The sequence below is a fragment of the Rheinheimera mesophila genome (assembly GCF_000986865.1).
Taxonomy (GTDB): Bacteria; Pseudomonadota; Gammaproteobacteria; order Enterobacterales; family Alteromonadaceae; genus Pararheinheimera; species Pararheinheimera mesophila.
Window position 1 is genome coordinate 1 of sequence record NZ_LAVS01000090.1, and the last position, 57,671, is coordinate 57,671.

Sequence of the window (57,671 nt, forward strand, 5' to 3'; positions counted from 1 at the left end):
AACAAAACAGCACTATACCCCATTGCCAGGCCGATAAATGCGCCAAAGGGGCAAGGTCTGCAGAGGGCAGAAAACACAAAGCGCCCGCCACATAAATCAGCCACATAATTTGCTGGGAGTTAAAACTAAGCAATAACTGCTTTTGCGCTAAGGCATAACAAGCCCAGGCGATTGCAGCGATGATCACCAACAGCACCCCCACAGCCTCAGAGCCAAACTGCGTCAACAATAAGGCCAACCTGTCGTTAAAAAACAGCACTAAACCGATCAGCAACAACCAGGCCCCCACTTTTTGCCAGAACAGAAGCCGTTCTTTAAACAGATAAACTGCACCTAACATCATCAAAAATGGTGCCAGTTGGATCACCACCTGCGCTGTTTCCGCGGTTAGCAAAAATAACCCTTTCAGATACAAAATGTAATTTAACAACAGACCTGCGATTGCCAGGACGATCAATAGTTTCTTTTTTACACTCAGGCCCCTAAACGACGGGAGCTGCCTGCGAGCCAGTAACACCAACCCCACCAGTCCGGCGGCCGCGACAAAACGGATCCAGGTGATGGTTGCCGCCGACATTGAATTTAATAACCATTTCAGCGCTATAGGTAATAAGCCCCACAACACTGCAGTAAGCAGCGCTAAACTAAACCCCAAACCAACCCGGCCAGACGACTGATGCATACCCTCTCCTTTTTAAGGCTGCTATTATCCTTCAGATGTCGGACTTTGTCTGTGAACAGCGACCTTAGGTCAGGAAAATAAGTCAGAATGTGACCCAGCTCTTGTCCCAGATCAATACCATGGGGTACGGCTGATTTAACATGAAACCAATACAACCCCGGAGACTGCACTATGAAACGGATCGGAGTACTGACCTCAGGAGGCGATGCGCCTGGCATGAACGCCTGTTTAAGAGCTTTGGTACTGACAGCGCATGCCAACGAGCTTGAGGTGGTAGGTTTTCAGTATGGATTTAACGGGGTCATCGAACAGCAGTATCACCACTTATTGCCTTACCATGTCAACGGTATCATTCAAAATGGCGGCACTATCTTAAAAAGTGCACGCTGTGAAGCCATGCACAGCGCAACAGGTTTACAGCGCGCAGCGCAAAATCTGCATGATCTGCAGATAGATGCTTTACTGGTGATAGGTGGCGACGGTAGTTTCCGTGGCTGCGTTGAATTGTCTGCCTTTTACAATGGCCGGCTGCTTGGTATACCGGGCACGATAGACAATGATGTCGATGGTTCAGACTTTACTATTGGTTTTGCCACCGCCTTGGATACAGCGCTGGATGCGATAGATAAAATTCGTGATACCGCCGATGCCTTTGAGCGGATTTTTCTAGTGGAAGTCATGGGCCGTCATACCGGCTATTTAGCCGTTGCCGCTGGTATTGCTGCAGGTGCAGAACAAATTATTTGTCCTGAACTTGCCTCTGAGCTTGATCTGGACAGAATAGCCCTGCATGTTGAACAAGCCCGCAAGCACAGGGGAAATTGCAGTTATATCATTGTGCTGGCGGAAACTATGTATCCAGGCGGAGTATCCGCTTTAGCCGCTGATTTGGAGCAACGCGGAATTGAATGCCGGGCTGCTATTTTAGGTCATATTCAGCGGGGTGGCCGCCCTGTCGGGGCGGATCGTATTCTTGCCACTAAACTGGGCGCCTATGCGGTGGAGCAACTGTTACAGGGGGCGCATCTGATGATGGCGGGCGAAATGAACGGTCAGGCCGGTTTATATCCGCTGGCACGAACCGGAGAGAAGAAAAAGCAGGTCGATAGCTATTTATTACGCTGGCAACAGCAGGTGGCACAGTACTAGATCAAAAAAGCCTCCTTACGGAGGCTTTTTTCAGGCACAACTTAAGAGTTAAACACCATTTTGACCCGGTCTTTGTAGCTGCGGCTGACTTTCACCGCTTGTCCATTGGTCAGCATCAACTGATGTTCGCCATTGGCGAGCATTTGCAGTTTGGCAATAGTATTGACGTTGACGATAGCACTGCGGTGCACCCGGACAAACAATTTCGGGTCCAGCTCCTGCTCCAACTCTTTCATGGTACGGCGCAAAATATGGGTTTGACCATCGCGGGTATGAATACACATATAATCCCCTGCTGCATCTACCCAGTCGATTGCACTGACAGGCACCCGGGTAATTTCACCGCTGTCTTTGATGCTGATAGCTTCCGGAAAGCGTTCATTCATCACAGGTTGCGACTGATCCAGACGCTGTAAGATCTGATCGGTTTTTTCGCCCGTCAGTTGCGCAACTACGGCGGCCAATTGGCCTTTGTGACGTTGATGATCTTTGGCAGCAAAATTCTTCGTCAGTTTGCTGACCGCAGCGGCTAAACGCTCCTTCTCCACAGGTTTGAGTACGTAATCCAGCGCCTGTACCTCAAAGGCGCTGAGTGCATAGTGATCATAAGCTGTGACAAATACCACATAAGGCAAATCAATCTGCTGTTGTTGCAGTTGGTTTAACACGCCAAAACCATCCAACCCCGGCATTTCCACGTCTAAAAATACCGCGTCTGGCTGATGTTCACGGATAGCTGCCACCGCCTCTTCACCATTACTGCACTCTGCGACTATCTCCAATTCAGGAAAATCAGCTAAACGCACCAACATACCGCGGCGAGCTAACGGTTCATCGTCGACCACTATGACCTTAAGCATTTGTTTCATCCGTACTCTCTGTTTCAAATGGTATTCTGATATTTACTTTCAAACCCCGTGGATGGTTGTGTGTTAAGACCAAAGAAAAATTACGGTCGTACAAGGCCGCTAATCGCTCTTTGGTATTGACCAAACCCACTCCGCCAGATTCCCCTTTTGGCAAACCATCGGAAATCACCATTCCGGGCCCGTCGTCCGCCACTTCCATCAGTAAATCATGTCCAAACTTCTGTGCTGTGATCATGATTTTGCCACCACTGGTTTGGCTGGCGACCGCGTATTTAATAGCGTTCTCCACCAAAGGCTGCAAAATAAGGCTGGGAACCAAGGCCTGGTCCGCAGCTTCATCAATGTCATAAATAATAGTCAGACGTTCTGAAAACCGGACTTTTTCTATTTCCAGATACAGATTGGCGGCATACAACTCCTGTTGTAGCGGCACCTTTTTAATAGGATCTTTATAAAGCGAATAACGCAGGAAGTCGCTTAATCTGACTAACATTTTATTCGCTGTATCGGATTCCTTTAATAAGACTAAAGTCGATATCGCATTTAAGGTATTAAATAAAAAATGCGGATTGAGCTGATAACGCAGCATTTTTAGCTGAGCTTCATGAGCTTTATTGCTGGCAGTCAGCGACTTTTGTTTTTCCTGCTGTAAGGTCTGGTAGTATTTGATACCAAAATACAAACCACTCCAGCTTAACAGGACATAAAAACCCACTGTCGTCTGACGGAAATACTGAGTCCAGCTATCAGGTTTGAAGCCATGCCGGTAGATTTCCCAGTAATTAAAGTTGCGAAATACTGTCCATATCGCCGCAATCAGAATAGCCACCCCAAGCACGCTCAGCAGCATTTTCCAGGGTTCCCAATGCCAGACTCTCTGGAACGCATAACGCAACGGAATAGTCAGTAACCACCCGGCATAAGCGTCCAGCGCGACCACTATCCAGTAGGCGCTGCGCATTTCCTGAAACAAGGAACCCAAATAGCTGATCAGTGCAAAACCCACCCAGCCCAGGGTGTGCAGCAGCCAAAACAGGCGATGACGGTCTTCGAAAAATTTTTGCAAAATAATGACAACTCGATCTGCTCTTACCTCTATTGTATCTCAGCCACTGAAGCTTGGAGTGCTTTGATTTGTGTATTAAACCCGGTTAGCTCTCCGTTAGTCGCAATATCCGGTAGCTTGAAGCAGGTGCCACCTGAGCTGGTACCATCGAAATTTTTGCTTTGATGATCAGATGCTGACCAACACCTCTGGTAGTGAATACCGGAAAAAAGACGGTTTTTACCTTTGATTTTATGACCTATAAACTGACCTGGCCACATCACGACACATCACAGCACAGAGAAAAGCCAACTATCCAGACTGAAATGCTGCGGATAAAAACGCATTCACATCACCGCTAAGATGATAAACAAGGTCATGCTCAGCCCAATGGAAAACAGAAGGGAAAGTACAAAGCCAGTAAAGGTATGGCCAGGTGATCCGTTGGTTGGGCTCTGGTGGCTGGCGCCCTAATAGGCCAACCAATGGTGGATAGTGTTGATACCGAAGCAGGCTCAGCGCAAAGACAACAACCTCACTTTACTGCTGAGCCTGCAAAAGCTCACTCCGGCCTTGCGGTGCCACAATTCATGGCAGATGAAACAACCCTGTTGTCAGCCCAGCACTGGTGTTGGTTTACGATCCGGGCCTAACGCAACAAAAGTAAAATTACCGGAAATCGCCTTATGCTGATCATCGTCGTACATGTTTTCGACAAATATATCGACGTCCACTTTAATACTGGTGCGGCCAACATGCGCGATACGGGCCACCAGTTCAATAATGGTTCCGGCCGGGATAGACTCTTTAAAATCCACCCGATCCGAGCATACTGTCACCAGTGGTTTGCGACAAAACCGGGTCGCGGCAATAAAAGCAGCTTCATCCATCCAGGCTAACGCTTCACCACCGAACAAAGTGTTGTGATGGTTGGTCCGGCCGGGAAACACAGTTTTTGTGACACGGGTCACGGCATATTCAATTCGTTTGGCAAGTAAAGCGTCATCAGTCATCTGGAACTCCGGCATAAAATAAGGCGCGAATTTTAGAAGTTTTGCCAGCAATTGCAACTCGCTCCCTGTCTTTATCGCTACATTCTATGCAGTGACAGGGAGACATCAAGTGCACAACAGCTCGAAACTAACGGGCCACCATAGCGCCTAAGGCTTTACCACCGACCAGATGCATATGGATATGATAGACTTCCTGACCACCATGCTGATTGCAATTCATAATCAAACGATAGCCATTTTCCGCTATACCAGCTTCTGCGGCCAGCTTACGGGCGACAGTAAATAAGCGGCCCAGAGCCAGTTCATGTTCAGGTTCGACATCGTTGACTGTCGGGATCAGGACATTGGGCACAATCAGGATATGAGTCGGTGCCCTGGGATTGATATCACGAAATGCGGTCACCAGGTCGTCCTGATATAAAATATCGGCCGGAATTTCACGACGAATGATTTTACTGAAAATAGTTTCTTGAGCCATCAAAAGATCCTTATAGAATAACGCACACATCACTTTTGGGAGTATAGGGTATGACGCCACTGGCTTACCAGCTTAGTATCACTGACATTACTGCACATCTGATTGCTGTTGAACTGCATTTTACGCCACACAGCCATGACAGTATTCAGTTAAGTTTGCCCGCCTGGATCCCAGGCAGTTATATGGTGCGTGATTTTGCCAAACATCTGCACTCACTCGAAGCATTCGATGCCACAGGGACGTTGCCTTTACAACAACTGGACAAACAAAGCTGGCAACTGAATCATAATCAGCAAGCTCTGACGGTACGGTACAAAGTCTATGCCTTTGATCTGTCAGTGCGTGGCTGCTATCTGGATGATCAACTGGCCATCTTAAATCCGGCCGCCCTATGTCTGGAGGTCAAGGGCATGGAGGCTGCGCCGGTGAGTCTGCATCTGCAGGCACCACAGTGTCTGGACTGGCAGGTCGCAACAGGCCTGAGCAGAGCAAAATCGACCCTTCCTCTGCAGTGCGGTCTGTACCACGCCGATAACTACCAGCAACTGATCGATACTCCGTTGCTGTTAGGCAAACTGGATGTTGCAGAATTTGAGGTCTGTGGCGTGCCTCACTATGTCGCCCTGGCTGGCCATGAACAGATTGACCTGCCCCGTTTCAAAGCAGATTTGCAACGTATCTGCCAGCAGCAACAGCTCGTTTTCGGCGGCTTACCCGCTGATTTGCAGCAGTACTGGTTTTTATGTTGGGTGACAGATGCAGGCTACGGCGGGCTGGAACATCATAACTCCACCCTGCTGTTGATGACGCACCAGGATTTACCCAACGCCCAACGACCAGAGGAAAGCACTGCCGATTATCAAAATTTACTCGGCCTGTGCAGTCATGAGTACTTTCACACCTGGTGGGTAAAACGCGCCAAACCCGCGTTATTTTTACCCTATCAGCTACAGTCTGAGCAATACACCAGTCAGCTTTGGCTGTATGAGGGTTTTACCTCGTACTACGATGACTTAGCGCTGGTTCGTTGTGGTTTACTGACTCAAGAGCAGTACCTGGCGGCGCTGGAGAAAACTATCAACAGAGTTCAGCTTAGTCCTTCAGAGCAAGTGCAATCGGTGGCGGACAGCAGTTTTAATGCCTGGACCAAGTATTACAAACAAGACGAAAATGCTGTCAATGCGGTAGTCAGCTATTACACCAAAGGCAGCTTAATTGCGCTGTGTCTGGATGCTTTATTGCGCAGCAAAGGCAAAACGCTGGATCAGTTGATGCAGCTAGCCTGGCGCAGCTATGGCGAGAAAGCGCTGGGGAGTTCTGAACAACAATTTATCCAGTTATGTTCAGACTACGCAGACAAAGACAGTGCCAGAGCGCTCCATAGCTGGGTCTATGGCACCTCAGCTTTGCCGCTAGCCGACCTTTTACCTTACCTTGGCCTGACTACAGCCAAACGTCAGCAGGAACACAGCAAAGATTTATCCGGTCAAACAGCACCAGCTTATCCGGTGCGAGCCTTTGGAGCCGCTTTTAACGCATCGGCGGAAGGGCTGAAAATAACTCAGGTGCCGCTGAACTCAGTGGCCTACAAAGCAGGTTTAATGGCTCAGGATCAGTTGATTGCTATCAATGCAGTCAAAGCCACAGAACAAAACTTCTGGCGTCAGCTCAACCAAAGTAAAATTGGCAGCGTACTTACATTGCATGTGTTTCGTAAACAGCGTCTGGTCCAACTGTCGATGCCGGTAGAGCTGGCTGCGAAGCAGTTAACCTATCTGCAGCTTGTTGACCAGCAAAAAGCCGCAGACTGGCTTGGTATCACACAGGAGTAACATGGATTCTTTATCACAAATAGCGCTGGGCGCCGCCGTCAGTGTGGCAGCCTTGCGTAAACCTATACGAGAAAAACAACTCAAGCTCTGGCATGCGGCGGCTGCCGGGGCCGTGTTCGGTACCTTGCCTGATCTGGATGTGTTTATTTCTCATGGCGATCCGGTCAGTGACATGACATTTCATCGCACTGAAAGCCATTCGTTATTTTACCTGACCTTGGTCTCCCCGCTTTTTGCCTGGCTCTGGGTCACATTACTGCGAAATCCAGCGTTGTTTAAACCATGTGTGCTGGCGGTAGTCGCAGTATTGTTGACTCATCCACTGCTGGATACTCTGACGATTTATGGTACTCAACTGGCGTTGCCCTTTAGTAATTATCCTTTTGGTATTGGCAGTGTATTTGTGATTGACCCGCTGTACACCCTGCCTTTGTTGATTGGCACTGGCGTAGCGCTGTTGAACAAACAACAAAGCTGGAACAACGCAGGCTTAGTGATTAGCAGTGCTTATCTGGTGTTTGGTTTAGCGGCACAGCAATGGGCCTACAGCCAAGTCAGGCAGCAACTAGCCACAACCGATCACAAGGTTAACCAGCTATTAGTCACCGCAACTCCGTTTAATACCTTGTTATGGCGCGCTGTAGTGATCAAAGACGACGTTTATCTGGAGGGATATTATTCGCTGTTAGACGGTTCTACCACTATGCAATGGCGTAGCTTTGAACGTGATCAAAGGCTGATTGAACAGTGGAAACATCATCCGGCGGTGGCCCGTCTGGCCTGGTTTAGTCATGGTTTTTATCAACTGGAGCAACAAGCAGACCAAGTTATACTGACGGATCTTCGGATGGGCTTGGCGCCTTTTTACAGCTTTCGGTTTGTCGTCGCCGAAAAAGCTCAGGCCACACCACCAGTTCAACTCGAGTTTCCCAGAGATAATGCGGCAAGCTTTGCCTGGTTGTATCAGCGGGCTTTGGCAAAAACTCAGTTGCCGTTGTCAGATCTGGTTCAGTAATAAAAAAGGCGGGCCTAAAGTCCGCCTCTTCCTCAATCAAAACACACTACGCAAAGGCGATAGCGCCTTTACCCACGCCTTCATAGGCAATCACTTTGACAGCGCTCAGTTGATGTGATGCTTTCACACTGGCTGCGATGTAGTCGGCTAAACATTCCACTGTGGTGTCACAAGGGACGACCTCGCAGGTGGCGGCGGGCAATGAGATCTCAAAATAGCCCTGAGCCGAGCTGTAGGCGAAATTCAGCGCTCCTGCTTCAGCCTGCAAATAACGTAATACCGAAGCGTCGACCTGATCTTCAGCCGTCGCCAGATAAATATCCTCCCAGCGCTCACACCAGTACTTGCCTAATTTAGGAGACAACATACCGTTATCGAAGATCTGAATAGTGGACCTGTGGCCATGAGCAATACGCTGACAGTTGCCGTCATGTTTTTTCAAGCCGTGGGTGTAATGGTAGGAGAAACCGCTGACATGTTCAGTTCGCAGTTGCAATAAAAGTTTAGCGACGTTATCCGGCAATAAGGGTTTGATTTGCGCGGTCAGAAAATCGCCGACCGAGGTCATATCAATTTTATCGGTCTGAATAATGGCAAATGCTTCGGCAGGTGACGCGACTTGCAGCAGGCCTTTATCCGATCTGAACAGAACCTGCTCCACCTCACCGGATCTGAGTTCAGTGGCCGGGCTTAACGCCGGAATAACCAGCTTATGGTCGACCAATTGATCGATGGCTTTTTTGATGACTTTTTTCACCAGACCAAAATCGAATACCATTGAGGTTTGATCCAGACTGCCGTGTAACTCGACATCCACTATATAACTTTCGCCAAGCAAACCCCGCTGCTGGCAAAGGTAAGAAAAATCGATGACGGTTAAGTCGCGGACAAATAAAATCATAAAACAATTCCGGATAAGGCTGATACAGCAAAAAGTGGCGGCATTATAAAGCAATACGTAGCGCGCGTTAAGTTAGCCTTATTTTTTATGTTCCGTCAGCCAACCGTTCAGTAAACCTATTTGTCCAAGCTTATGTGCTGCGTACATCAACCGGATCGCGTTACTGAGCAACACGCTGTCGTTCCAGTCGGTTTTTTGCTGTATTTCCTGATAACAAGCCAAAGCTTCGGGCGTTAGATAACCGCGCAGTTCTTTTTTGCCAGAACCTTTTTGCCGCTCTCTGTAACGTTGTTGCTTTTGTGCATTAGAAAGAGGTTTTTTTTCTTGTACCGTCATAATGCTTCTATCTTTTGCTGTTAATCTGATTTCTGAAGGTCACCTTGACTAATCGGACTTGTTTAGCTTACAAGTGTTCGCTAAAGTGACCCGGCCTTGATGATGGATCTAACATACATGACTAAGAATAGCTTTACAAAACAAGATTTAGTGGCCTGTGGCCGTGGGGAATTATTTGGCGAAGGTAACAGCCAGTTACCTGTCGATAATATGTTGATGATCGACCGTATCGTGCACATTTCAGAAGAAGGTGGCAAATACGGCAAAGGGGAAATCATCGCTGAATTTGATATTCATCCTGAGCTGTGGTTTTTTGACTGCCACTTCAAAGGTGACCCTGTAATGCCAGGGTGCTTGGGTTTAGACGCCATGTGGCAACTGGTTGGCTTTTTCCTCGGTTGGGCCGGTGGTCCGGGCAAAGGCCGTGCTTTAGGTGTGGGTGAAGTGAAATTCACTGGTCAAATCCTGCCGACAGCGAAAAAAGTCACATATCGCATTGATATGACCCGCGTGATCAAACGTAAATTATTTATGGGGATTGCCGAAGGTTCTGTCAGCGTGGATGGTCGTGAGATTTACACAGCCAAAGAGCTGAAAGTAGGTTTGTTTCAGGACACTTCAGCCTTCTAAGTTAAAATTCCCAGTAAAAACGGAGCTTCAAGCTCCGTTTTTTTATGCCATCAAAGGACGCGAAGTATTACAGTCCACCGAGTTTTTCCAATAATTTATTTTTCAGTTTTTCTTTGCCACTTTCGACTTTGTCTTTTAGCTGACCTTCCACCAAGGCTTTAGTATCTAAAGCATAGTTTGGCTTTTGCATGGTCCCGCTGATCCTAAGCGGAATTTCAATGCCTGCCAGCTCATCTCTCTCTTTTCCGCCCTGACCTTTTGACGTATTGACCAGCGCCGTACTGAGCTGATAATCCAGTTCTTCATTCAGCAAGTTGGCTGAGCCTTTGCCAGCCACGCGTAATAAAGGTGCTGCCATTTTTAAATCAGGATTCGTCAGCAGGCCATCTGTCAGGTTAAAACTGCCGGTTAAGCTGGAAAAGTCGGTTTTTTGCTCTGAATCTTCAGTAGTCTGAGTTTCATTTTTTAAGCTGGCTTTAGCATTTCTGATCATTTGCGCGATATTGACGCCATACAAAGAACCGTCTGTCACCTCAAAACTGCCAGTTGCCAGCAAGTTTTTCTTAATCTGCTCCGCTAACAAACTCTGGCCTTTGCCTTCGATGCTCAGTGTTGCAGTGCCACTTAATAAATCAATGTCAGCGCCATCGGTCAGTAGAGGCCGCAGCGCCAGGCCGGACAGTTGTTTGTTAAAGCTATAACTGACCGGCGTTTTGCGGGCATCCAGTGTGGCTTTGGCCTGCACTTTGCCCTGATATAAATCAGCGCTGGCATGTTGTATTTGCACCAGCCCCGCTTTGTTGCTCAACACCAGTTGCAGGTTTTCAGTATGCAGACCAGCAACTTTTAGCCTGTTCACCGCCAGTTTTACATCCAAATCAAACTGGCGCAGTGCGGACAAATCCGGCTCCACCTGGCGTTGCTGAGCTGTTGCACCAGCCTGCCCGGCGCTGTTTTCAGCACTGTATGAGGCGGTATCTACTTCATCCAATTGCAGATCCAGATTAATCACCGCTTGTTTGGCATAATTCACCGCTAGTTGGCCTGACCCTTTGATCTCATCTAATTGCAGCTTGTTCCATTGCCACTTCAACTGTTTTTGATCCAGAGCCAGTGTTAACTCAGTCTCTAACGAAAGCTGTTTAACCGGTACTCCGCTAAAGTCAGTCGCTAACCTGAAGTCTTTTAACTGCACGATCTGGTTAGTTTGGCTTAACTGCAATTGCGCAGAACCTGCGACATCAACTTGAGTTTGCCCGGAACGCATCACCAGTTCAAAGTCCAGTGCTGACCATTGTTCGGCTTTAAAATCTGCCAATTTGACTGATTTCAGCGTTATTTGCCGGGCAGGACTGCCCTCACTGAGCAGGTTTAATTGCAGATCACGTACCGACAGATCCTGCAGTTGCAGTTGTTGCCTGGTGGCAGGTCCGCTCTGAGTTTCGACCTTGGCTGTTGATTTATCACCGGTCAGACCGTCCATACTGGAACGGCTATCCTTACGACTGACCAGATGAACCCTCACCCCGTCTAAATGCAACTGCTGCACCTGTAGCTCGTTGTTGAACAGCGGCATCAACGCCACTGCGGCGGTAAGTTGAGACACTTCCAGCATCTGCTGTGGTGTAAATCCTTCTGGATTTGATAACTTTACGTCAGACAGGGATAGCCCAAGACCAGGGTAAACAGTCCAGCCAATATCCCCCGCGATCTCCAGCCGCCGTCCGGTTTGCTGTTCAACACTGGTGATGATTTCTGCTTTAAAGTCATTTAAATCAAATACCACCAACAGATAAAAGACAACCACTGCGACCAGGCCCACGATAGATGCAAGCAGCCATTTCAACCAATTCATATCCAGCGTCCTTTGGGTGAAGTTATTAAAAAGCCAACAAATAGCATAGCCCAGCGGTATAAACCTAAGCTGAACTTGTTCATTCTTATTGACTTCTCTGTGCCAGGGCATCCAAAGGCGGTCGCCCCCTGGTGGCAGAGTGCAACCTCAGGGGCATTGCTGCCCCTCTGTGGTAAAAGAGTGGCCTAGAGTAACTCTAAAAGTTGCTGTAACGGATGTTTAGGTTTCACGCCCTCAAAACGTTTCACCTGACTGCGACAGGAAAACCCGGTCACCAGCACTTGATCCGCGCCAACGCGCTGTACTGGTTGCTGCCAGCTCATGTCGTACAGAGCTTTGCTGTTATCAAAATTCTGCGCTTCATGGCCATAAGTCCCCGCCATACCACAGCAGCCAACGGACAGCGCTTTCAGATCTAAGCCCGCTCTGGCATAAATCTGCTGCCACTGATTTTCTGTCGCTGGCAGCGCGGTTTTTTCAGTGCAGTGTGCCAGTAAACTAAAACTTTGTTTTGTTTGAATAGCAGGTAAGTCTTGTTGTACTAACCACTCGTGAAATAAAGCCACCTGATAATCACCACGCTCAGCGCCTAAGGTTTTGACATATTCATCACGGTACACCAACACCAGGGAGGCATCTAAACCAACCAATGGAGCCCCTAAAGCGGCTACCTGATTTAAAAAATCCGAGGCGGTTTTTGCCGTTTTAGCAAAATCGCGCAGGAAACCTTTGACATGCTGCGGTTTACCATTAGGCAAAAATGGCAACAACACCGGTCTGAAACCCAGTTTTTCGATCAGTTGCAAGGCATCAGCCACCAAATCAGCTTCGTAGAAGCTGGTGAATGGATCTTGCACCAGCAGCACCAGTTTTTGTTTTTCAGCTTCAGGCAAAGCTTGCAGCGCTGTCAAATCAAAGCTGTAGTTGCCCCCGACTCTTTGTTTTAAGCTGGGTACCGATAACTGCGGTGTATCAACATAACCCACTGTGTTTTTCAGCAAGCCTGCCATCCAGTTTTGCTTAAGGAAAAAGTTGACCAGCTTGGGCATGCGCGCCAACCAGGGGGCCGAGCGTTCGATATTTCCAACCAGATAATCTTTGGCCGGACGTAAATAACGACTGTGATAGAGCTGAATAAAACGGGCACGAAAAGAGGGTACATCCACTTTAATAGGACATTGGCCGGCACAGGCTTTACAGGCCAGACAACCTTCCATTGCCTCCATCACTTCATGGGAGAAATCATACTGGCCTTGTTTTTTCTGCCAGCTGTTTTTGATTTTGGCAACTATGCCAGAAAGCGTCTGGGATTTAGTGAGGATCTGCTGTTCTTGTGCCAGCACATCCACGCCCTGATTACTCATTAATCGCAACCATTCGCGCATTAAACCTGCACGGCCTTTGGGGCTATGGCGTCTGTCTTTAGTGACTTTACTGGACGGACACATGGGTGAGTTTTCTTCGTAGTTAAAGCACAGGCCATTGCCGTTACAGTTGAGGCTACTGTCAAAACTCTGTTTCACCACCACCGGAATTTGCCGGTCGTAAAAGCCACGTTTAACCCCATCTACACTGACCAACTGTTCGCTGCTGTCGATCGGTGTACAAATTTTGCCGGGATTGACACGGTTGAACGGGTCAAACGCTGTTTTGATTTTACGCAGCTCGGTAAATAACGCCTCACCGAAAAACTCCGGGCCATATTCGCTGCGGTAACCTTTGCCATGCTCGCCCCACATTAGGCCGCCGTATTTAGCGGTCAGTTTCACCACCTGATCAGAAATCACGCGTAACTGTTTTTCCTGCTCCGGGTCACACATATCCAAAGCAGGCCGCACATGCAGTACACCCGCATCGACATGACCAAACATGCCATAGGCCAGACCGTGGCTATCGAGTAAAGCGCGGAATTCCATAATAAAATCAGCAAGATTTTCCGGAGGAACAGCGGTGTCTTCAGTAAAAGGAATAGGTTTTTTACTGCCTTTGGCGTTGCCCAACAAGCCCACAGCCTTTTTACGCATCGCATAAATCTGGGTGATAGCGTTGTTATCATAAGTCAGTTGATAACCAATAATACCGGACTCACCCTTTGCGACCGCCTGTTGCAGGCGCTCTTCTAACTGCTGAACCTTGTGCGCCATATCCGCTTCGTCTTCAGCATTGTATTCGACCATATTCAGGCCCAACATTGTTTTGCCGGGCACATCCTGAATAAAGTCTCTGACCTGATGCCAAATAATATCATTACGGGCCAAATCCAGTACTTTACTGTCAACAGTTTCCACCGAAGTCGCCTGAGCGGCCACCAAAAACGGCGCATTCCTAAGTGCACTTTCAAAGCTGTCGTACTTTACATTGACCAGGCATTTGTAGCGGGCTATCGGCGTGATATTTAGTTTGGCTTCGGTGACAAAACCCAAAGAGCCTTCAGAGCCTGTGATCACCCGGGATAAGTCGAACTGAGTTAAATCCTCGTTAAATACGTGCTCTAAATCATATCCAGTTAAAAACCGATTTAAACGCGGAAAAGTGTTTAAAATATCAGCACGAAAATCGCGACAACTGGAAAGCACCTGACGATAGACCCGGCCAATGCTGTCCTGACGCTCTGCAATCTGCTCGGCCTGAGCGGTAGGCATGGCATGGGTATGCAGCACTGTACCATCCATCAACACTGTGTCGAGGGATAACACATGATCACTGGTTTTGCCATACACCAAAGAGCCTTGACCTGAAGCATCTGTGTTGATCATGCCGCCTATCGTAGCGCGGTTTGAGGTGGATAAATCCGGGGAGAAGAAAAAGCCATAGGGCTTTAGAAAAGCGTTGAGCTGATCTTTAATCACACCGGCTTGAACCCGTACCCAGCGCTCTTCAACATTAATCTCGAGGATTTCACGCATATGACGGGATAAATCAACCACGACGGCCGAGGTTAATGCCTGACCATTGGTCCCTGTACCACCGCCTCTTGGTGTGAATTTGATCCCGCTAAAACTTGAGGTCTGAGCCAAACTACAAATCAGTTGCACGTCAGCGGCGGATTTAGGCAGTAGCACCGCGGCAGGTAGCTGTTGATATACACTATTGTCCGTCGCTACCGCCAGACGGCTGGCATAACTGACTTCAATATCACCGGCAAAACCAGCAGCGGTTAACGCTGTGACGTAAGCCTGTACCACAGGATTGAGTGTTTCTGTCGCAGTTAACTTCGGGATCATAAGAGGCACCAGATTTAGAACTGCGCCGAGTATACCAAAGCATGGGATAGATGGTCAGGGCAGCGGAAAAAAATTACAGCTCTCCCAATGCCCTGCTTTATTTCCAGCAGTCAGACCAACAAACACAAAGCTCAGTTGTCACTACTGCGTTCCAACACCTCGCCTTCAATTACCCGGCCAGAATTTTGTGATGACTGCTGTTGCGCCTGGTGAAAAAACGATTTGCCTTGCTTACGCAATTGATGTCTTTTGTATAAAAATACCGGGATCAGTAACCAGCTCAACATCAGCACAAAAAGTAACACCCCCATTGCAAACACCAGCATGATACCTGCCACCAGCCAGAGCAGGACACGGCTGAGGAAGCTACCCTGCTGTTTCTGGCGGAATAACGCCTGCCATTGTTGGGCTTGCTGTTGATAATTCATTGATTGCTCTCTTTAAAACGCCTGTGTATTGGCTCTGTAAATTTAATGGGGATGCTTACTGCCATTCCCAATACGTGCTAGGACTGCAAATTGTAACAAATAGTTCAGCTCATGCGGCTTTAAACCCGGTTGCGTGAGCCTTCAGTCAAAAGACAAAGCCCACCGAAGTGGGCTTTGTGATCGACAGCGAACTGAGCCATTAAGCAGTGGCAGTTACTGCTGACTGATTTTACAGGCGTCCAATTTCCAGACTCGTTCTACATAGTCTTCGATAGAACGATCGGACGTAAACTTGCCCATCAGTGCGGTGTTTAGGATAGCCTTTTTCGCCCAGCCCGCCTGATCCCGATACCAGGTATCGACTTTTTCGTGCGCTTTCACGTACGACTGGAAATCGGCCAGCACTAAATACGGATCACCACCTTCGAGCAAGCTGCGTTTAATCGCAGATAATTCACCCGGTTTACCTGGCGTGAAGTAATCTGTTTCCAGCCAATCCAGAATGGCTTTGATTTCAGCATCCTGATAGTAATAGTCCCAGCTATGGTAGCCTTTAGCCTGCAGAGCTTTGACTTCGTCTACTGTTAAACCAAAGATAGAAATATTATCCGGCCCTACTTCTTCAGCAATTTCAATATTGGCACCGTCCAGCGTGCCGACAGTGACTGCGCCGTTGAGCGCCAGTTTCATATTCCCTGTACCTGATGCTTCTTTGCCTGCAGTAGAGATCTGCTCTGACACATCCGCGGCCGGGATCATTTTCTCCGCCAGCGTGACACGGTAGTTTGGCATAAAGACCACTTTCAGGCGGTTTTTCACCCGCTTGTCGTTGTTGATCTTCTCGGCCACTTTGTTGATGGCATAAATAATTTCTTTGGCCAACTTGTACCCCGGAGCCGCCTTCGCGCCAAACAGGAAGACGCGAGGCACCATATCATAATCCGGGTTTTGCAGAATACGACGGTACAACGCCAGAATATGCAACAGATTCAGATGCTGACGTTTGTACTCATGCAAACGCTTGATTTGAATATCAAAAATGGCATGAGGGTCGATGCTGATATTGGTCAGTTTCTTCACCACTGTCGCCAAATCTGCTTTGTTTTGCTGTTTGATCGCCATAAAGGCATCCTGAATGGCAGGATCATCCGCAAAAGCGGCAAATTTGCTCAGTTGTTTTAGATCCCGTGGCCACTCATCGCCAATGGTTTCGTCCAGTAATTTAGCTAAACGTGGGTTACAGGCTTTTAACCAGCGACGTGGCGTCACACCGTTAGTGACGTTGGTAAATTTATCCGGCCACAGCGCGACCATCTCCGGGAACAGATCAGACTTCACCAGCTCAGAGTGAATTTCTGCTACACCGTTCACGCGGAACGAACCGACCACAGACAAATGCCCCATCCGAACCATAGGCTCATGGCCTTCTTCGATAATAGAAAGTTTACGTTTTTTCTCATTATCGCCAGGCCACAATACATCGACCTGCTCTACCAGGAAACGACGGTTAATTTCGTAAATGATCTCTAAATGCCGTGGTAAAACTTTCTCGAATAAACGTACGGACCATTTTTCCAGTGCTTCTGGCAACAGAGTGTGGTTGGTATAGGCAAATACGTGCTGACAAATATTCCAGGCGTCATCCCAGCTCATTTCAGCCCGGTCCACCAGAATACGCATCAGTTCAGGAATAGCCACAGCCGGGTGCGTGTCATTCAGTTGAATGGCGACCTGATCAGCAAACTTACTCCAGTCATCACCATTGGCACGTTTGTAACGGCGGATAATGTCTTTGAGCGAGCATGAACAGAAGAAATACTGCTGAATTAAACGTAATTCTTTACCTGCATCTGTTTCATCGTTTGGATACAGTACTTTAGAGATCGTTTCAGCTTCGATGTTCTGACGCGCCGCATCAATGTAACCACCTGAGTTAAACACGTCCCAGTTAAAGAAGTCACTGGCGCGGCTCTCCCACAGACGTAATACGTTGACAGAGCTGCCCTGATAACCGACCACAGGAATATCCCAAGGCACACCTTTGATAATGCGACCTGGGTGCCAGACCTTTTTCATTTTACCTTGCAGGTCATAGGTAGTTTCTACGTAACCATAGACAGAAATTTCCTGAATCGACTCAGGGCGGCAAATCTCCCACGGATTGCCATATTCACGCCAACTGTCCGGCCGTTCAATTTGACGGCCATCTGAGAATTCTTGCTTAAACAACCCATGCTCGTAATGAATACCATAGCCTATAGCCGGGTAATTCAACGTGGCCATAGAGTCGATAAAACAGGCAGCCAAACGGCCTAAACCACCGTTACCCAGCGCCATGTCTTCTTCCTGATCTTCCAGATCAGCGATATTTAAGCCAAGCTGTGCCAGTGCATCTTTTGCCGCATCGTAGACGCCCAGATTGTGCAGGTTATTACTGAACAAACGGCCCATTAAGTACTCAAGACTGAAGTAATGCACGGCACGGGTATTTTGCTGGTAGTGCGTACGCTGGGTGTTACGTAAGCCATCGTAGACATACTCATTCACTGCAGCACAGGTCGCACGCCACCAGGCCTGCGGGCTGGCTTTATTGACATCTGTACCAAGGCTGCCGTGTAAATGTTTAATGATGCTGTTTTTCAATTCTTCCGTATTCGGAAGTGCTGCAATAGCCACAGAAGCTTTTGCTTTTGAAGTCGATTTTTTCATTGCCAAATCCCGGTTTTTTTCGCGGTAACCCGCTTTTTTTTATAACTGTAGTTGTAGAAAAATTACAAAAATGGCGGGCAATAGTCAAGAATTAGCAAAAATAAAGCCTGTTACCGTAATTTTATTACAATACGGTAACAGGCTGTTTCTCGGGGTTAAATTGCCTTGAATACCGCGTCGACAAAGGCTTTGGCGTCTGATTCAAGTTGCATTAAATGCGTTTGATCAACAAAACTCTCTAAATAGATTTTGTAGCTATTTTCTGTACCTGAGGGCCGTGCGGCAAACCAGCCGTTTTTAGTAACGACCTTCACGCCACCGATACTGGCATTATTGCCCGGTGCTTTTGTCAGCACAGCCAGTATGTCATCGCCTGCCAGTTGTGTTTGTTTGACACTACTGACATCCAGATTTTTCAGTGCGGCTTTTTGTTCTGCTGAAGCCGTTGCATCGAGACGACGATATAATGGAGAGCCAAATTCTTTAGTTAAGGCCTGATACTGTTGATACGGATCCACCCCGGTTTTTGCCAGCATTTCGGCGGCTAATAAACCTAAAATGAAACCGTCTTTATCGGTCGACCAAACGGTGCCATCAAACCGCAGGAAACTGGCTCCCGCACTTTCTTCGCCACCAAAGGCAACGTTGCCCTGATACAGACCATCCACAAACCATTTAAAGCCTACCGGCACTTCATAGACTTTGCGGCCACGCCCTTCAGTCACTCTGTCAATCAGGGCAGAAGAGACCAGAGTTTTGCCTATCGCTAAGCTGGCCGACCATAAAGGTCTGTTGCTTAATAAATAGTTGATAGCCACCGCCAGATAATGATTGGGGTTCATCAGGCCACCACTTCGGGTGACAATACCATGACGGTCAAAATCAGGATCGTTACCAATGGCCACATCAAACTGATCTTTAAGCTGGATCAGGTTCGCCATCGCATAGGCGGAGGAGCAATCCATGCGGATTTTTCCGTCTTTATCCAACGGCATAAAGCTAAAAGCCGGGTCGATGCGTTCGTTCACGACTGTAATATTCAGACCATAGGTTTTGGCAATCGCAGGCCAAAACGCAATACCTGAGCCCCCCAAAGGGTCGACCCCAATTTTTACGCCGGCTTTGGCGATCGCGGCCATGTCTATCACATTTGCCAGATCATCAACATAAGGCTGTACATAATCAATGCTGACACACAAAGTGGAGGCTAACGCCTCTTCGTAACCTACCTGCTTGACGCCAGTTAACTGGGCAGCCAGTAAGGCATTTGCGCGTTTTTGGATCCAATCTGTTGCGTCTGTATCGGCCGGACCACCATGAGGCGGGTTGTATTTAATACCCCCATCCTCCGGTGGGTTGTGGGAAGGTGTAATAATCAAACCATCCGCTAAATCTGTGGTGCGGCCTTTGTTGTAAGAAAGAATTGCATGAGAAATCACGGGGGTAGGTGTAAAACCACCGTCCTGCTGAATATGGGTGGTGACACCATTGGCTATCAGTACCTGTAAAGCGCTGACAAAAGCGGCCTCAGATAAGCCATGAGTATCTTTGCCTAAAAATAACGGCCCACTGTAACCTTGCTGTTTACGATACTCTGCAACGGCCTGCACTATGGCGAGAATATGTGGCTCATTAAAGGATTTGAGCAAAGCGCCACCCCTGTGGCCTGAGGTGCCAAAACTGACCTGCTGACTGGCGATACTCACATCAGGCTTCAGACTGTAATAGGCAGCCATTAGCTGAGCGATGTTCGGTAACATGGCGGCTGGTGCAGTTTGTCCAGCCAGCGGATGTAAAGACATACAGACTCCTTATAACAAATCGCGGATCCGTTCTACCTCTGCTGCATTGTAGCCAAGCTTGGTAGCCACTTCAGTCAGCATCATTTTCTTACGTGTGGTGTTTGAGTTCGTGATCACCCAAAAATCGGTATTGGGGATAGGTTTAGGATTAGTGCTGCTGCCTGCCTCTAATAAACAGGCTTCAGATTGACCAAAGTACAATCTGTTCCGGCCTTTAATTTCCAGGACCTGGGCAAAATCACCACGATGAGCACGGGATAACGCCGATAAAATAAATAAGAATCGCCCTACCACACTTTGTTCGGCAGATAAATCCTGCGGACTGATGAAATCAAACACAGAGCCTGATTTGTCTGAGCCCGCTGCTTTTTCCGCTGTGCCTTTTGATACTGGTACTACCGTTACCTGTGCCTCTGGCTCAGTGGAGACCTGTACAGCGCGTTTTGTCAGTTCTTTCGTAGCAGGGATAGCCGACGTTTTTGCCTCGGTCAGGCTGACTATCAGTAAACGGCGCAGAATATCAGAGGCGCTTTCACCAATCTGTTGAGTCTGACTGGCGATAAATTGATAAAGATCGTCATCTATTTCGATGGTTTTCATGAAGTTAGTCCGCGTTTATAAAAGTGAGAGCATTATATACCCTTCGTACTTAATGCTGCAGCTTTGTTGATTGCACTCTTCACAGGAGTTACTCAGCACAGTAGTCACTCAGCCTGGCTTTGCTCCCACAGCGTCAATCACCTGTTGTTTCAGCGCAACAGCCGTAACTGTGGGTCGACAAAAAGTTAGTCGCTGACGCCAGCCAGCGCTTTTGATACCATAGCTTTTTATCGAACATCAGGTCGTTCATCGGAAAAAAACAATGATATTACATACCGAGATCACAGGCCAAGGTCAAGCTATTGTGCTGATCCACGGTCTGTTTGGCAGCTACGAGAACCTCGGCGTGATTGCCCGCGCTTTAGCCGGACAATGGCAAGTGATCAATCTGGATATGCGTAATCATGGCCGTTCCGGCTGGCACGATAGCATGTCTTATGCGCTGATGGCAGAGGATGTCAAAGAGACATTGGACCATTTGGGCCTGGAGCAGGTGATGCTGTTGGGCCACTCCATGGGAGGCAAAATAGCCATGGAGTTTGCTCTGCGTTATCCGGATCGTGTCAATAAACTGATACTGGCTGATATTTCGCCGGTGCAAAACAAACCGCGCCACCTTGAGATATTATCTGCACTGGATGGCATCGAACTGGATAATTTACAAAGCAGACAGCAGGCGGATCAGCAGTTGGCATTGTCTGTCACTGAAACCGGTGTACGACAGTTTTTACTGAAAAGCCTGTACAAAGAGGGTGAGCGTTTTCGCTGGCGCTTTAACGTCAAAGCACTGATTGCCAATTATCCGCAGTTATTGGCGGCTCCTTCAAGTAAAGGCCCCTATCCGGGTCCGACACTTTTTATCAAAGGTGCAGAATCTGATTATCTGTTGCCGGAGCACCAGCACCAGATACAGCAGCTTTTTCCGCACAGCAAAGCGAAAGTCATTATGGGCACAGGCCACTGGTTACACGCCGAAAAACCGGTAGCGTTCGCGAAAATTGTCACTGACTTTTTATTGAGTTAACGCAATTAATTCCTAATAAAATTGTGCTATAGTGCGCGCAATTTTTTCAGGCTGTGGGTCGTTATGAATATTGAGCAGTTTGAGACCCTGGGTCTTTTTCTCGGCGTCGGTGCCCTGTATCTGTTTATTGTGATGGCCATTTGGGATGTACTTAAAAAAAGTAATGCGCCCAGATTTGGTAAAATTTTTGTGTGGTTAGTGCTGTTTTTGTCACCTGCAGTGTTTATAGCCAAGGTGATTTTTGAGTATTTAGTCGAATAAATGAGGTGCGCGACATGGCTAAAATAGCCACAGATCGCACAACCATAGATTTGTTTGCGCATGAAAAACGTCCCGGTCGGCCAAGGACTAATCCGTTGCCGCGGGAAGAACAGCTAAAGCTGAATAAGCGTAATCAAATCAAACGCGATCGAAGTAAAGGTTTGAAGCGTATAGAGTGCAAAGTGTCAGAACAGTTGTACGAGCAACTGAGTTTGTCTGCACAGCAGCAAAATATGACACGAAGCGCCTATATAGAATGGGTTTTAGAACAAGCGTTGACCAGGTAGAAGGCGAAAGTTATGGCAACTGTAGGTATATTTTTTGGTAGCGATACAGGTAACACTGAACATATCGCAAAAATGATTCAAAAAGAGCTGGGCAAACATTTGTTTGATGTGATGGATATAGCCAAAAGCACAAAAGAACAAATTGCCAGTTATGATTTGTTGCTATTCGGCATCCCAACCTGGTACTACGGTGAAGCTCAATGTGATTGGGACGACTTTTTCCCTGAGCTGGAGCATATAGACTTTAATAATAAGCTGGTCGCAATTTTTGGTTGTGGCGATCAGGAAGATTACGCCGAGTATTTCCTCGATGCGATGGGAACGTTGCGTGACATTATTGAACCTAAAGGCGCCATTATCGTTGGCCACTGGCCTACCAAAGGCTACAACTTTGTCGCATCAAAAGCCCTGGCTGACAACGACCATTTCGTTGGCTTAGGGATAGACGAAGACCGTCAGCCAGAGCTGACAGAACAACGTGTCAAACAATGGTGCAAACAGATATACGACGAGCTGAGCTTAAAAGAGCTGGAAGGTCTGTGATAGCCCAGGGTCAGAGTTACAGACTCTGACCCTGAACTAAAACCTAGGTACGGTACTTTGGCTTCTTGCGGATATAGACCTTACGTTTGACCTCGCACACCAACTCGCCCCTGGCGTCTTTGACATGCACTACAAAGTCAGGAAAAAACTTATCCCCAGCCTCAGTCTGTTGTTTAATCTGTTCTAGCTCAGTGTCTGTCAGTATAAACTCCGCCGTGAGTTTGCCGCGCCCTGGTGTGATGTAGTTAATATCAGCTTGCTTATCCCACACCATATACTCTTTACCTAAAGCTCCCATCAGCATCAGGGGATAAATAGGATCGGTCATCGCAAACATCGAACCGCCAAATTGGCTGCTATTGATATTGCGGGTCCAGGGCCGGTTTTTGAGTTCTACCTTGCAATATCTGTAGTCCTGTGCCAACTCCACCACTTTTATACCTGTGAAAAAAAACGGTGGCCAAAAATTTAATAAATGCCGCATCACGGCCGGATTAAATGCCCAACGCATAAGAAACCTCTGGTAAGACCTGTTTGATGGGATTCTAACGCCTTGTTTGAGCTTTGTCTGCGCTTTGCTGGCCGTAATGGGCAGATTTATAGGTTGCTTCTGTCGTTAATGGCCTTATAATCAGTTGAAATTCAAGAAAGAGTAGAACAGTCCATGTCCGATCATAATACCGAATTGCGTAAAGCAGGCCTCAAAGTCACCCTGCCACGAGTGAAGATCCTCGATATTTTGCAAGATCCAAACCATCAACATATCAGTGCAGAAGATGTGTACAAGATATTGCTGGAATTAGGTGAAGATATTGGCCTGGCAACTGTATACCGCGTGTTAAACCAATTTGATGATGCAGGTATTGTCACCCGTCACCACTTTGAAGGCGGCAAGTCTGTATTCGAATTAAGCCGTATGGATCACCACGACCATTTGGTCTGTTTAAACTGCGGTAAAGTGATCGAGTTTGAAGACGACGATATCGAACGCAAGCAATTAGAGATCTCTGAAAAGAATGGCATCAAACTGACCCACCACAGCTTATATTTGTATGGTGAGTGTGTAGATAAAAAGTCCTGCGAAGAAAATCGTAACAGCAAATAAATGCTGTCAGGTACTTACAGATGAAAAAGCCGGCTATGCCGGTTTTTTTCTGCCTGAGAGGATTTGCTCTGTTAAATAGTCGGTTTCATTGGCCCAACAGCACTCAGGTCGCGGCTGACGCACACCAAATTGGCCTTTGAGGGGTCTGCAATGCGTAATTGCATTTCGTATAAATTCCGGCACTTCAGCTACGCCATAGCAGGCTCCTAACAAAGCACCGGCTACAGCCGCATTATTCGCCGTATCTCCGCCTCTTTTCAGCGTGTCGAGCATACCATCCAGATAATCTTGCGCATAAAGCAGTTGCCAAATGGCATTTTGAAAACAGATAAGCACAGCGCTATCCGGCTGATCAAAGTCCGTTGGCGGCATAAAAAGCGCCTGATCAATAGCACGAACAATAGCCTTATCCACTTTGAGCTGGGATGCCCAGTCTTTTATCAATTGATATAACTGGTCCGCACTGCAGTCGTTTTCCAATACATGCCCCAGCGCCATCACATACAAACCGCTGATTTGCTGGCACAGCATATTCGGATGAGTCAGCGCTGTATCCGCCATAGCCCAAGCCGCTAATTGAGGTAACGACTGATAAGGCACCATTAAAGCTACGGGTGCAACCCGCGCCAACGCCGTTGTCGCACAAGATTGCTCATCCTGTTCACTGAGCAACGCCCGTTTTAACTCGGCAGGAACAGCAAAAGGTTCTGTTCTGAGCCAGTACTCATAAGCCTGCCAGGCGCCCTCCTCCTGATACTCGCCATAATGAGCTAACAGGCGGCATAACAACACCGCAAGCTCACCGCTGTCTGTTGGTTGTCCGGATAAGGTGTGCCAGGGGTTTTGCAGCAGCAGTTCGCTGATATCAAGTTTTAGCCGTTCATCACGTTCCTGTGGCTCAAGACCTTCAACGGCAGAGCCTAAAACTTCGCCGGCCAATAAGCCATACATTAAACCAAGCGCTTTGGATTTGAGCACTGGGTCACTCATGCAGACCTCCGTTGTAAGCCCATGACGGCTAAATTTTAAACATAGCTAATTTATAAGGTATTGTGGCAAAGAAGCCAAGTACTTCGCTTTAAAATCAATTAAATAGCAGATCTTTAAAAAACAAAAGCCAGCATTAAAGCTGGCTTGTTCTGCGACGAACTCCGATCATTGGCCGTATTTTTCCGCCAGATACAACCAGGTCTCTAAAACTGTATCGGGGTTTAACGACACAGAATCAATGCCCTGATCCATCAACCAGGCGGCAAAATCTTCGTGATCAGAAGGGCCCTGGCCACAAATACCCACGTATTTTCCTTTGGCTTTGGCGGTTTGGATTGCCATCGACAGCAGCTTTTTAATCGCCGGATTACGTTCGTCAAACAGATGGGCGATTAAACCACTGTCCCTGTCCAGACCTAAGGTCAACTGGGTTAAGTCATTTGATCCGATAGAGAAGCCATCAAAGTACTCCAGGAACTCTTCCGCCAGTAAGCAATTCGATGGCAACTCACACATCATAATGACTTTTAAGCCATTTTCACCGCGTTTCAGGCCATGAGCTTCTAAGAGTTCAATCACAGCTTTGGCTTCTTCCAATGTGCGGACGAAGGGGATCATCACTTCCACATTGGTAAAGCCCATTTGATTACGAACCCGTTTTAACGCTTCACATTCCATCGCAAAACAGTCACGGAAATCTTCAGAGATATAACGCGATGCACCGCGGAAACCTATCATAGGATTTTCTTCATGCGGTTCGTACTGCTGACCACCGATCAGGTTAGCGTATTCATTCGACTTAAAGTCGGACATCCGTACTATCACCCGCTCAGGCGAGAAAGCTGCGGCCAGGGTAGAAATACCTTCAACCAGCTTACCGATATAAAACTCAACAGGTGAGCTGTAGCCAGCCATCATCTGACTGATGGTCGCTTTGAGCTCGTCAGTTTGCGCATCAAAGTTCAGCAGCGCTTTGGGGTGTACACCTATCATCCGGTTGATAATAAATTCCAGACGGGCTAAACCAATACCGGCATGTGGCAGTTTGGCGAAAGAAAACGCACGTTCCGGGTTACCGACGTTCATCATGATTTTCATTTTAAGCGCAGGCATCTGGTCAACGCGTGAGGTCATCACGTCAAAATCCAGGATTCCGTCGTAGACAAAGCCTGTATCGCCTTCGGCACAAGACACAGTGACATCCTGACCGTTTTTGATCTTCTTCGTCGCATCACCACAACCTACCACAGCCGGAATGCCCAGTTCACGTGCAATAATAGCCGCATGGCAAGTGCGGCCACCGCGGTTGGTGACAATAGCGGATGCGCGTTTCATGATAGGTTCCCAGTCCGGGTCTGTCATATCTGTGACTAACACATCACCAGGCTGGATTTGGTCCATGTCTGCTATGCTGGCCAGCACTTTGGCTTTGCCTGAACCAATTTTATGACCAATGGCACGACCCTCTGCAACTACCGCGGCTGTGCCTTTGAGCTGGAAGCGCTCCATCTCGTTGCTGTCTTCACGGCTACGTACCGTCTCAGGGCGGGCCTGAACTATATAGAGCTTACCGTCCTGACCATCTTTGGCCCATTCGATATCCATAGCACGGCCATAGTGTTTTTCAATGATAATGGCTTGTTTGGCCAGCTCCTGCACTTCAGCATCTGTCAGTGAAAACTTCTGCCGATTGGCCGCCGGCACATCCTCCACCACCACTTGTTTGCCGTGGCTCAGATCTTTGGAGTACACCATTTGCAGCAATTTGCTGCCGAGATTACGCCGTACTACAGCAGGACGCCCCGCCAGTACTGTGGGTTTATGCACATAAAACTCATCAGGGTTCACAGCGCCCTGCACCACCATTTCGCCTAAGCCGTAGGACGAGGTGACAAAGACCACATCCTCAAAACCAGATTCAGTGTCGATACTGAACATCACACCTGAAGCGGCTAAGTCAGAGCGCACCATACGCTGTACACCCGCGGATAAGGCCACACCACGGTGGTCATAGCCCTGATGCACCCGATAAGAAATAGCGCGGTCGTTAAATAAAGAGGCAAAGACGTGTTTAATAGCTTCAATTACATGAGCATAACCACGTACGTTTAAAAAGGTTTCCTGCTGACCGGCAAAGGACGCATCCGGCATATCTTCAGCAGTAGCGGAGGAACGCACCGCAAAGGAGACATCTTCAGCACAGCCCTGTTGTAACTGCTGATAAGCAGTTTGGATCGCCTGTTCAAACTCAGGTTGAAAAGGCGTATCAATGACCCACTGCCGTATTTGAGCACCGGCTTTGGCTAAAGCGTTGACATCACCAACGTCCAGACCATCCAGTACTTGATAAATCCGCTCGTTAAGACCACTCTGTTCAAGAAATTGATTAAAGGCATAAGCTGTAGTGGCAAAACCACCAGGAACTTGTACCCCTGCATTTGCCAGGTTACTGATCATTTCACCTAAGGAAGCATTTTTTCCGCCAACGCGAGGAACGTCGTGCATGCCCAGGTCCTGGTACCAAACAACGAATTCTTGCACAATGAGTCTCCAATTTTTGTTGCAGGTTATGTAAGCTTACATGGCCAGCCACACAAGCCCGTTAATTCTACACTGGCACGAAAGCTAAATAAAACCTTAATTTTTATGTAATTTTATAACGACAAAATGGAGAAAATCGTGAGAACAGCCTTTTATATCTCTGATGGTACCGGTATTACATCCGAAGTGTTCGGGCACGCGCTGTTGTCACTGTTTCCGGCAGAATTCGACCATATCACCATTCCATTTGTTGAAACTAAAGAGATCGCCTTACAAGCAAAGCAACGGATAAACGATCGTTATAAAACAACCGGTATCCGGCCATTAATTTTTCAGACCTTTGTCGATGAAGAATTACGGCAGATCATTAACAGCAGCGACGGCGTCTGTTACGACTTTTTGAATGCCTTTATTGAGCCGATGCAAAAAGAGCTAGGCATAGCCGCTATGCCCAAAACACATCGCACTCACAGCATTCACGAAAAAACTTATGATTTCCGTATTGACGCGGTGAACTATGCGCTGGCCAATGACGATGGTGTGAATTTGAAGGAGTATGCCAAAGCCGATATTATTCTGGTGGGTGTCAGCCGCTCAGGCAAAACGCCGACCAGTTTATATCTGGCGCTACAGTATGGTATCAAAGCGGCTAACTACCCTTTTGTGCAGGAAGATATGGATATGCTGCGATTGCCCCCGGAACTTCGTATGCAAAAAAGCAAACTGTTTGGCCTGACGATAACCCCCGAGCGTTTAAGTAAAATCCGTGAGCAGCGTCGTCCTGGCAGTAAATATGCTTCACTGCGGCAATGTAAACTGGAGCTGGATGAAGTGGAAGCCTTGTATCAAAAGGAAAAAATTCCGTTTTTAAACTCGACTCATTTATCCATCGAAGAAATATCCGCAAAAATCCTCGCACAAACTGGTTTGAAACGGCAAAAGTACTAGTGTCGGCCGCCGCGCCTGGCCTCTTGCAGCAGTTGTTTTGCATGCAAGAGGCAAAGCCGGATCGGTTCACCTTGTTCTTTGCGCTTCACCAGTTGCCGTAGTAGCCTGTTGACAGGTGCATCCAGCTTCAGTTGCTCCGCCAGTGTCACCACAGCACCGTTTAAAAAATCAATTTCGGTGGCTTTACCTGCCTGAATATCATCCCACATTGACGAACGCGCATCGGGTGATATCGCCAGCATTTTTTTAGCCAGTCGTTTGAATAACCAGTCTGGTGTTTGCAGTAACAGTGGAATAAAACGGTTAGGGATAGAGGTATAGGAATAGCTGCTGATATTCAGGCGCCGGCAAAGCTCCAACAGCTCTTTGATTGCGGCCGCCAAAACTAAACGATAGGGCCGCTGCAGCAACTGTTGCTGCAAAGGCAAATCCGACAGCGCGTTAATGGCATTATTCAGATTCAGCATCAGCTTGCCAAACTCAGCGGCTTTGATGTCGTCCACTTGTTTTGACTGGATGCCTTGATGCGATAACTGCATCAGGACGGCCTGAATACGCGGGTCGTCGCTCTGCTGCCAGATCATGTCGGCTCCAGTGGTGCGGGCATAAAACCCCGGGCTTATTTTCACCACATTAAAAGGCACTATAGCTCTGAGTACAGGCTGGGATAAAAATTGTTGATACAAAGGAGCGATAGCCAGACCATTTTGCATGGCCACCACCAAAGCGTCCGCCGACAGATACCGGGTCAGCCGGGGCAGCAAGCTCTGCAGATCCAAAGCTTTGACAGTCACCAGCACCAGTTGTACGGTACGAAGTGCTTCATATTCTGTGTAAACGCAAGGTGATGCAATCTGATAACAAGCGCCATCTAAGTCCTGAGCTGTTAAACCATAAGCCGCCGCTTCAAGCGCCATGCGTTCGCGCCCGATAAATATCAGTTCTAGGTCAGAGGATTGAGCCAGCATAGTGCCAAGGTAACAGCCTATAGCTCCGGCTCCTACCACGGCCACACGCAAAGGAGCTGAACTTTTGCCTGAATGATCAGACAAGAGTTCAGCGATTGGTGTTTTATTTGCGGACCGCACGTAGCGTATCTGCGATCAGGAAAGCCAGTTCCAGCACCTGATCTGAATTTAAGCGGGGATCACACTGAGTGGTGTAACGCTTGCTTAAATCATTTTCTGACAAACCATAAGCGCCGCCTGTGCATTCAGTGACATTATCGCCTGTCATTTCCAGATGGATACCGCCGGCATGCGTACCTTCAGCCTGATGCACCGCAAAGAAGTAACGGATTTCACGCAAAATCGCTTCAAAGTCACGGGTTTTATAGTCGTTGCTGGCTTTGACCGTGTTGCCGTGCATCGGATCCGAACTCCAGACCACTTTGCGGCCTTCGCGCTCGACCCGACGTACTAAAGCCGGTAATTTTTCCGCTAATTTATCCGCGCCCATCCGGGTGATTAAGGTCAGACGGCCAGGAATATTGTCTGGGTTTAACGCGTCAATCAGACGCAATAAATCCACTTCATCCATACCTGGGCCTACTTTCACACCGACCGGGTTTTTGATACCACGGAAAAACTCAATATGGGCATGGTCCAATTGACGGGTCCGCTCCCCAATCCAGACCATATGGGCTGAACAGTCGTACCATTCCCCCGTTAAGGAATCACGGCGGGTTAAGGCTTCTTCATAATTCAGCAGCAGCGCTTCATGCGAAGTGTACAACGAGGTTTCGCGAATAGACGGCGAATTCTCTGCTGTAATACCGCAAATTTCCATAAAGCGCAGCGCTTCCTGAATCCGCTGTGCTACATCCTGGTAGCGACCTTTCAATGGGTTGGCGTCGACAAAGCCTAAGTTCCAGCGGCTGACCTGATGTAAATCGGCTAATCCACCCTGAGCGAAAGCCCGTAACAAGTTTAAGGTGGCGGCTGAATGATGATACGCCGTCATTAACCGGTTTGGATCGGGTTTACGGGCTTCTGCAGTGAACTCAAAGCTGTTGACTATGTCACCGCGATAACTGGGCAGAGAGACACCAGCTATGGTCTCTAAGTCGCTGGACCTGGGCTTGGCGTATTGGCCCGCCATACGCGCCACTTTCACTACAGGACAACCGCCGGCAAAGGTCAGAACCACAGCCATTTGCAGCAAGACTTTAAAGGTGTCACGAATTTTTGGAGCGTTAAAGTCACTAAAGCTTTCCGCACAATCTCCGCCTTGCAGCAAAAATGCTTTGCCTTCAGCCACTTGTCCAAGCTGACTAAAGAGATCACGAGTCTCTTGCGCAAACACCAAAGGCGGATATTTGTGCAATTGCTGCTCAACACTGCTGAGTAAAGCCTGATCATCGTAATGAGGTTGTTGTTGGATTGGAAAAGCTCGCCAACTTTGAGGCGTCCAGGTCGTCACTTTAAGTAGTCCTATAGGTTTGAATTGATCGTTAAGTTCACTAGGTTATTTATCCGCAGACAAAGTAAATTTATTGGCGGCTAAATTCAATGCTTAAATGAGTATATTGCGCTGAAATTTGTAAATACCACGACATTTACTAGTAAAAACACCCAGATGTCTAAACATCTGAAAATAGCAAGCCTTTTTTAAGCGGATTTTCAGGCCCGGAGTGGCGTTGCGAATGGAGCTTTTATGATTGAACTTCAGTCTTTACAGCAGTTAGAGCAAAAGCTAAATCAGGTGATCTTAGGCAAACCCCAGGCTGTGCGGCTGGCTTTGTGTTGCTTGTTGTCGGAAGGGCATTTACTGATCGAGGATCTGCCAGGTCTTGGCAAGACCACCCTCGCCCATGCCCTGGCACTGAGTCTGGGGATGCAATACAAAAGAGTGCAATTTACCAACGATATGTTACCGGCAGATTTACTGGGGCAGTCGGTATTTTTGCCAGAGACGCAGGAATTTCAATTCAGGCCAGGCGCAATATTCAGCCAGATTTTGTTGGCTGATGAAATCAACAGAGCCAGCCCGCGGACTCAAAGCGCGCTGCTCGAAGCGATGGAAGAGCATCAGGTCTCGGTTGACGGCCACACCTACGCTTTACCTCACCCCTTTTTTGTCATTGCAACACAAAATCCGTTGTTTCACGCCGGTACGCACGCCTTGCCGGAATCGCAGCTTGATCGTTTTCTGATGCGCCTGACACTGGGTTTTCCGGATCTGCAGACCGAAAAGCTGATGTTACAGCAGGATTTGGGCAATTCCCGACTCGAGGGCCTGACGCCTTGTCTGGATCAGAACCAGCTCATAGCTTTGCAACAACAGGTGGTGCAGGTCAAGGTCAGTGATGCCCTGCTGGATTATCTATTGGCTCTGATCAGCCAAAGCCGACAGCAACAGGATGGCCTGCCGTTATCCCCCCGCGCTGCTAAAGCCCTACTCAGAGCCACTAAAGCTTTTGCCTTGCTCTGTGGCCGCTATTTCGCTACCGCAGAAGATGTCCAGCAGGTATTTGCCTCTGTTGCTGAACACAGGCTCAATCCGGGCCATGCCAGCGACAGCAAAAGTCTGAGTCTGCAGCTACTACGTCAGGTGCCTTGTCCATTATGATGCTGGCAAAAACACTGTGGCAGCCCCTGTTCAACCAGTTCAGGCGATATTTTTATCGCTGGCTGGAGACTCGCCAGCCAGCGGCTGCAACTGTCGAACTCAGGCAACATATTCTGTTTGTATTTCCTACCGCTTATGGTGGTTGGTTTGTGCTGCTGATTATTCTGTTGTATCTGTTCGGAGCTAATTATCAGAACAACCTGATCCTGCTGTGCGCCTATCTGCTGTTGGCCTTGTTTTGTTGTTGTATTCTCGCCGCTTTTTTCAATCTGCATCAGTTGCGGCTAACTGCCACATCTGAGCCCTTTGGCTACCCGGATTCAGCTCCCTTAGTGACGATCACCCTCAGTCAGCACGACAATAAAAAAATGTTCAGCCTGTCAGGTCCAGACTTTGCTCCGGTTTTTTTTGATACTCTCCCTGCGGCGCTGCAGTTAGTGGTGTATCCCAAATCCAGGGGATTGCATCAGCTTGGGCGCTTTACGCTGAGCTCCTGTTATCCCTTTGGCTTGATCCGTTGCTGGAGCCATATTCAGTTAAAGCAGTCTTACTGGATTTACCCTCAGCCTGCGCTGCCGGCTATGTCCGCGGCTAGTGCTGCCAACTCCGCTGATTATCCGGATCAATTGGTGCCTTATCAAAGTGGTGCACCGGTATCGGCCATGGACTGGAAACGGCTGGCGAAAAATCCGTGGCAACCTGTGATCCGGCGCTATACCTCTTACGCCAGACTTGATACACCAGAACATTTAGTCGTCACTGCAACGGGCAGTGCTTTGGAGCAGCAATTGGCACAGTTTTGTGGCTTGCTGTTGCAGTTTGAACAACAAGGCCAGTCTTATGGCCTCAGTACCCCCAAGACTCAAATTAGCCCGAGTCGGGGCCAGGCGCATTTACACCGCTGTTTACAGACATTGGCCTTATGCTGAACCCAAGCTTTGTGCCACTGGCGTTGTTACTCCAACTGATGTTGCTGCTGCTGTTACAGGCTGGATTAAGTGGGTGGGCAAGTCTGGTGTTGCTTTGTGTCCTGCTGTTTACATACCTCAGTGTCCGGACTAAACAAACAGTCCGGCTCAGGACCATAAATATACTTGCCGTGCTGATGTGCCTGTTGCTGGTCTCTCAGTTAGGGCAACAGGATATGCAGGACTCTATGCTGCAATTGTTGTTTTTCTCCGCAGCACTGCGGCTTTTCTCTGTCACATCGCATCAGCAGCAGGCTAAAAAATTGGTTTGGGTACAGTATTTCCTGATCAGCACAGGGTTTATGCTCAATCAAAGCCTGTGGTTTGCCGGTGCGGTGTTTTTGCTGTTTTTCTGCAACCTGTACCTGCATTATCTGCTGTTTGCCCCCAGACAACAGCGTCGGATCCATTGGCCTGAATGGCGCTTACTGCTGTGGATGATGCCGTTGTCTATCGCTCTTTTTGTAGTTTTTCCACGGATTCCCCCCCTATGGCAAACCGAGCGTCAGCAGCAGGCTCAGACGGGGCTGGCGGACCAACTGTCTTTAGGTGGAATTGAGCAATTGGTACAAAATAATAGCGTGGCATTCAGAGTCGAATTTAGCGCAGAAAAACCGCCCCAACAGGAATTGTACTGGCGGGCTAAAGTCTTTGAGCGTTTTAACGGTCGGGATTGGTTACCGGCTTTACAGCCCGCCGCACAGCCGTTGTTGCCATCACAGGCCAGCTACCACTACCAGATGATGGTTGAACCTCACTTTCAACGCAGTCTGTTCAGCTTAGGTCAGGTGCATCAGGTCCAGGGTCAGGTTAAGCCTGTTGCCGCAGGTTTGATTGAAAGCTATCAACAAGTCAATCGACGTTTTTCTTATGGTCTGAGCTCCAGCGCTGAAGCTGTAGTACAACAAAATATGCTGGAGGCCAGCCGGAATTTACAACTAGAGCACAGTAACCCAAAAGCCAGCATAGTGGCTTTACAACTGAAACAATCCGCGGTGACAGCATCCGCTTTCGCAAACGCCTTATACCAGTATTTTCAGACACAGCAGTTCAGCTATAGCCTGCGTCCACCAGTGCTGACAAAAACCGCTCAGATCGATCAGTTTTTGTTCGAGCACAAAGTCGGCTTTTGTGGACACTACGCCTCAGCAGCGGCTTACCTGTTTCGCGCTGCTGGTATTCCAGCCCGCGTTGTTGGCGGCTATCAGGGCGGTAGCTGGCATCCCAACGGCGATTATTTGCAGGTACTGCAAAAAGACGCTCATGCCTGGGTTGAGTATCTGGACAATGGGCGCTGGCAGCGATTCGACGCCACAGCCATAGTGGCCCCTCTGCGCCTGACTCAGGGCCTGTCCTCTGCCTTGCCTTTGTCCGAACGACAATTTTTAGAGCAGATGTTCCAGCAGGGTCTGCTCAAAGAATGGCTGCAACAGTTGGAGTGGCTGGACTACTACTGGTCTGTCTGGGTAGTGAGCTTTGATCAAAACGAACAACGTTTTATCTGGCAACATGTAGCGTCTCTGCCCTGGAGCTGGCTCGGCTCAGGCTTGCTGGCGTGCTGCGTTTTGGCACTGGCTGTGTATCTGCTGATGCGCCAAAACGGTTCTACACCCAATCAGGTGCTGCGACGCCAGATACTCAGGCGATTAAACAGCTATGGTCAAAAAGCCGATCATCAAACGATAGAATGTTATTTACAACGTCTGATACAACTGCATCCGACGCAAAGTGCCTTGCTGCAGCAGCTACTACAGGCCTATCAGCAGTTTGAATTTGACGGGCAACAAGAGCAGTTGCAGCAATGCCGCATGCTGCTCAATCAGCTATCTGCCCGGGGGGTTAATCGGCATGAGAGCTCAGGATCCTGAGGGCATTTTGCAAATGTTCGGCGCAATTGCGCCCGAGATCTGTCAGGTAGCCGCCATCAGCCTGTGTCAGTAAGCCTTTTTTATACAAGCGTTCAATCGCCTCTTTGGCGCCGGGATCGGCTGATTTATGTGCTTTGATCCCCTCCAGCGACGTATCCAAATTAAATAAAGTCAAAATACGAATTTCGTCATTCAGTTGCGAATTTACAGGCATCTCGTCTTTTCCTTTGTCATTGTTTTGCTTGAAACTAGACGCTATTTGACAAATTTTCCAGCAAAAGTACCACACCTCAGCATATTCGCTGTTTTCTTGCTAAAAACAGCGATATTTTATTGCTCACCTGCTGTATTTTTGAGCAGATATTTTCTATAGTCAGGCAAACTATGGAGAGCTTTACTGATCGTGGCTAAGGGACATTCAAAAGCAGACACAACCCATCTGTGGACAGACTTGTTTCAGTGCTTGTCTGACCCCGTCGCTTTGCTACAAAAAAATACCAGCAGCTCTCCTACCTTGCTGCGCAGTAACACTGCCTTTGAGCAGTTGTTTCGTCTGTCGAGCCCCCAAAGACCGCTGTTATTGACGTCGTTACCCGAGGATTTCCTTGATTTGCTGTCGCAATGCACATCAGACTCCGTCGCCCCTGTCTGGTGTGTACTGGCGCAAGATGGCAAGTGCCAGCATTTCAAATTACGGGCCGCACTAGCTGATCCTGAACCTGACTACGTTTTGCTGCTGATGCAGGATATCAGCGAGCAGGAGAACACTGCGCAGCTACTGAAACAGCAAAATGCCCAACTGAAACAACGTCTGACCGATATCGAGCAGCTAAAAAACCGTATCCGTGAGCAATCGATCCGGGACCCGTTAACTAATCTGTATAACCGCAGGTTTTTAAACGAGTTTATGGAACGTGAGCTGGCACTGGCGAGGCGGAATCAAAAACCTTTGGCGGTCGTGATGCTGGATCTTGACCACTTTAAACAACTCAACGATCAGTTTGGTCATCAGACAGGTGACAAAGTGATTGAAATGGTAGCCAAACATTTGCTCAGGCAAAGCCGCAGAACCGATGTGTTATTCCGCTACGGTGGCGAAGAGTTTTTAGTGATCTTGCCCAATACCAACGCTACTCAGGCGCTGCATCTGGCTGAAAACTGGCGTTTGCATGTGGAACAGGCTCAGATCTTTGCCAAGCATCAGGCCATTACTATCACCTTGTCTGCCGGGATTTCGGTCTATCCCGAACAGGGTACGACCGCTTTTAACTTAATTCAGGCGGCAGATGAAGCCTTGTATCAGGCCAAAGCCTCTGGACGCAATCAGGTCGTGATGAGCTAAATGGAGATAAAAAAACAAAAAGGAAGCGAAGTTCCTTTTTGTTTTTTATCGCTGTTGTGTCTTAACGACCCGCTTCAGTTAAAAACCACCACGCAAGGCTGCAATACGTTTTTCCAGTGGCGGATGGCTTAAAAACAATTCAGACGTCGCTGGCTTACTGGCAATACCAAAAGCCATCATCGAACCTTCCAACTGACTTTCGTGGTTATTGCGCAGACGCTCCAGCGCTGCAATCATTTTATTGGCGCCCACTAATTTTGCAGCGCCAGCATCGGCACTGTACTCGCGTTTACGCGAAAACCACATGACGATGATACTGGCCAGTACACCAAAAGCCATTTCCAGAACAAACACTGTGATCATATAAGCGAAACCATTGCCACCGCCGCCTTCCTCATTGCGGTTACCGCTGATCGCACCTGCGATTAAACGGGCAAAGAAAATCACGAAGGTGTTTACCACGCCCTGAATAAGCGTCAAAGTCACCATGTCGCCATTCGCGACGTGTGAGACTTCATGGGCTAATACGGCTTCCACTTCGTCTTCACGCATATTGCGCATCAAGCCTGTGCTGACGGCCACCAGAGCATTATTCCGACTTGGACCAGTTGCAAACGCATTCATTTCAGGCGAATCGTAAATAGCAACCTCCGGCATCGCAATACCCGCTTGTTGGGCCTGACGACGCACTGTGTCAAATAACCATTGTTCTGTGGCATTACGGGGCTGAGTGATCACCACTGCACCGGTTGAGCGTTTAGCCATCCATTTCGACATAAAGAGCGAAATAAAGGATCCACCAAAACCAAATACTGCTGCAAACACCAACAAGCCGCTTATGCTACGGCTATCAATGCCCAGCACTTTAAAGACGATGCTAAGTACCACACTTAACACCAACATGACCGCCAGGTTTGTGGCTAAGAACAGTAGAATGCGCTTCATAGATACCTCATTTATTAAGCAGTTACTCGTACTATATGGCTTAGAAGCGGTTTTTCAATCAAAGTGCGACAAGCAATTGTAAATAAAGATGAATGGCGCTGTTGGCACGACAGATCACATCAACTGCGCAATCAATGCAGCCGCCGGAGAGGTGCTAGCTGCAGGTTCGGCCTGATAAGGTAAAATGCCAAGGCATGGTGCACTCAGGCATTGCTGCAAATAGTGGATATTGTCTTGCAGGTAGGCCATATCCGGATCAATACAATTTGCCACCCAGCCCAACAGCTTCAAACCGGATCGTTCAATTTCCCTGACTGTTAACAATGTATGGTTTAAGCAGCCCAATTTCATCCCCACCACCAACAGCACAGGTAATTGCTGTTGAGCCACCCAGTCCGCCATAGTGTGTTGATGGTCCAAAGGTAATAACCAACCGCCAGCTCCCTCTACCAACGCTATATCAGCCTCGACACTGTGCAGTGTTTCCAGCGCTTGGCTTAGCATGGCGGTGTCAATGCGGGTTCCAGCCTTTGCGGCGGCCAAATGCGGCGCAACTGGGTCGGTTAAACAACAGGGATTGACGAGCTGATAAGGCAGTGACGCTGTGGCGTGCTGCTGCAACTGCAGCGCATCTGTATTAAAACCTGAAGCATCGACACCAGCGGCCACTGGCTTTTGCGCCACAGTACGATAGCCCAGCGCTTTTAAACCTTGTAATAAAGCGACTGCGACATAGGTTTTACCGGCATCCGTATCTGTGCCAGTAATAAAAACAGTATGCATCCGTTTAGTCTCTGTTCTGTTTAGTGAGTGTCAGATACAACACCTGATAACTGGCATGGATCTGACCATAGCTACAGTGTGTTGGATAGGCCTGCTGTACTTTTTGCCAGCGTTGTTTGCCGGTTAAGGCTTTGTTACGCCCCTGGGTCACAGTATTCGCACCCAAATCTTTCAGTTCGCGCGCCAGCGCCAGCACGTCCGGATAATCCAACTTCACTAGTTCGGTCTGCAAGCGTAAACCCAGCTCAGGCAGATCCTGCGCAAGCTGCTGATAAAAATTCAAAGGTAAAAACTGATTAATATGCTGATGCTGGTCCACCTGCGCCCAGGCCTGTTTAAATTCCTGCAAAGTGCCGTCGAGCAAGGTGCTGATCACAGCCAAACCGCCAGGCTTTAATACCCGGTGAGCTTCTTGCAGCACCAGTTCGGGTTTCTCACACCATTGCAGCATCAGACTAGAAAACACTCTGTCTGTCGTTTCACTCGCCAGCGGCAAAGACTGCGCATCGGCCTGAACCGCCAACGAGACCTGTTGCGCCGCACTGGTTTTTTCCAGCATGTCAAAACTTAAATCCAGGGCGACTAAATCAGTGCAATGCTGCCTGAGTCTGGGATGAAACCAACCCGGACCAGAACCTAAATCGACTAACAATCCAGCCGTGGCTGGCAGTAAACTCAGGGCTTTTTCCGCAACCACACGCTGCAATCGGGCCGCTTGTTGGTAACTGTCACGGGCCCGGCCAAAATGCCGGGCTATGTCGTCCGATAGTGCCAAAGCATTCATAGCCATTGCTCCAGCTTTTTCACCAAAAGACGAATATCATTAGTTTGGTGCGAGGCAGATAACGTAATGCGTAACCTGGCGCTACCTTGTGGCACAGTGGGTGGTCGTATCGCGCTTAGCCAAATGCCTTGTTGTTTAAGCGAAGCACTGATCCGCATGGCCTGGTCTGCTTCACCAATCATCAGCGGTTGTATGGCGGTGTCGGAAGGCAATAATGTCAAACCAGCAGCAGCGGCCAGCGTTTTAAAGAGTCCAATATTGTCCTGCAGTTTGTCTCTGCGCCACTGCTGCTTACGGCTTAGATCCACTGACGTTTTCATCGCCCAGCACAGCGCAGGTGATAACGCCGTGCTGTAGATATAATGCCGGGCAAACTGGCGTAAATAATCGATGACTGTGGCTGAGCCTGCTAAAAACGCGCCCTGTCCTGCCAAAGCTTTACCAAAGTTCGCCATCAGACAGAGCATATCGCTGGCTTTAAGCCCTTGCTGCTGCCAACTGCCTTTGCCCTCCACCCCTAACACTCCGACGCCATGGGCATCGTCCAATAGCAAATCCGCCTTATTGGTTTGACACAGTGTGAATACAGTCTTCAGATCCGGACTATCACCATCCATGCTAAACACGCCTTCAGTCACCACCAAAGCCGATGGATGTTTTTTTAACAGCAGCTCAAGCGCAACAAGATCCTGATGTGGGAACCTTTTATAAGGCGCATCCGAGTTGAGTGCAGCATCAATCAACGAAGCATGACAAAGTTTATCCAACAACAGATGATCGGTTTTGTCAGCCAAATGCTGCAACATCACTTGATTGGCGGCAAAACCTGAGGAAAACAGCAACACGTCGTCCGCCCCCAGCCAGTCACAGAGTGCATCGGATAAAGCCCGGTGCGCATAATGATGCCCGGTCACCAAAGGTGAACCTGAACTGCCAACGCCAAAACGTTCAGCCCCCTCTGCCAGCGCTTTTACAAGCTCTGGTTCAGTGGCTAACCCCAGATAGTCATTGCCGGAGAAATTCAGATACGAGCCCTGCTGATTGTTCAGCAAACGGCCCTGATACGACTCAATCAGTGGCTGCTGGCGGTATAACCCAGCAGCTTTGCGCTTTGTGATCTGCTCAGCAAAACGCTCTAACCTGTCTGTCACCGCCGTTACACCGCACTATGGAACAACGAAGGGGTGTTTTGCTCTTTAATCGCATCGGCCAACGCCGCTTCGTGCGCTTCGTCTGATACATCGTGACGCTGCTCAGGCACAATACCGAGCTTAGCGAATAGCAGCATATCGGCGTCAGCTTCCGGGTTTTCTGTAGTCAGCAACTTATCGCCATAAAAGATCGAGTTGGCGCCCGCCATAAAACACAGCGCCTGCATTTGCTCGTTCATACGCGAGCGGCCAGCCGATAAACGTACATGACTTTGAGGCATCATGATGCGGGCAACGGCTATAGTGCGGATAAACTCAAAGCCATCCAGGTCTTCGACATTTTCCATCGGCGTGCCCTGCACTTTCACCAGCATATTGATAGGCACACTTTGTGGATGCTCCGGCAAATTGGCCAGTTGCATTAAAAGTGCCGATCTGTCGTTGGCCGACTCTCCCATACCCACTATGCCACCACAACAGACTTTCATCCCTGCATCACGTACATGCTGCAGCGTATCTAATCTGTCCTGATAAGTACGGGTAGTGATAATTTCGCCGTAAAACTCAGGCGACGTATCCAGGTTATGGTTGTAGTAATCTAAACCAGCCTGTTTTAGCTCCTGCGCCTGGCCTGCATCCAATTTACCCAGCGTCATGCAGGTTTCTAAACCCATTGCTTTAACGCCTTTGACCATCTCCATCAGAAAGGGCATATCACGCTGCTTTGGATTGCTCCAGGCTGCACCCATGCAGAAACGGCTGGCGCCTTTGTCTTTCGCAGCTTTGGCCTGAGTCAGTACTTTTTCCACTTCCAGCAAACGCTCACGCTCAAGGCCAGTATTGTAATGACCACTTTGTGGGCAATATTTGCAGTCTTCAGCACAAGCGCCGGTTTTAATCGATAACAAGGTGCTGATCTGCACTTCATTGGGCTTAAAAAACTGGCGGTGCACCGTTTGAGCCTGAAAAACTAAGTCATTAAAAGGCAAAGCAAATAACGCATTTACTTCAGCCAAAGTCCAGTTGTGACGAAGTGGTAAAACTGCAGACATAACATTCCCCGAAAGACAAGAGCCAGACAAATTGTGGTCTTTTAAATTTTCCGTTAGTCTATCGGCCCTTAACGCCATGTCAACGCCAACCAGTTTGCAAAGTTTACTGCAGGTTATTTTATGAGCATCGATCGTGAGTTTGACCGCCAGCATATCTGGCATCCTTATACCTCCTTGAGTAAACCTTTGCCTGTTTATCCTGTGGTCAGTGCAAAAGGCTGTGAGCTGATGCTGGAAGATGGCCGGACTTTGGTCGATGGCACCTCATCCTGGTGGGCTGCGATTCATGGCTACAATCATCCGGAGTTAAATCAGGCGCTTATTACGCAAAGCCAGAAAATGAGCCATGTGATGTTTGGCGGTATCACCCATCAGCCTGCTGTGGACTTGGCGAAATTATTGCTGCAAATGGCACCGCAAGGTTTAACCAAAGTGTTTTTTGCCGACAGCGGCTCTATTTCAGTTGAAGTCGCGATTAAAATGGCGCTGCAGTATTGGCTGGGTTTAGATCGCCCGGAAAAAAGCCGGTTACTGACCATTCAAAAGGGTTATCACGGCGATACCTTTGCCGCTATGTCGGTTTGCGATCCGGTCGATGGCATGCATTCGATGTTTCAAGATCAGATTATCCCGCAGTTATTCGCCCCTGCTCCACAAAGCCGTTTTGACGGCGACTTTTTAGCTACAGATGAACATGCTTTGACGGCGCTTTTTGCAGAGCATCACCAGCACTTAGCGGCTTTTATTCTCGAACCCATACTGCAAGGCGCTGGTGGCATGAGGTTTTATCATCCGGAGTATTTAAAGCTGGCGCGCAGGCTTTGTGATCAGTATCAGGTGCTTTTGATTGCCGATGAAATAGCCACAGGTTTTGGCCGCACCGGCAAATTATTTGCCTGTCAGCATGCGGGTATCAGCCCGGATATTATCTGTTTAGGCAAAGCCTTAACAGGTGGCTACCTGACGTTAGCCGCAACCTTGTGCAACGATACAGTCGCGGATGGCATAGCTATGGGTGCTGTGCCCGCTTTAATGCATGGCCCTACTTATATGGCCAATCCTCTGGCCTGTGCCGTAGCGCTTAAAAGCTTGCAACTGGTGCAGCACAATCAGTGGCAAGCTCAGGTCAAGGCTATAGAGCAGCAATTAAAGTTGGAACTTGAGCCCTGCCGGGGTTCACCTTATGTGGCGGATGTGCGGGTGTTGGGTGCTATTGGCGTGGTGGAAATGAAACAGAATGTCGATGTGGCTGCGATGCAAAAAACTTTTGTGGAACTGGGCGTTTGGATCCGGCCTTTTGGCAAGCTGCTGTATTTAATGCCACCTTATATCATCAGCTCCATACAGCTTTCGAAATTAACCTCTGCACTTTGCCTGTTAAGCCATCAGGCACAAGCGAAAGATATAGAGGCGTTACCGGGCGCCTAATCGATAGTCGAAAACACAAATAACACCACGGCGCTTAAAAACAACAGAAAAAATAAGTTTAAGCGCCAGCCATCGTCACGGCGTCTGTTGCGAAACTGATGCAGCACCAAAGTGGCGGCTGTAAACACCAAACACCAGCGCACCAGCACCTCCAGTTTCAGCACCAACCCTTTATCCCACTCCTGTTCAATCGGAATGCCCCAGTACTGCACTAAACCACTGTTAAACTCGGGTTTGGCTAAATGGGCCAACGCCAGCCCCATCATCAGCAAGAACCAGGCGCCCAAATTCAGCGCCGCCAACAGCAGCATCAGCCAATCTGCGCCTTTACGCCGCTCTTTTGACTTAAGTTCAGGCTCTGAAGCGCTCATTTTGGTTTTCCTCACAATTTTTACTTGTGTTCGGTCTTTGCCTCAGTATGATGTCTGCTTTTGGGTTTTTACAGTTTCTTAAGTAAGTTGGAGCAGGTTGCATGACGCATGCAGTAATCAAAGATGTGCTGTCTGGCCAGTATCAGGTTGGCGATACAGTCACAGTAAAAGGGTGGATCCGCACTAAGCGTGATTCCAAAGCCGGGATTTCATTTTTAGCCGTGCACGACGGCAGCTGCTTCGATGCAGTTCAGGCCGTTGCTCCGGCTGAATTGAATAATTACGAAAACGAAATTAAACGTCTGACCACAGCGTGCTCTGTGATTGTCACAGGCACTATCGCAAAATCAGAGGGTCAGGGTCAGGCTTTTGAGATTCAGGCCTCTTCGGTTGAAGTGGTCGGCTGGGTGGAAAACCCGGACACCTACCCTATGGCGCCAAAACGCCATAGCATGGAATACCTGCGCGAACAGGCCCATTTACGCGCCCGTACTAACATGGTGGGTGCCATCACCCGCGTGCGTCACTGTTTAGCTCAGGCCATTCACCGATTCTTCCACGAGCGTGGTTTTTACTGGATCAGCACTCCTATTATCACGGGTGCAGACGCTGAAGGCGCTGGTGAGATGTTCCGTGTCAGTACTCTGGATCTGGAAAACCTGCCACGCACCGACAAAGGCACTATTGATTACAAACAGGACTTTTTCGGCAAAGAAACCTTCCTGACGGTATCAGGCCAGTTAAACGTGGAAACTTACGCCTGTGCTTTATCGAAAGTGTATACCTTCGGCCCGACCTTCCGCGCCGAAAACTCCAACACCACCCGTCACTTAGCTGAGTTCTGGATGATTGAGCCTGAAGTGGCCTACGCCGAATTAAAAGACGTGGCGCAGTTGGCGGAAGACATGCTGAAGTTTGTGTTTAAAGCCGTTCTGGCAGAGCGTGCTGATGACATGGCGTTTTTTGCTGAACGTGTTGATGAAAATGCTATCAGCCGTTTGCAAAGCATGATCGATTCCACTTTTGTCCGGATGGATTACACCGAGGCAGTTGAAATCCTGAAAAACTGCGGTAAGAAGTTTGAATACCCGGTGGAATGGGGTGTGGATTTACAGTCGGAGCACGAGCGCTACTTAGCGGAAGTGCATGTAGGTGCTCCCGTCATTCTGCAAAACTATCCAAAAGACATCAAAGCCTTCTACATGCGGATGAATGAAGACGGTAAGACGGTAGCGGCTATGGATATTCTGGCGCCTGGTATTGGTGAAATCATCGGTGGTAGCCAACGGGAAGAGCGTTTAGAGCAGTTAGATGCACGGATGGATCAGATGGGCCTGAATAAAGAAGACTATAGCTGGTACCGCGACCTGCGCCGCTACGGCACAGTGCCGCACGCGGGTTTTGGCTTAGGTTTTGAGCGTTTGGTGTCTTATGTCACTGGTGTAGGTAACGTCCGTGACGTGATCGCCTTCCCTCGCACGCCGGGCAACGCCGATTTCTAAAATAGTCTGCTGTTTTTCTCTGAAGGCCTCTTTCTGAGGCCTTTTTTTTGACCTCCTTGTACGATCACCCCTGGTTCTGAATTAGCGCGTTCCCAAAAAACCATATTTGTTCCTTTTTTGCTTAAATTTAGATTGACACAAAAATAAACACTTGATTAACTAATTTTGCCGTTTTGGCAACAACCGAGTTAAACAAAACACAATTAAAGGAATAAAGATGAAAAAACTATTAGTCCCTTTAGTGGTTGGAATGATGGCGCTGCCCGCAACAGCAGCGACCATGCAATGCATGATCAGTGGTGTCGTCAGTTGGAAAAATAATTCGTGCTTTGGTATGGAATTTACCATGGATTACAACACCAACCCCGCATCATGGCGGATCTCAGGCGCTACCAAAGCCATTTCTTCGGTGATCTGGGCCGATACCACAGCAGGCTGCGCCAGTACAGCCACCAGTTGCACCAAACCTATCCATCCTTATCAGCAGCATTTAGGCTCTGCCACCATTCTGTACACAGATGGCACCTGGGAAGCTGTGCAGGCCACAGCCTGGTTTGAAACCGGTTTCTAACCTACTCGTCAGGTTTAAACAACTTTATTTGTTTCTCTTTAAAGGATTTTGATATGAAAACTACACTGTTTGCTTTGGTAATGAGCGCCGCTGCATTGCCAACCCTGGCTGCTCAGATGGAATGTATGGTAGATACGGCTGCATACGACGAATGGCAAGTTGGTCACTGTCCTAATTTTGAATCTACTCTGGACAACAACCCAAATACGGCCATTTGGCGCATCACAGGGACGACCAAAGCGATATCGTCCATTCTCTGGTCAGAAAAAACGGCAGGTTGTGCGTCTAACTCGCTGTACTGCAGCAAAGAAATCCGGCCTTATCAGGAGCATCTGGGCAAAGCCACTATCCTCTACACGGATGGTACTTGGGAAGCCGTCCAGGCGACTGCATCCTTTGAAACAGGGTATTAAACCTGGTCTTTGACAACAAGGAAGGCATATGAAAAAAAGACTCACGGCGTTGTTATTGACTGCAGTAGTGCTACCGCTTTCTGCTGCTCAAATGGAGTGTTATATCGATACTGACGCTTATGACGAATGGCAAGTCGGCTCCTGTTCCATGATGGAATACACTATGGATCACAACCCGAACAATGCCGTATGGCGTGTGACAGGTATCAACAAGGCAGTCTCATCCATCCTCTGGTCCGAGGCCACTGCAGGATGCACCACGACTCAGGAGTTCTGTATGCAGCCTATCGCGCCCTACCAAACGCATTTGGGCAAAGCGACTATCTTGTATACGGACGGCACCTGGGAAGTAGTACAGGCCTCAGCGTATTTTGAGACCGGCTTCTAAGTTCTGCCGAGTACGCAGCAAAGTGGCACCACGCCTCTTTGCTGCTTTTTATTTTGCTCAAAAATGGCAGGAAGCTACAAAGACCAGTCAGATCAGAAACATCGAAGCAGGATGATGAAGGACTGTCCGCACCTGTCAGCTACGAACTCTGTGAAAAGCAGGTTCTTCAAAGTACTGATAAAACTCGTTTTCCAATGCTTGTTTACGCTCAGTCTGGTAAGACGAAACTTTAGACAAAGCCACGCCAAAGACCTCGAGATAACTTTGTTCCATCAGTTGCTGTAACAGCGGTTTGTCCACCAGCCCCAGCAACTCTCCCGCATAAAAAAAGCCTTCAGCGCGGTGTTTCAACGCCACTACATTCTGACCGGCTTTTTTAGCCTGAAATAAACAATCAAACTGCTGTTTGGCCTGGCTGATAAATAGGCTTTGCTGATCCATTCCCTGCCCTCAATCCCTGTCCACATTATTACTGATAGTCGCTGAAAAACTCTTCAACCGCCAAAGGCGTCTTAGGCGGCACATCCTGAGCACAAGTCCCCAGGTACAGAAAACCAACGATTTCGTCGTCTTCACCAAGCTCAAAGGCCTGTTTGACAAATTCATATTGAGTATAAGCCCCTGTGCGCCATATTCCGCCAAAGCCCAAGGCGAAGGCCGCTTGTTGCATTGCCATCACGGCGCAGGCCGCAGACTGGATTTGCTCAGACAAAGGTACTTTCGGATGATTAACGCATTTGGCTATACAGACAATCACCATAGGGGCACGCAGTGGCAACTGACGGGCTCGTTCAATCAGTTCATTCGCAACAGATGGATCTTCCTCCAACGCAGCTTCGGCAAAAATATCGCCTAATTTTTCCAGAGATTTACGACCATGGACCACCACAAAGCGCCAGGGTCTTAAATGACCGTGATCAGGCACCTGCAGTGCTGCTTGTTTGATAATAGCCAAAGCTTCGCCGCTTGGAGCAGGTTCAGTTAAACGTGCGGAGGAATAGCGGGTCGTCAGTAATGTAACAGCATCCATAAATAAACCCTTTGATTTAGCTCGCTTAAGGCTACCAAACTTTATTTTATCGATACAACAGCTTTCGCACCCACAACTGCTGTTTGTTCAAGCTCTGGACAAATTATCGGGGCGATGCTCTGTTAAGGCCGTAGTTGTTGGTACAACTGCTGGTACTGCAATGCAGATTCGGCCCAGCCGAAACGTTGTTGCATGCCACGTTGCTGCACCTCTTTGTACCATGCCTGCTGCTGATACAGCGTTAAGGCTCTGTTTAACGCCTCCAGCAATGCATGCTCGTCCGGCTGATAGAAACCTATCCCTGTGGGCTCACTGTCCGCCAAATCGCGGACCGTATCTTTGAGGCCACCTGTCAAACGTACCAGCGGCACTGTGCCATATCGCAGGCTGTAGATCTGATTTAAGCCACAAGGTTCAAATAACGAGGGCATCAGAAAAAAATCTCCCGCCGCTTCCAATTGGTGCGATAAGGCTTCATCAAAGCCCTCGACAAAGCTAAAGCGCCCAGGAAATTTGGCGTTCAGGGCACGCAGCCGCTCGATATAGCCTTGCTCACCAGTTCCCATCATCAATACTTGTGCATCCACTTCGCCCAGCCATTGTTCTAATGCCGGCAGTAAATAAGCAAAACCTTTTTGCGCCGTGATCCGGCTGACCGATACAAAAAGTGGCGCTGGACCTGGGTCGAGTTGATACTTTTGTCTGATCTGCTCTTTACATGCGCGCTTGCCGTTCAGGTTCATCTGACTGTAGTTCGTCGTCAAATAGCGATCGGTGGCCGGGTCCCATTGCTCGTAGTCACATCCATTTAAAATGCCGGAGAAATCATGGCCGCGAGCCTGGTACAAGGCGGCTAAGCCATTGGCAGCCGGTTCTGACAATAATTCATTGGCATAGCCTTTACTCACTGTATTGACCTTGTCGGCGTAGGCTAAACCCAGAGCCAGCATACTGGAGCCAGCACTAGAACTCGATGGGTACACTTCGGTTAACGCCCTGTCCTGAGCGGACAAGGCTTGTTGATAAGCACCGTTATGAACAGTAAACAGCATTTTGGTACCAGGTAAAGCCTGCTGGTAAAACTGTTTTAAATAGTAAGCCGCAATACCGGTTTGCCAGTCATGACCGTGGATCAGGTCCGGTATCCAGCCAGTATCAACACAAAATTGCAAGGCGGCCTTGCAAAAAAAGGCAAAACGCAGGGCATTATCGGCATAGGCGTGTTGGCCATCGTCATAAGGTCGTGGCCGACCAAAAAAATCATGATGCTCAATCAGTGCCAACGGCACTTCGGTATTGACCACACTGCGCACTGCACATCCCTGAGCCTCTCCGCCCAACGCAAAGTAAACGGAACTCCAGCTCTGTTCCACAGGTACTGTGTAGAGACTGCCATACCGGGGCATCAGGACTTTCACTTCATGCCCATGCTTCTGCATCTGCACTGCCAAACCCCGACAGGCATCGGCTAACCCCCCGGTTTTAATCACACCTTCAAATTCACTGCACAAAAACAACACACGCATTGATTCTTTCCCACTCAAGGCCGCATTCCGACCTGCGGCCTTTTGCCTACAGGATCAGTCAAATCCTACCATTGCCCCTTTAGGGATCACGACTACACCATCTGCTGAGACATGAAAACGCTGGCGGTCCAATACCGGATCCTCACCGATCACCGTGTTGGGTGCTATTTTCACATCCTTATCGATAATAGCACGGCGAATACGACAACCCCGGCCTATATCGTTGTTGCCCATCAATACACTTTTTTCAATATAAGCATGACTGTGGACTACGGTGTTATACCCCAAAATAGACTGATAGACGATAGCTCCGCTGACAATACAGCCTGAGGCCACCATGGAACTTATCGCCTGCCCTGTTCTGTTCGCTTCGTCATGGACAAACTTGGCTGGTGGCATCGGTGGCGTATAACTGCGCAGCGGCCAGTATTTATTGTATAAATCCAGTGGCGGCTGCACTGAAATTAGATCCATATTGGCTTCGTAATAGGAATCCAAAGTTCCGACATCGCGCCAGTAGCCCTTGGACTCGGCTTGTTCGCCGCGGATCACGTTGGTAGAAAAGTCATACACGTAAACACTGCCTTGCGGGTACATTTTGGGAATAATGTTATGGCCAAAATCATGCTTTGAATCAATTTGTGCCGCATCTTCGTTCAGCACCTCAACTAAGGTTTTAGCATCAAAAATATAATTGCCCATCGACGCCAATACATAGTCAGGCCGACCCGGAATAGTTTTTGGGTTTGACTTCGGCTTCTCTTCAAAACCTATCATTTTGCCATTGTCATCCACTTCAATCACACCAAACTCATGGGCCTGAGAGACATGGACAGGGATAGCGGCTACCGTTAATAAAGCCTTATTCTGACGGTGGTAGTTCAGCATTTGCCTCACATCCATCTTATAGATATGGTCACCACCGAATACGCAAACCTCTTCCGGGTCCAAGCCGTGGATCAGGTGAATATTCTGATAGACAGCGTCCGCTGTCCCCAGATACCAGTGTTTACCGGTTTGCATCTGGGCTGGTATAGGGTCAATAAACCTGTTGGTTAAGCCAGTAACCCGCCAGGCCCGGCTTAAATGTTTCATCAGTGAATGTGATTTAAATTGAGTAATGACAAATATCTGTAATAAATCCGAGTTGACGAAGTTATTCAGCACAAAGTCAATGATCCTGTAATTGCCACCAAAAGGCACAGCCGGTTTAGCTCTGACGCCAGTCAAAGGTGCCAGTCTGGTCCCTTCGCCCCCCGCTAAAATCATGGTAAGTACACCAGACATAAAAGTCTCCCTGTTGATAAAACTGACGATTTGAATAGTATTTTTTTACTTTGCTGCAATCAAAGCAAAGCTGATACCACAAGCAGCAGAAGTCTGAAGAATTCTTGCTGTTCCAAGCGCACCAATGCTTCTACGAACAGTTAATTTAGGAACAACAGATGACGTTCGTATGACAACTCTCCATTTTGGTGCAGCGCTCCAAGGCTGCACCAAAATGGAACAACAGCGTTATGCATACGAATGCAATCAGTAGCTGAGTAATAGCGGGGATCGGGTCTGCTTAGCAAGTGAAAGTTAGAAAAATATATTTCAGAGGTAGGATCAAACTAAAAACACGGCTGCTGTGCTCAGCTTCAATCGGACTAAAACCAGACTGAAGCTGACCACCAGCGGATAAACTACAGACGGGCAGCTAATTCAGCACCCTGGCGAATGGCTCTTTTGGCATCCAGCTCGACGGCCACATCGGCACCGCCAATCAGATGCACTTGCAGACCTGAGTCCAACAATTGCTGATACAGACTGCGCTCAGGCTCCTGCCCGGCACAAACAATCACATGATCAACCGCCAGACAACGTTCCTGACCATCAACACTGATCCAAAGTCCTGCATCATCTATTTTGTTGTAGCTGACACCAGATATCATCTCAACGCCTTTTTTCTTCAGTGAACTGCGATGGATCCAGCCCGTCGTTTTACCAAGTCCGGCGCCGACCTTGCTGGTTTTGCGCTGCAATAAAAATACTTTACGCGGTGAAGGTTCGACAGGAGCATCTGCCAGCAAAGCCCCACGACTTTGATAGGTTTTGTCTATCCCCCAGTCTTTTAACCAGGCTTCGGGTTGTAAGGTTAACGAGTGTGGCTCAGTCAGGTACTCAGATACATCAAAACCAATACCCCCGGCCCCTATCACTGCTACAGTGTTACCGACGCTCTTATGATGTTTTAACACATCCAGGTAACTTAATACTTTAGGATGATCAAAACCCGGTATATCCAACTGGCGGGCTTTTATACCGGTGGATAACACCACGTGATCGAAGCCAGCAGCGATCAGGCTTTGTGCCGTTTGCTCTGAATTCAGTTGCAGATTGACCTTGTGAAGCTTCAGCATTTCGCCAAAATAACGCAGCGTCTGATGAAACTCTTCTTTACCTGGTATTTGCTTGGCGTAATTAAACTGACCACCAATTTCACTGGCCCTGTCAAACAAGGTCACCTCATGCCCCCGGGAGGATGCATACACACTAAACGCCAAACCTGCAGGTCCTGCGCCTACTACCGCTATTTTTTTCTTTGTGGTTGCAGTTTCAAAATTCAGCTCTGTCTCGTAACAAGCCCTTGGGTTGACCAGACAACTGGCGCGTTTTTTCTGAAACACATGATCCAAACACGCCTGATTACAGGCAATGCAGGTATTGATCAAGTGAGCCTGATCCGCAGCGGCCTTATTGACAAATTCGGCATCGGCTAAAAAGGGTCGTGCCATACAGACCATATCGGCCTGGCCTGATTGCAGAATATGTTCGGCAACGTCCGGATCGTTAATCCTATTGGTGGCAATCACAGGAATACTGGCTTGTTTGCGTACTTGCTCAGTGACCCAACTAAAGGCAGCACGCGGCACCATAGTACCAATGGTAGGAATACGAGCCTCATGCCAGCCAATGCCAGTATTGAGCATAGTGGCTCCGGCGTCTGCGGCGGCGGCGGCCAGTGCAACGACTTCATCAAAGCTATTACCGTCTTCGACTAAATCCAACATAGATAAACGGTAGATAATAATAAAGTCTTTACCACAGGCTTCACGCACTGCTTTTAAAATTTCCAGTACAAAACGGCAACGGTTTTCAAAACTGCCACCCCATTGGTCGGTCCGTTGATTGGTGCGGGCACAAAGGAACTGATTCAGCAGATAGCCCTCTGATCCCATAATCTCCACACCGTCATAACCGGCCTGTTTTGCAAGTTTCGCCGAATGCGCAAAATCGGCGATGGTGCCGCGAATTTGCCGATCAGACAACGCTTTTGGTTTAAATGGCGTGATAGGCGACTGCACAGCACTGGGGGCTACATTAAAAGGATGATAGCCATACCGGCCGGCGTGCAGCAGTTGGATACAAATTTTTCCACCATGCTGATGCACAGCTTGCGTCACTTTTTTATGTTTACCAGCTTGCCACCACCAGGTCAGTTGACTGCCAAAGGGCACCAGATTACCGCGAAAATTCGGGCTGATCCCCCCAGTGATAATTAAACCAACCCCGCCCTTGGCCCGCTCGGCATAAAAGGCCGCCAGTTTATCAAAGCCTTGCTTCTCTTCTTCCAGGCCTGTGTGCATGGAACCCATAATGACGCGGTTTTTTAATTGTGTGAAGCCCAAATCCAGTGGGGCCAATAAATGCGGATATGCCACAATACTCTCTCTGGTCGTACCTGTTGAATAGCAAGAATGTAGCTGTTTTACCTGGTTATCGCAAGAACTACCCACAGTAATTGATGCTGCGCCGCAGTACTGGCCTGTGCGGGCTGACGCAACCTGACTCACGGTGCTGCTTAGCGGAAGGCAGGACAATAAACATTTACTTACAAATTCCACCTGAGCTTTGTGACTAAATTCGTTAGCATAGCCTTCTATTACTTTGCCAAAACTATAGGTACATCATATGTCTGAGAAAAAACCTGGGATCTTAAGACGCTTTTTTGGTGGCATTTGGCGCGCTATCAGCCTGCTTCGTCATATCACTTTTAATCTGATTTTTGCTTTGGTGTTTATCTTTATTCTGATCTCCATTTTCAGTGGTGACGATAAAGTGGAAGTGCCCGAAAGCGCCGCTTTAGTGCTGAACTTATCCGGTGATCTGGTTGAGGAAAAACGTTATGTCGATCCTGTTGATCAGGTACTGAGCGAAAGTATGGGTTCTGAAGAGGAAGAGCCAGAGATTTTACTGACCGACCTGCTACAAACTATTCAGGCGGTGAAAAACGACGAACGTATTAAAGCCATAGTGTTGGATTTATCCTCTTTTGGTTCAGGCTCGATGGACAAGCTGGCTATGGTGGGCAGCGCACTGCAGGATTTTAAAGCCGCAGGTAAAAAAGTACTGGCGACAGGCGATTACTACAGCCAAAACCAGTATTTCCTCGCCTCTTACGCCGACAGCATCAATTTAAACCCTATGGGCACAGTACTGCTGGAAGGGTTCGGCACTTACCCTATGTACTACAAATCGGCGCTAGAAAAGTTAAAGATCACCACTCATGTGTTTAAAGTCGGCACTTATAAATCAGCAGTAGAGCCTTTTACCCGCGATACCATGTCAGATGAAGCCAAAGAAGCTAATAAGGCATGGCTAGACGAGTTATGGGCCAGCTACAAGCAACAAGTAGCAGAGCGCCGTGGTTTTGCCGTCGACAACTTTGATGAAACCATCACTGGTTTGTACCAGAAGCTGCAAGCTGTTAACGGTGATATGACTCAGTATGCGCTGGATGCGAAGTTAGTTGACAGCATCAAGAGCCGTGAAGAGTTTCGTCAGGATTTAATTGCGCTTGTTGGTGAAAGTGAAAAACACAGTTTTAATCAGGTTCACTACAAAGAGTATCAGGACTTGGTACTGCCACCGGTACAATATGACAACCCACTGACTGAAAAGGTTGCCGTGGTGGTGGCTCGCGGCACTATTATTGACGGTTCGGCGAAAGCCGGCACCATAGGCGGTGATAGCACAGCAGCGTTATTACGCCGGGCCCGCTTCGATGAGAAAGTCAAAGCTGTAGTGCTGCGGATTGATAGTGGTGGTGGCAGCGCCTTCGCGTCCGAAGTGATAGGCCAGGAAATTAAACTATTAAAAGCAGCAGGTAAGCCTGTGATCGCCTCTATGGGGGCAGTAGCAGCATCAGGTGGCTATTGGATTGCGGCTCCGGCTAATGAGATTTGGGCGTCCCCTACTACTATCACAGGCTCTATCGGTATTTTCGGTTTGTTCCATACATTGGAAAATGCGATGCCAGTACTGGGCCTGAATACCGATGGTGTTGGCACCACAGAACTTGCAGGTATGAGTGCCGGCTTGCCATTGTTTAAAGGCTTAACACCAGAAATGTCCAACATCTTCCAACTTTTAATCAACAAAGGCTATGACGACTTTATCAGTATGGTGTCAGAGCATCGTGGCATGAGCAAAGAGGCCGTTGATAAAGTCGCGCAAGGCCGCGTCTGGACAGGCACTAAAGCACTGGAGTTTGGCTTGGTTGATAAACTGGGTACTTTTGATGACGCGATAGCTGCTGCTGCTGAAAAAGCAGGCTTAAAGCAATATGACATCAAAGTGATGGAACAAGAGTTAACGCCGACCGAACAGCTATTGCGCGACATGTTTGCCTCAGGCACAGTACAGGCGCTGCTGCCTGAGGCAAAAGGATCTGTCTTTGGTCCACTGCTTAAAAACATCATGAGTCAAATCAACCGTGACTTTAAAGTGTTAGAGCAGTTTAACGACCCGAAAGGTATCTACTCTGTCTGTATGAGTTGTACTGCGGTGAATTAACAGCCGAAGCCTCGAACAAAGCCGCCTTGTGCGGCTTTTTTGTATCTTGTTTGACAGCATTCAGATCTGGAAAAACAACAAACCCGTATAAGCTTACGCTGATACGGGTTCTGGCAATAATGGCGGAGGGGGAGAGATTCGAACTCTCGGAAGGCTATTAACCTTCGCCGGTTTTCAAGACCGGTGCATTAAACCGCTCTGCCACCCCTCCGGCGCCGCGTATGATAATCAGATCGGTTGCGAAAGAAAAGCATTTTTTTAAACTTTGATAAAACAAGCTAAATGATTGAATTGTTTTACAAAGATAACTACTGGCACTTTGGGAACTTCCCAAGTAAGATAAAGTCAGAGAAGTAACTATTAAATGGAGAGTACAGCAATGTCCTACAACCAAAGCACTCAGACTGGCCATATAGGCCATAGTATCGAAGTCAATAAAGTTCTGCGTAATACCTATTTCCTGCTAGCCATGACGTTAGCCTTCAGCGCAGTGACCGCGGGTATTGCCATGGCGATGAATTTCGGTTTTGGCATAGGTCTGGTATTGACTCTGGTCGCCTTTGGCTTGATTTTTGTCGTGCAGAAAAAAGCAGACAGCGCCAGTGGTATTTTTTGGGTTTTTGCCTTAACAGGCTGTTTAGGTGCTTCCATTGGCCCTATGCTGAACCGCTTCGCTGCGACTGCCAATGGCTCTGAGCTGATCATGCAAGCGCTGGGTTTAACTGCTGTGGTGTTCTTTTCACTGTCGGCTTACGCTTTAAGTTCACGTAAAGATTTTAGCTTTATGGGCAACTTTCTGTTTGTAGGTTTGATTGTGGCGATAGTCGCAGGTTTGGCTAACATCTTCCTGCAGATCCCTGCCCTGCATCTGGCTATCAATGCTGCTGTAGTGATGATTATGTCAGGTTTAATTTTGTTTGATACCAGCCGTATTGTGAATGGCGGTGAAACTAACTATATCCGCGCTACAGTGGGTCTGTACCTGAACATCTTCAACCTGTTCACTTCATTACTGCAATTACTGGGTATCATGGGCAGCGATGATTAATTAAGGCTTGAGATAAGCTTGTGTTGCAGTAAAATGCCCCGCCAAGTGCGGGGCTTTTTTATAGGCTATATATCTTTGGTAAAGGCTTAATTAGACTAATGATGCTACGAAAGGTAAACAGATGACCAGTTTTGCCGTTCTGATAGAAGGCCCGGTGTTACAAGGCCAGAGTTTTGTCAGCGCCTTGCGTTTTATGCAGCAGGCCTTAGAGGCTGGCCATAGTGTAGATTCAGTGTTTTTATACCGTGATGCGGTAGGTGCCGCTTCAGCCCTGATTGATTTACCTTCCGACGAGCCCAATTTGTCCGCTACCTTGCAGCAATTTTGTCAGGCACATCAAATCCCTTTGCTGTTTTGTATCACCGCTGCGGAAAAACGTGGTGTGTGTTCTAATGAAGTAAAACCGGCAGATGGTTATCTCGCTGCTGGATTAGCCGAATTTGCCATGCGTCTGGCCAAAGCGGATAAACTGGTGCAATTTTCATGAAGATAGCAGTGATCGTCACCAGCTTGCCTTTACAAGGTATAGCAGCACGGGAAAGTCTGGATTTAATCTTTGCTTTAGCTGCAGTGGATCATCAGCTCAGCGTGATTTTCAGTGATGATGCGGTTTATCAGTTGGTGAAGGCCGAAGATAGTACGGCACTGATGGTCAAAGACTTCAGACGTAGTTTTAAACTCTTTGAGCTTTACGATATTGAAAATCTATATGTCTGCGCTGAGTCGCTACGAAAGCGTAATTTGCAAGTCTCTGAGCTTGTGCCGGGCTTTCAGCCTTTAGAACAAGCAGAGCTTAGCCAATTGCTTTTCACCCAGCAGCATGTAATGAAGGCCTGATATGAGACTTTTTGATCTACCTCACAACCGATTAGCTGAAATACTCAGTCTGGCCAGTGCAGAAGATAAAGTTTTATTAAGACAAGAAGCGGTTTATTTAATGACTTCAGGTCTGCTGAATCAGCTCCCCTGTACTGTCTATTGTCTGGCTACAGACGCCGCTGTACGCGGTATCCCTATCTCCGAACCTTTTATCGCACTGAATGACAGCCAGTGGTTGGATTTAGTGCTACAAGCGAAGCAACAACTCTGATGAATGAACTGATTGTAAATAACCAACGTTACCCCTTGGATAAACACGGCTATTTGGCTGATTTATCGTTGTGGACACCGGAACTGGCGGAAGAGTTTGCCCGCTTGGAACAGATCCAGTTAACCGACGCTCACTGGGAGGTGGTTAATTTTGTCCGCGACTTTTATCAGGAATACCAGACCTCCCCAGCCATACGTTTGCTGGTCAAAAGCATGGGAGAAAAACTCGGCGCAGACAAAGGCAATAGCAAATATCTGTTTCTGTTATTCCCCGAAGGGCCAGCGAAACAAGCCACTCGTATCGGCGGTCTACCAAAACCGGCTAAATGCTTGTAGAGCACGATGAAAAAAGGGCCTACTGGCCCCCTTTGTACATCGACATGCCGGCTTCAAAGCTGGTCATCACCACGATAGCGATCACCCCGATCAATACCAGCCAGTAGACCCAACGCAACATCAGCTTGATTGGATTTTTACGGGTCTTGCGCACAACCACGTGACGCGGTATCGCGGTTTTCTTTGAGTTTTGTTGTTGTTCTTTGATTAACGACATTGCACTTACCATAGTCAAGGAGCAGCTTACTGCTCCTTACAAAAACCTAAACAGTGTTCGGATCAGGCACTGAGCTCAGTTTTGCCGCCCATGTAAGGCTGCAACACGGCCGGGATCTGAATCGAACCATCCGCTTGCTGATAGTTTTCCAGAATAGCCACCAAAGTGCGACCCACCGCCAAACCAGAGCCGTTTAAGGTATGCAACAGCTCAGGTTTTTTGCCTTCACCCGGACGGAAACGGGCTTGCATACGACGGGCCTGGAAATCGCCCATATTTGAGCAAGACGAAATTTCCCGATAGGTGTTTTGTGCCGGTAACCAAACTTCCAAATCGTAGGTTTTAGTGGAACCAAAGCCCATATCACCGGTACAGAGCAGCATAGTGCGGTAAGGTAACCCCAGAAGCTGCAGCACTTTTTCGGCATGACCTGTTAATTCTTCCAGAGCAGCAAAAGACTGATCCGGATGCACTAATTGCACCAACTCCACTTTATCAAATTGATGCTGGCGTATCAGTCCACGGGTATCGCGACCGTAGGAGCCGGCTTCACTACGAAAACAGGGCGTATGGGCGGCATATTTTTGTGGCAGTTCAGACAGTTCAAAAATGCAATCACGGGCCAGGTTGGTTACAGGCACTTCAGCCGTTGGGATCAACGACATGCCCACGCCTTCTTCTGTCGCAGGTTTGGTATGAAACAAATCCGCACCAAATTTCGGCAACTGGCCTGTGCCGTACAAAGACGCCGCATTGACCAGATAAGGCACGTACAGCTCGGTATAACCATGCTGCTCTGTGTGCAAGTCCAGCATAAATTGCGCTAAAGCACGGTGCAGACGGGCAATCTGGCCGCGCATCACGACAAAACGTGAACCTGCAATTTTCACCGCATTTTCAAAATCCAGACCTTTGTCCAGCGCTTCGCCTAAAGCCACATGATCTTTAACATCAAAGTCGAAGGTCTTCGGCTCGCCCCACTGGCGTACCATCACGTTGCCTGTTTCATCTTTACCCGTTGGCACAGACTCATGCGGCAGGTTTGGAATAGCGCTGACAATGCTGTCCCACTGGGCTAACACGGCATCGAGTTTTTGTTTGGCCTCTTCAAGCTGTGCGCCTAAACCATCCACTTCAGCCAGTAATGGCGTAATGTCCTCACCACGGGCTTTAGCCTGACCTAT

57 protein-coding genes and 1 tRNA gene (1 of these 58 running past the window's edge) are annotated in these 57,671 nt (G+C 48.4%); 25 read left to right on the forward strand and 33 right to left on the reverse strand.

The window, feature by feature from the left end:
- Positions 1-682, reverse strand: a 682-nt coding sequence (locus tag SD53_RS15170) for a DMT family transporter (RefSeq protein WP_046521042.1), incomplete at its 3' end; no start/stop codon positions are given.
- Positions 683-853: 171 nt separating this feature from the next.
- On the opposite strand from SD53_RS15170, the gene SD53_RS15175 reads away from it, so the two are divergent.
- On the forward strand, positions 854-1,831 hold the full coding sequence (locus tag SD53_RS15175; protein ID WP_046520545.1) for an ATP-dependent 6-phosphofructokinase: 978 nt from the start codon (positions 854-856) through the stop codon (positions 1,829-1,831).
- Between the two features lie 41 nt (positions 1,832-1,872).
- On the opposite strand, the gene SD53_RS15180 is transcribed toward SD53_RS15175, so the two are convergent.
- From SD53_RS15180 to hinT, 4 genes are all read right to left on the reverse strand, one after another.
- Complete coding sequence (locus SD53_RS15180; RefSeq protein WP_241481826.1) at positions 1,873-2,700, reverse strand: LytR/AlgR family response regulator transcription factor; 828 nt, start codon at positions 2,698-2,700, stop codon at positions 1,873-1,875.
- Positions 2,684-3,766, reverse strand: a complete 1,083-nt coding sequence (locus SD53_RS15185) for a sensor histidine kinase (protein ID WP_046521043.1) — start codon at positions 3,764-3,766, stop codon at positions 2,684-2,686. The genes SD53_RS15180 and SD53_RS15185 overlap by 17 nt, the downstream gene beginning before the upstream one ends.
- A gap of 593 nt (positions 3,767-4,359) precedes the next feature.
- Complete coding sequence (locus SD53_RS15195) at positions 4,360-4,758, reverse strand: acyl-CoA thioesterase (RefSeq protein ID WP_046521045.1); 399 nt, start codon at positions 4,756-4,758, stop codon at positions 4,360-4,362.
- 127 nt (positions 4,759-4,885) lie between these two features.
- On the reverse strand, positions 4,886-5,236 hold the full coding sequence (gene hinT, locus SD53_RS15200) for a purine nucleoside phosphoramidase (protein ID WP_046521046.1): 351 nt from the start codon (positions 5,234-5,236) through the stop codon (positions 4,886-4,888).
- Positions 5,237-5,286: 50 nt separating this feature from the next.
- Between hinT and SD53_RS15205 the strand changes: the two genes are divergently transcribed.
- The gene (locus tag SD53_RS15205; RefSeq protein ID WP_046521047.1) at positions 5,287-7,068 is read left to right on the forward strand and encodes a M61 family metallopeptidase; all 1,782 of its coding nucleotides are present in this window, start codon (positions 5,287-5,289) and stop codon (positions 7,066-7,068) included.
- A gap of 1 nt (position 7,069) precedes the next feature.
- Entirely contained in the window at positions 7,070-8,083 is a 1,014-nt protein-coding gene (locus tag SD53_RS15210; protein WP_046521048.1) for a metal-dependent hydrolase, read from the forward strand.
- Positions 8,084-8,129: 46 nt separating this feature from the next.
- Here the strand turns inward: SD53_RS15210 and SD53_RS15215 are convergent, their stop codons facing one another.
- Both SD53_RS15215 and SD53_RS15220 read right to left on the reverse strand, forming a co-directional pair.
- Positions 8,130-8,984 (reverse strand): 6-pyruvoyl trahydropterin synthase family protein, encoded by an 855-nt coding sequence (locus SD53_RS15215; protein ID WP_046521049.1) that lies wholly within the window; start codon positions 8,982-8,984, stop codon positions 8,130-8,132.
- A gap of 78 nt (positions 8,985-9,062) precedes the next feature.
- Positions 9,063-9,320: a hypothetical protein gene (locus SD53_RS15220; protein WP_046521050.1), complete on the reverse strand. Its 258-nt coding sequence runs from the start codon at positions 9,318-9,320 to the stop codon at positions 9,063-9,065.
- 117 nt (positions 9,321-9,437) lie between these two features.
- Between SD53_RS15220 and fabA the strand changes: the two genes are divergently transcribed.
- Positions 9,438-9,950 (forward strand): 3-hydroxyacyl-[acyl-carrier-protein] dehydratase FabA, encoded by a 513-nt coding sequence (fabA, locus tag SD53_RS15225; protein WP_046521051.1) that lies wholly within the window; start codon positions 9,438-9,440, stop codon positions 9,948-9,950.
- A 67-nt stretch (positions 9,951-10,017) separates the two neighbouring features.
- Here fabA and SD53_RS15230 read toward each other — a convergent pair whose 3' ends face one another.
- From SD53_RS15230 to seqA, 6 genes are all read right to left on the reverse strand, one after another.
- The gene (locus SD53_RS15230; RefSeq protein WP_082101892.1) at positions 10,018-11,916 is read right to left on the reverse strand and encodes an AsmA family protein; all 1,899 of its coding nucleotides are present in this window, start codon (positions 11,914-11,916) and stop codon (positions 10,018-10,020) included.
- Positions 11,917-11,990: 74 nt separating this feature from the next.
- Positions 11,991-15,029 carry a D-2-hydroxyglutarate dehydrogenase YdiJ gene (gene ydiJ / locus SD53_RS15235; protein ID WP_046521053.1) on the reverse strand — a complete coding sequence of 1,013 codons (3,039 nt, stop codon included), beginning with the start codon at positions 15,027-15,029 and terminating at the stop codon, positions 11,991-11,993.
- 131 nt (positions 15,030-15,160) lie between these two features.
- The gene (locus SD53_RS15240; protein WP_046521054.1) at positions 15,161-15,457 is read right to left on the reverse strand and encodes a hypothetical protein; all 297 of its coding nucleotides are present in this window, start codon (positions 15,455-15,457) and stop codon (positions 15,161-15,163) included.
- A 213-nt stretch (positions 15,458-15,670) separates the two neighbouring features.
- The gene (locus SD53_RS15245) at positions 15,671-18,166 is read right to left on the reverse strand and encodes a glycogen/starch/alpha-glucan phosphorylase (protein ID WP_046521055.1); all 2,496 of its coding nucleotides are present in this window, start codon (positions 18,164-18,166) and stop codon (positions 15,671-15,673) included.
- Between the two features lie 155 nt (positions 18,167-18,321).
- Positions 18,322-19,968 (reverse strand): phosphoglucomutase (alpha-D-glucose-1,6-bisphosphate-dependent), encoded by a 1,647-nt coding sequence (gene pgm / locus SD53_RS15250; protein ID WP_046521056.1) that lies wholly within the window; start codon positions 19,966-19,968, stop codon positions 18,322-18,324.
- 9 nt (positions 19,969-19,977) lie between these two features.
- A complete protein-coding gene (seqA, locus tag SD53_RS15255) occupies positions 19,978-20,568 on the reverse strand; it encodes a replication initiation negative regulator SeqA (protein ID WP_046521057.1) in 591 nt (196 codons plus the stop codon).
- Positions 20,569-20,830: 262 nt separating this feature from the next.
- Between seqA and SD53_RS15260 the strand changes: the two genes are divergently transcribed.
- The 4 genes from SD53_RS15260 to fldA all read left to right on the forward strand — a co-directional run bounded on the left by SD53_RS15260 (position 20,831) and on the right by fldA (position 22,683).
- Positions 20,831-21,592 (forward strand): alpha/beta fold hydrolase, encoded by a 762-nt coding sequence (locus SD53_RS15260; RefSeq protein ID WP_046521058.1) that lies wholly within the window; start codon positions 20,831-20,833, stop codon positions 21,590-21,592.
- A 63-nt stretch (positions 21,593-21,655) separates the two neighbouring features.
- On the forward strand, positions 21,656-21,853 hold the full coding sequence (locus tag SD53_RS15265) for a DUF2788 domain-containing protein (protein ID WP_046521059.1): 198 nt from the start codon (positions 21,656-21,658) through the stop codon (positions 21,851-21,853).
- A gap of 14 nt (positions 21,854-21,867) precedes the next feature.
- The gene (gene ybfE / locus SD53_RS15270) at positions 21,868-22,140 is read left to right on the forward strand and encodes a LexA regulated protein (protein ID WP_046521060.1); all 273 of its coding nucleotides are present in this window, start codon (positions 21,868-21,870) and stop codon (positions 22,138-22,140) included.
- A 12-nt stretch (positions 22,141-22,152) separates the two neighbouring features.
- Positions 22,153-22,683: a flavodoxin FldA gene (gene fldA, locus SD53_RS15275; RefSeq protein WP_046521061.1), complete on the forward strand. Its 531-nt coding sequence runs from the start codon at positions 22,153-22,155 to the stop codon at positions 22,681-22,683.
- A 43-nt stretch (positions 22,684-22,726) separates the two neighbouring features.
- Here fldA and SD53_RS15280 read toward each other — a convergent pair whose 3' ends face one another.
- Positions 22,727-23,194, reverse strand: coding sequence for a DUF4442 domain-containing protein (locus SD53_RS15280; protein ID WP_046521062.1), 468 nt, complete (start codon positions 23,192-23,194; stop codon positions 22,727-22,729).
- Positions 23,195-23,347: 153 nt separating this feature from the next.
- On the opposite strand from SD53_RS15280, the gene fur reads away from it, so the two are divergent.
- Positions 23,348-23,788 carry a ferric iron uptake transcriptional regulator gene (gene fur, locus SD53_RS15285; protein ID WP_046521063.1) on the forward strand — a complete coding sequence of 147 codons (441 nt, stop codon included), beginning with the start codon at positions 23,348-23,350 and terminating at the stop codon, positions 23,786-23,788.
- Between the two features lie 33 nt (positions 23,789-23,821).
- Here the strand turns inward: fur and SD53_RS15290 are convergent, their stop codons facing one another.
- A complete protein-coding gene (locus tag SD53_RS15290; RefSeq protein ID WP_046521064.1) occupies positions 23,822-24,778 on the reverse strand; it encodes an ADP-ribosylglycohydrolase family protein in 957 nt (318 codons plus the stop codon).
- A gap of 165 nt (positions 24,779-24,943) precedes the next feature.
- The gene (ppsA, locus tag SD53_RS15295) at positions 24,944-27,319 is read right to left on the reverse strand and encodes a phosphoenolpyruvate synthase (RefSeq protein WP_046521065.1); all 2,376 of its coding nucleotides are present in this window, start codon (positions 27,317-27,319) and stop codon (positions 24,944-24,946) included.
- Positions 27,320-27,457: 138 nt separating this feature from the next.
- Here ppsA and ppsR point away from each other — a divergent pair, with 138 nt between their 5' ends.
- Complete coding sequence (gene ppsR, locus SD53_RS15300) at positions 27,458-28,267, forward strand: posphoenolpyruvate synthetase regulatory kinase/phosphorylase PpsR (protein WP_046521066.1); 810 nt, start codon at positions 27,458-27,460, stop codon at positions 28,265-28,267.
- Here ppsR and SD53_RS15305 read toward each other — a convergent pair.
- Both SD53_RS15305 and SD53_RS15310 read right to left on the reverse strand, forming a co-directional pair.
- Positions 28,264-29,355 (reverse strand): 2-dehydropantoate 2-reductase, encoded by a 1,092-nt coding sequence (locus SD53_RS15305; protein ID WP_052749411.1) that lies wholly within the window; start codon positions 29,353-29,355, stop codon positions 28,264-28,266. The two genes, ppsR and SD53_RS15305, sit on opposite strands and share 4 nt — an antisense overlap.
- On the reverse strand, positions 29,339-30,688 hold the full coding sequence (locus SD53_RS15310) for a class II 3-deoxy-7-phosphoheptulonate synthase (RefSeq protein WP_046521067.1): 1,350 nt from the start codon (positions 30,686-30,688) through the stop codon (positions 29,339-29,341). Before SD53_RS15310 ends, SD53_RS15305 begins: the two co-directional genes overlap by 17 nt.
- 234 nt (positions 30,689-30,922) lie before the next feature.
- Between SD53_RS15310 and SD53_RS15315 the strand changes: the two genes are divergently transcribed.
- Genes SD53_RS15315 through SD53_RS15325 form a run of 3 tightly spaced genes read left to right on the forward strand, consistent with a single transcriptional unit; the run spans position 30,923 to position 34,673 of the window.
- Positions 30,923-31,837, forward strand: coding sequence for an AAA family ATPase (locus tag SD53_RS15315; protein WP_046521068.1), 915 nt, complete (start codon positions 30,923-30,925; stop codon positions 31,835-31,837).
- Complete coding sequence (locus tag SD53_RS15320; RefSeq protein ID WP_052749412.1) at positions 31,834-32,766, forward strand: DUF58 domain-containing protein; 933 nt, start codon at positions 31,834-31,836, stop codon at positions 32,764-32,766. The genes SD53_RS15315 and SD53_RS15320 overlap by 4 nt, the downstream gene beginning before the upstream one ends.
- Positions 32,760-34,673 (forward strand): transglutaminase TgpA family protein, encoded by a 1,914-nt coding sequence (locus SD53_RS15325; RefSeq protein WP_052749413.1) that lies wholly within the window; start codon positions 32,760-32,762, stop codon positions 34,671-34,673. Before SD53_RS15320 ends, SD53_RS15325 begins: the two co-directional genes overlap by 7 nt.
- Here the strand turns inward: SD53_RS15325 and SD53_RS15330 are convergent.
- Positions 34,645-34,887 carry a TIGR02647 family protein gene (locus tag SD53_RS15330; RefSeq protein WP_046521069.1) on the reverse strand — a complete coding sequence of 81 codons (243 nt, stop codon included), beginning with the start codon at positions 34,885-34,887 and terminating at the stop codon, positions 34,645-34,647. The genes SD53_RS15325 and SD53_RS15330 overlap by 29 nt on opposite strands.
- Positions 34,888-35,136: 249 nt before the next feature.
- Here SD53_RS15330 and SD53_RS15335 point away from each other — a divergent pair, with 249 nt between their 5' ends.
- Positions 35,137-36,015 carry a GGDEF domain-containing protein gene (locus tag SD53_RS15335; protein WP_125060813.1) on the forward strand — a complete coding sequence of 293 codons (879 nt, stop codon included), beginning with the start codon at positions 35,137-35,139 and terminating at the stop codon, positions 36,013-36,015.
- Between the two features lie 78 nt (positions 36,016-36,093).
- Here the strand turns inward: SD53_RS15335 and htpX are convergent, their stop codons facing one another.
- The 5 genes from htpX to bioB form a co-directional block, all read right to left on the reverse strand.
- Positions 36,094-36,960: a protease HtpX gene (htpX, locus tag SD53_RS15340; RefSeq protein ID WP_046521070.1), complete on the reverse strand. Its 867-nt coding sequence runs from the start codon at positions 36,958-36,960 to the stop codon at positions 36,094-36,096.
- Positions 36,961-37,074: 114 nt separating this feature from the next.
- On the reverse strand, positions 37,075-37,743 hold the full coding sequence (gene bioD / locus SD53_RS15345; protein WP_046521071.1) for a dethiobiotin synthase: 669 nt from the start codon (positions 37,741-37,743) through the stop codon (positions 37,075-37,077).
- 4 nt (positions 37,744-37,747) lie between these two features.
- Positions 37,748-38,527, reverse strand: a complete 780-nt coding sequence (locus SD53_RS15350; protein ID WP_046521072.1) for a methyltransferase domain-containing protein — start codon at positions 38,525-38,527, stop codon at positions 37,748-37,750.
- Entirely contained in the window at positions 38,524-39,678 is a 1,155-nt protein-coding gene (locus SD53_RS15355; RefSeq protein WP_046521073.1) for an aminotransferase class I/II-fold pyridoxal phosphate-dependent enzyme, read from the reverse strand. Before SD53_RS15355 ends, SD53_RS15350 begins: the two co-directional genes overlap by 4 nt.
- 5 nt (positions 39,679-39,683) lie before the next feature.
- Positions 39,684-40,730: a biotin synthase BioB gene (bioB, locus tag SD53_RS15360; protein WP_046521194.1), complete on the reverse strand. Its 1,047-nt coding sequence runs from the start codon at positions 40,728-40,730 to the stop codon at positions 39,684-39,686.
- A 120-nt stretch (positions 40,731-40,850) separates the two neighbouring features.
- Here bioB and bioA point away from each other — a divergent pair, with 120 nt between their 5' ends.
- Entirely contained in the window at positions 40,851-42,158 is a 1,308-nt protein-coding gene (gene bioA, locus SD53_RS15365) for an adenosylmethionine--8-amino-7-oxononanoate transaminase (RefSeq protein ID WP_046521074.1), read from the forward strand.
- On the opposite strand, the gene SD53_RS15370 is transcribed toward bioA, so the two are convergent.
- A complete protein-coding gene (locus SD53_RS15370; protein ID WP_046521075.1) occupies positions 42,155-42,529 on the reverse strand; it encodes a hypothetical protein in 375 nt (124 codons plus the stop codon). The genes bioA and SD53_RS15370 overlap by 4 nt on opposite strands.
- Positions 42,530-42,630: 101 nt before the next feature.
- On the opposite strand from SD53_RS15370, the gene asnS reads away from it, so the two are divergent.
- From asnS to SD53_RS15390, 4 genes are all read left to right on the forward strand, one after another.
- Positions 42,631-44,031, forward strand: a complete 1,401-nt coding sequence (gene asnS, locus SD53_RS15375; RefSeq protein WP_046521076.1) for an asparagine--tRNA ligase — start codon at positions 42,631-42,633, stop codon at positions 44,029-44,031.
- A 217-nt stretch (positions 44,032-44,248) separates the two neighbouring features.
- On the forward strand, positions 44,249-44,602 hold the full coding sequence (locus tag SD53_RS15380) for a hypothetical protein (protein WP_046521077.1): 354 nt from the start codon (positions 44,249-44,251) through the stop codon (positions 44,600-44,602).
- A gap of 53 nt (positions 44,603-44,655) precedes the next feature.
- On the forward strand, positions 44,656-45,015 hold the full coding sequence (locus SD53_RS18105) for a hypothetical protein (RefSeq protein ID WP_052749415.1): 360 nt from the start codon (positions 44,656-44,658) through the stop codon (positions 45,013-45,015).
- Between the two features lie 28 nt (positions 45,016-45,043).
- Positions 45,044-45,403 (forward strand): hypothetical protein, encoded by a 360-nt coding sequence (locus SD53_RS15390; RefSeq protein WP_046521078.1) that lies wholly within the window; start codon positions 45,044-45,046, stop codon positions 45,401-45,403.
- A gap of 135 nt (positions 45,404-45,538) precedes the next feature.
- Here the strand turns inward: SD53_RS15390 and SD53_RS15395 are convergent, their stop codons facing one another.
- The 5 genes from SD53_RS15395 to SD53_RS15415 form a co-directional block, all read right to left on the reverse strand.
- On the reverse strand, positions 45,539-45,844 hold the full coding sequence (locus SD53_RS15395; protein WP_046521079.1) for a hypothetical protein: 306 nt from the start codon (positions 45,842-45,844) through the stop codon (positions 45,539-45,541).
- Between the two features lie 28 nt (positions 45,845-45,872).
- The gene (locus SD53_RS15400; protein ID WP_046521080.1) at positions 45,873-46,433 is read right to left on the reverse strand and encodes an NAD(P)H nitroreductase; all 561 of its coding nucleotides are present in this window, start codon (positions 46,431-46,433) and stop codon (positions 45,873-45,875) included.
- 122 nt (positions 46,434-46,555) lie between these two features.
- Positions 46,556-47,959 (reverse strand): glycogen synthase, encoded by a 1,404-nt coding sequence (locus SD53_RS15405; RefSeq protein WP_046521081.1) that lies wholly within the window; start codon positions 47,957-47,959, stop codon positions 46,556-46,558.
- Between the two features lie 54 nt (positions 47,960-48,013).
- Positions 48,014-49,246, reverse strand: a complete 1,233-nt coding sequence (gene glgC, locus SD53_RS15410; protein ID WP_046521082.1) for a glucose-1-phosphate adenylyltransferase — start codon at positions 49,244-49,246, stop codon at positions 48,014-48,016.
- Positions 49,247-49,644: 398 nt separating this feature from the next.
- Complete coding sequence (locus tag SD53_RS15415; RefSeq protein ID WP_046521196.1) at positions 49,645-51,663, reverse strand: NADPH-dependent 2,4-dienoyl-CoA reductase; 2,019 nt, start codon at positions 51,661-51,663, stop codon at positions 49,645-49,647.
- Positions 51,664-51,913: 250 nt separating this feature from the next.
- Here SD53_RS15415 and sppA point away from each other — a divergent pair, with 250 nt between their 5' ends.
- On the forward strand, positions 51,914-53,797 hold the full coding sequence (gene sppA / locus SD53_RS15420) for a signal peptide peptidase SppA (RefSeq protein WP_046521083.1): 1,884 nt from the start codon (positions 51,914-51,916) through the stop codon (positions 53,795-53,797).
- 120 nt (positions 53,798-53,917) lie between these two features.
- On the opposite strand, the gene SD53_RS15425 is transcribed toward sppA, so the two are convergent.
- A tRNA-Ser gene (locus SD53_RS15425) sits at positions 53,918-54,008 on the reverse strand.
- A 168-nt stretch (positions 54,009-54,176) separates the two neighbouring features.
- Here SD53_RS15425 and SD53_RS15430 point away from each other — a divergent pair.
- The 5 genes from SD53_RS15430 (at position 54,177) to SD53_RS15450 (ending at position 56,270) form a co-directional block, all read left to right on the forward strand.
- Positions 54,177-54,845 carry a Bax inhibitor-1/YccA family protein gene (locus tag SD53_RS15430; protein WP_046521084.1) on the forward strand — a complete coding sequence of 223 codons (669 nt, stop codon included), beginning with the start codon at positions 54,177-54,179 and terminating at the stop codon, positions 54,843-54,845.
- A 121-nt stretch (positions 54,846-54,966) separates the two neighbouring features.
- Positions 54,967-55,332 carry a sulfurtransferase complex subunit TusD gene (gene tusD, locus SD53_RS15435; protein ID WP_052749416.1) on the forward strand — a complete coding sequence of 122 codons (366 nt, stop codon included), beginning with the start codon at positions 54,967-54,969 and terminating at the stop codon, positions 55,330-55,332.
- Positions 55,329-55,682 (forward strand): sulfurtransferase complex subunit TusC, encoded by a 354-nt coding sequence (tusC, locus tag SD53_RS15440; RefSeq protein WP_046521085.1) that lies wholly within the window; start codon positions 55,329-55,331, stop codon positions 55,680-55,682. Before tusD ends, tusC begins: the two co-directional genes overlap by 4 nt.
- 1 nt (position 55,683) lies before the next feature.
- Entirely contained in the window at positions 55,684-55,935 is a 252-nt protein-coding gene (locus tag SD53_RS15445; RefSeq protein WP_046521086.1) for a DsrH/TusB family sulfur metabolism protein, read from the forward strand.
- Positions 55,935-56,270, forward strand: a complete 336-nt coding sequence (locus SD53_RS15450; protein WP_046521087.1) for a TusE/DsrC/DsvC family sulfur relay protein — start codon at positions 55,935-55,937, stop codon at positions 56,268-56,270. Before SD53_RS15445 ends, SD53_RS15450 begins: the two co-directional genes overlap by 1 nt.
- A 19-nt stretch (positions 56,271-56,289) precedes the next feature.
- Here the strand turns inward: SD53_RS15450 and SD53_RS15455 are convergent, their stop codons facing one another.
- Both SD53_RS15455 and serS read right to left on the reverse strand, forming a co-directional pair.
- Positions 56,290-56,487 (reverse strand): hypothetical protein, encoded by a 198-nt coding sequence (locus tag SD53_RS15455; RefSeq protein WP_046521088.1) that lies wholly within the window; start codon positions 56,485-56,487, stop codon positions 56,290-56,292.
- A 62-nt stretch (positions 56,488-56,549) separates the two neighbouring features.
- Positions 56,550-57,671: the 3' portion of a serine--tRNA ligase gene (gene serS / locus SD53_RS15460; protein WP_046521089.1), read on the reverse strand. The gene runs 171 nt beyond the window's last position; 1,122 of the gene's 1,293 nt are visible here — the last part of the coding sequence; the start codon falls outside the window, past its right edge; the stop codon is at positions 56,550-56,552.

Bases quoted from the DNA above. Each gene is read 5' to 3' on its own strand.
- fur (WP_046521063.1), top strand. From the start codon at position 23,348: ATGTCCGATCATAATACCGAATTGCGTAAAGCAGGCCTCAAAGTCACC.
- ydiJ (WP_046521053.1), bottom strand. From the start codon at position 15,029: ATGATCCCGAAGTTAACTGCGACAGAAACACTCAATCCTGTGGTACAG.
- SD53_RS18105 (WP_052749415.1), top strand. From the start codon at position 44,656: ATGAAAACTACACTGTTTGCTTTGGTAATGAGCGCCGCTGCATTGCCA.
- SD53_RS15430 (WP_046521084.1), top strand. From the start codon at position 54,177: ATGTCCTACAACCAAAGCACTCAGACTGGCCATATAGGCCATAGTATC.
- SD53_RS15260 (WP_046521058.1), top strand. From the start codon at position 20,831: ATGATATTACATACCGAGATCACAGGCCAAGGTCAAGCTATTGTGCTG.
- fldA (WP_046521061.1), top strand. From the start codon at position 22,153: ATGGCAACTGTAGGTATATTTTTTGGTAGCGATACAGGTAACACTGAA.
- ybfE (WP_046521060.1), top strand. From the start codon at position 21,868: ATGGCTAAAATAGCCACAGATCGCACAACCATAGATTTGTTTGCGCAT.
- SD53_RS15210 (WP_046521048.1), top strand. From the start codon at position 7,070: ATGGATTCTTTATCACAAATAGCGCTGGGCGCCGCCGTCAGTGTGGCA.
- asnS (WP_046521076.1), top strand. From the start codon at position 42,631: ATGACGCATGCAGTAATCAAAGATGTGCTGTCTGGCCAGTATCAGGTT.
- tusD (WP_052749416.1), top strand. From the start codon at position 54,967: ATGACCAGTTTTGCCGTTCTGATAGAAGGCCCGGTGTTACAAGGCCAG.
- SD53_RS15245 (WP_046521055.1), bottom strand. From the start codon at position 18,166: ATGAAAAAATCGACTTCAAAAGCAAAAGCTTCTGTGGCTATTGCAGCA.
- glgC (WP_046521082.1), bottom strand. From the start codon at position 49,246: ATGTCTGGTGTACTTACCATGATTTTAGCGGGGGGCGAAGGGACCAGA.
- SD53_RS15405 (WP_046521081.1), bottom strand. From the start codon at position 47,959: ATGCGTGTGTTGTTTTTGTGCAGTGAATTTGAAGGTGTGATTAAAACC.
- SD53_RS15370 (WP_046521075.1), bottom strand. From the start codon at position 42,529: ATGAGCGCTTCAGAGCCTGAACTTAAGTCAAAAGAGCGGCGTAAAGGC.
- SD53_RS15315 (WP_046521068.1), top strand. From the start codon at position 30,923: ATGATTGAACTTCAGTCTTTACAGCAGTTAGAGCAAAAGCTAAATCAG.
- SD53_RS15265 (WP_046521059.1), top strand. From the start codon at position 21,656: ATGAATATTGAGCAGTTTGAGACCCTGGGTCTTTTTCTCGGCGTCGGT.
- fabA (WP_046521051.1), top strand. From the start codon at position 9,438: ATGACTAAGAATAGCTTTACAAAACAAGATTTAGTGGCCTGTGGCCGT.
- SD53_RS15390 (WP_046521078.1), top strand. From the start codon at position 45,044: ATGAAAAAAAGACTCACGGCGTTGTTATTGACTGCAGTAGTGCTACCG.
- htpX (WP_046521070.1), bottom strand. From the start codon at position 36,960: ATGAAGCGCATTCTACTGTTCTTAGCCACAAACCTGGCGGTCATGTTG.
- SD53_RS15330 (WP_046521069.1), bottom strand. From the start codon at position 34,887: ATGCCTGTAAATTCGCAACTGAATGACGAAATTCGTATTTTGACTTTA.
- pgm (WP_046521056.1), bottom strand. From the start codon at position 19,968: ATGTCTTTACATCCGCTGGCTGGACAAACTGCACCAGCCGCCATGTTA.
- SD53_RS15195 (WP_046521045.1), bottom strand. From the start codon at position 4,758: ATGACTGATGACGCTTTACTTGCCAAACGAATTGAATATGCCGTGACC.
- SD53_RS15215 (WP_046521049.1), bottom strand. From the start codon at position 8,984: ATGATTTTATTTGTCCGCGACTTAACCGTCATCGATTTTTCTTACCTT.
- SD53_RS15350 (WP_046521072.1), bottom strand. From the start codon at position 38,527: ATGAATGCTTTGGCACTATCGGACGACATAGCCCGGCATTTTGGCCGG.
- seqA (WP_046521057.1), bottom strand. From the start codon at position 20,568: ATGAAAACCATCGAAATAGATGACGATCTTTATCAATTTATCGCCAGT.
- bioA (WP_046521074.1), top strand. From the start codon at position 40,851: ATGAGCATCGATCGTGAGTTTGACCGCCAGCATATCTGGCATCCTTAT.
- hinT (WP_046521046.1), bottom strand. From the start codon at position 5,236: ATGGCTCAAGAAACTATTTTCAGTAAAATCATTCGTCGTGAAATTCCG.
- SD53_RS15455 (WP_046521088.1), bottom strand. From the start codon at position 56,487: ATGTCGTTAATCAAAGAACAACAACAAAACTCAAAGAAAACCGCGATA.
- SD53_RS15290 (WP_046521064.1), bottom strand. From the start codon at position 24,778: ATGAGTGACCCAGTGCTCAAATCCAAAGCGCTTGGTTTAATGTATGGC.
- SD53_RS15280 (WP_046521062.1), bottom strand. From the start codon at position 23,194: ATGCGTTGGGCATTTAATCCGGCCGTGATGCGGCATTTATTAAATTTT.
- SD53_RS15240 (WP_046521054.1), bottom strand. From the start codon at position 15,457: ATGAATTATCAACAGCAAGCCCAACAATGGCAGGCGTTATTCCGCCAG.
- SD53_RS15175 (WP_046520545.1), top strand. From the start codon at position 854: ATGAAACGGATCGGAGTACTGACCTCAGGAGGCGATGCGCCTGGCATG.
- bioD (WP_046521071.1), bottom strand. From the start codon at position 37,743: ATGCATACTGTTTTTATTACTGGCACAGATACGGATGCCGGTAAAACC.
- SD53_RS15205 (WP_046521047.1), top strand. From the start codon at position 5,287: ATGACGCCACTGGCTTACCAGCTTAGTATCACTGACATTACTGCACAT.
- SD53_RS15230 (WP_082101892.1), bottom strand. From the start codon at position 11,916: ATGCCCTGGCACAGAGAAGTCAATAAGAATGAACAAGTTCAGCTTAGG.
- SD53_RS15220 (WP_046521050.1), bottom strand. From the start codon at position 9,320: ATGACGGTACAAGAAAAAAAACCTCTTTCTAATGCACAAAAGCAACAA.
- SD53_RS15380 (WP_046521077.1), top strand. From the start codon at position 44,249: ATGAAAAAACTATTAGTCCCTTTAGTGGTTGGAATGATGGCGCTGCCC.
- bioB (WP_046521194.1), bottom strand. From the start codon at position 40,730: ATGTCTGCAGTTTTACCACTTCGTCACAACTGGACTTTGGCTGAAGTA.
- SD53_RS15395 (WP_046521079.1), bottom strand. From the start codon at position 45,844: ATGGATCAGCAAAGCCTATTTATCAGCCAGGCCAAACAGCAGTTTGAT.
- SD53_RS15450 (WP_046521087.1), top strand. From the start codon at position 55,935: ATGAATGAACTGATTGTAAATAACCAACGTTACCCCTTGGATAAACAC.
- sppA (WP_046521083.1), top strand. From the start codon at position 51,914: ATGTCTGAGAAAAAACCTGGGATCTTAAGACGCTTTTTTGGTGGCATT.
- SD53_RS15325 (WP_052749413.1), top strand. From the start codon at position 32,760: ATGCTGAACCCAAGCTTTGTGCCACTGGCGTTGTTACTCCAACTGATG.
- SD53_RS15180 (WP_241481826.1), bottom strand. From the start codon at position 2,700: ATGAAACAAATGCTTAAGGTCATAGTGGTCGACGATGAACCGTTAGCT.
- SD53_RS15320 (WP_052749412.1), top strand. From the start codon at position 31,834: ATGATGCTGGCAAAAACACTGTGGCAGCCCCTGTTCAACCAGTTCAGG.
- tusC (WP_046521085.1), top strand. From the start codon at position 55,329: ATGAAGATAGCAGTGATCGTCACCAGCTTGCCTTTACAAGGTATAGCA.
- SD53_RS15400 (WP_046521080.1), bottom strand. From the start codon at position 46,433: ATGGATGCTGTTACATTACTGACGACCCGCTATTCCTCCGCACGTTTA.
- SD53_RS15445 (WP_046521086.1), top strand. From the start codon at position 55,684: ATGAGACTTTTTGATCTACCTCACAACCGATTAGCTGAAATACTCAGT.